The sequence below is a fragment of the Microcoleus sp. CAWBG27 genome, assembly GCF_020883145.1.
Taxonomy (GTDB): Bacteria; Cyanobacteriota; Cyanobacteriia; order Cyanobacteriales; family Microcoleaceae; genus Microcoleus.
Genome location: NZ_JAHREU010000005.1, coordinates 151,150 through 202,929, shown reverse-complemented (window position 1 = coordinate 202,929; position 51,780 = coordinate 151,150). Strand labels below are relative to the sequence as shown.

Sequence of the window (51,780 nt, the reverse complement as noted above, 5' to 3'; positions counted from 1 at the left end):
TAGGCTTGACAGTATTCGTCTACAAAACTGACTGTAGGGACTGGTTCGCGGGGTACTACCATACATTTTAACTATTTGACGGCTTCAGGAATATTATACTATGGCTAAAGTGATGAAAGAGCGTTAGTCCTGATTTACTCGAAGTCACAGAAAGGACTGAAGTCCTCACTACGAACCTTGATTACCGATGAGAAAATTGGTTTGTAGTAAGGACTTTAGTCCTGATTTACTCAGAGTCACAGAAAGGACTGAAGTCCTCACTACGAACCTTGATTACCGATGAGAAAATTGGTTTGTAGTAAGGACTTTAGTCCTGATTTACTCGAAGTCACAGAAAGGACTGAAGTCCTCACTACGAACCTTGATTACCGATGAGAAAATTGGTTTGTAGTAAGGACTTTAGTCCTGATTTACTCAGAGTCATAGAAAGGACTGAAGTCCTCACTACGAACCTTGATTACCGATGAGAAAATTGGTTTGTAGTAAGGACTTTAGTCCTGATTTACTCGAAATGAAAGAAAGGACTGAAGTCCTCACTACGAACCTTGATTACCGATGAGAAAATTGGTTTGTAGTAAGGACTTTAGTCCTGATTTACTCGAAATCATAGAAAGGACTGAAGTCCTCACTACGAACCTTGATTACCGATGAGAAAATTGGTTTGTAGTAAGGACTTTAGTCCTGATTTACTCGAAGTCATAGAAAGGACTGAAGTCCTCACTACGAACCTTGATTACCGATGAGAAAATTGGTTTGTAGTAAGGACTTTAGTCCTGATTTACTCGAAGTCACAGAAAGGACTGAAGTCCTCACTACGAACTTACTTATGGTGAAACAATGCTGCCGTCAGGCATGATTGTTTCTTTCAAATGAGCGCCGTCGAGATTAGCTCCCGCCAAATTTGCTCCTCTGAGATTTGCCCCTGTCAAATTCGCCCCTCTCAAATCAGCTTTACCGAGGTTTGTCCAGCGGAAATCGGCAGCACTCAAGTCCGCAAAACAGAGATTTGCCCTAAAAAGATATGCTCCCGTGAAGTGAGCTTCCCCGAGGTTGGCTTTAGATAAATTGGCTGCGTAAAAATGTGCTTCAATCAATTCGGCTTGATTGAGATTGGCTTGACTCAGATTAGCATGATTGAGGTTCGCGCCGATCGCATTAACTCGAAACATTGCCGCCCCGATTAAATTCGCATCTCCTAAATCGGTTTGTTGGAGAATCGCACCACTGATGTCCGCCCCAATTAGATTAGCACCGCTCAAATCTGCCCCCCGGAGGTCTGCACCTCGGAGATTGGCTCCCGTTAAATTCGCTTTAACTAATTTAGTATCGAGGAGTTGTGCTCCAGCAAGATTTGCTAAACTGAGATTAGATTCAGCGAGGTTTGCTGTAATTAATTTAGCCTTAAACAAGTCTGTTTTAAAAAGGTTAGACCGCCAAAGATACGCACCTCTAAGATTTGCTTCGGCGAGGTTAGCTTCGCTCAGATCCGGTTCGAGGTTTGGGTTGAGATTTCTCCATTCAATCCAAGTAACTGCACCTTTTTTTAGCAGCGCTAAATGCTGTGTATTTGCCATAATTGCATCTCCTATAACCCCTATTCCTTGCGACCAAAAATTGCTGGATTTTCGCGACCAGATACGCTTTCCACCGCCGCAATTGCTGCCTGGGAACCTGCTATAATATCTCGTTCTGCTCCGCCGAGGTAAAGCCGTCCGAAACTACCGACAGCCTGAACCTCTAGGATGTTAATAGATGCACCTTTTTCTGCTTCATTGGCTGCCAGCGCTGCATAGGCGGCCGGTTCTACTTCTAAGACGTAAAGCGTTTGTCCCGCCAGCAACAACTGTCCGCGCCTGCTGCGGTTGATTAATTGCGTTTGGTGGGGGTCGATGTTGCGAATAATTTGACTGGAAATGACTCGCGGTTTGATACATTCTTCTCTACGGACTCCGATGAATTCTAGAATTGCTTTGCCGGCGGCCCTGGTTTCGCCCTGCTGGCCCGAGTGTACTTCCAGCAAGCCGTACAGGCGCTCGACTATCTGCACTCCAGGGCGCACCGAGGCTGATTTGAGGGCGACATCGGTAATTCGGTTAATTTCGATGCCAGGGGAGATTTCTATCCACAGCGACGCATCCCCCGGCAGTGGCAAGAATCCGGCGGCGACTGTGCCGATGTATGCTGCGTGCTGTGGCTGCAAGTTGTCTAGAAATACGTAGCTGCGTAGCTCTATTCCCAATTTGTTTTAATCTCCGTCGATCGAGCTTTTGTTGTCTGTGCAATATCTGAGTTTACCTTTTTTTGTCAACAGTACATTGTCTGTATGATTTTTGACGGTTGACGGTTGACGGTTGACGGTTGACGGTTGACGGTTGACGGTTGACTGTTTGAACAATACCGATGCGGCCGGAAACGATATGAGATTCGCCCCGCGAAGTGACGTTTTGGGCTTTGCGAGCTATGTTTAATTTCGTATGACCACTAAAAATTTGATATCAATCTGTAGTAATAGCTGGAGTTTATCAATCTTTACTGCTACAGGTGGATTTAACTTTGAAAGGCGATCGATATAGTGATGATAGTTAAAGATTTTTGCCAACAGAGAGCATTTGAATTATGAAACGTTCTGATTTATCCAAAGCAATCGGTGCAGGTATTATCGCTGCTGGTTTAGCCATTTTACCAGCTCATCTGCCGACTTCGGCTCAGACAAATACAGCTCCGGGTACTAACAGCAGAGACACAACTACTACTACCACTACTCCTCGCTCCGGTGTCTACAGTGCCCAGAACGATCGCGATTTTGATTGGGGATGGTTGGGATTGCTCGGCTTATCTGGCTTGTTGGGTTTGATGCCCAAAAAACGCGAAGAAAATGTCCGCTACACCACTACAACTGGCGATCGCGATCCAGCAGTTCGTACAGATTACCGCTAATCCTAGAGTATAACGGGCTGTGGGCCTGATGCAGGGACAGGATGTTTTAACCTGTCCGAATAGCGCCAACAATCATCAAAAAACCTCCATCTGTGAGGTTTTTTTATTAGATACGCTCGGCAATCAATTGGTTCGTAGTGAGGACTTTAGTCCTCGAACAAGAGATGACTAAAGTCCAATGGCACTGAAGAAACAGCGTTGAGAAAATCTAATTCCTCAGTTTTTTTCCATTCAGTTAACATTGAAGAAGTTTCAGCGTATCCTACCCGTTTTTGTTCTGCGTACCAAGCTTGGGTCCTTGCAGCTAAAGCACGGTTGTAGACTAAACGAGTACAACAAGAAAGTGCGTCGCAACAAACTTTCTTGTTCCGGCGTTGGGTAGAATCGATAGCTGAAGGCTTTTAGTGTCACACTTACAGTGTAACGCCTAAATTGTAAAATGTGCGTAAGTTCTCGTAACTTTTGTAAAGCCGTCGAACGAAGGACGGGGTTTTAGACCCAAATTTCTGATAAAAAATATAGTCCTGGACGCATAACCGACGTATGTAAGGAGCTTAGGCTGCACCTTATCGCTAAGCCCAAGTGCATTTAAATTGTATAGTCAAATTTAACAAAACTCTTGTGGGGTGGGCCAGAAAGCCCGCTCAAAAAATAGAATTTAGATGCGGAACAGCTTATTAAGAATTAAAAATCAAAATTTGTTCTAATCCATGTCAAAATGAGTCTAACAAATTTTTTGAGTTGGAAGGCTAACGATGAGTGTAACTCCTAAATTGCAGCGCGCATTTGAGCAAGGCCGCGCCCTGAAAATTATCAGCGGTTTAAATAATTTTGATGCAGCCAACGTTGCGGCTGTAGTCAAAGCAGCGGATCTCGGCGGTGCTTCCTTTGTCGATATTGCTTGCGATCGCGATTTGGTATTGATGGCAAAACAGTTGACAAATTTGCCAATTTGTGTATCGGCTGTGGAGCCAGAAAAGTTTGTGGCTGCGGTAGAAGCAGGCGCTGATTTGATTGAAATTGGCAACTTTGATGCTTTCTACGCTGTAGGGCGCCGTTTTGAAGCTTCTGAAGTTTTGGAGTTGACTCGCCAAACGCGATCGCTATTTCCGAACATCACTCTTTCTGTAACAGTTCCCCACATTCTGACACTGGACAAACAAGTACAGTTAGCAACAGAATTGGTCAAAGCAGGCGCTAGCATCATCCAAACCGAAGGCGGCACCAGCGCCCAGCCAATTCACGCCGGAACTTTGGGATTGATTGAAAAAGCAGCGCCTACTTTGGCCGCAGCCTTTGAAATTTCCCGCGCCGTACAAGTCCCCGTACTCTGCGCTTCGGGCATCTCCAGCGTCACTGCACCGCTGGCTATTGGCGCCGGCGCTGCGGGTGTTGGCGTCGGTTCTGCTGTAAGCCAACTTAACAGCGAAGTGGCGATGATTGCTGCTGTTCGCAGTTTAGTTGAAGCTTTGGCAAAAGTCGAGCGATCGCACTTTGCTGCTTCAATCTAATTAAGAAGGAAGAAGGAAGAGTTGACAGTTGACAGTTGACAGTTGACAGTTTTCAGAGGGAAGAGGGAAGAAGGAAGAGTTGACAGTTGACAGTTGACAGTTGACAGTTTTCAGAGGGAAGAGGGAAGAGGGGAGAAGGAAGATTTTTCCCCCTCTCCCAATCTCCCAATCTCCCTCTTCCTTAATAATTAATCCACCACACGGAATAATCATGTAATAAATGATTGTTTGGGGGGATATCATCAACTGATTCTAACTCTGCTAAACGCAACATAAACTTTTTGCGATCGCCAACGCGCTGAACTTCCACAAATATGCCGTCTTCCTGAATAGAAAAATCTTCCAACCGATGAATTGTGAATTTATCAGTATAAGAAGGTTGAGTTTTTTTGAGCCTTGCATATTCTTTTTTAGTGCCAAAACCCATAATATACTCTTCTTCCCATTCAAACTCTTCTATGCCAGTAACATGGCACGGAACTTGAAAATTTTGCTTGAGGTAGTCTAAATATTTGATTGTATTTTTAAGATCGGCATTGATTTTTTTGTTTCCCAGGATTCTTCTAATCTTACTTTCAAATTGACTGCCATTAAATGGGTTGTTTTCATCGAGATCGGCGAAGATTTCTGGCTTGAAGGTGCCTCCTAATTCTGGTAATTCGGCAAGCAAGCGCTGCAAGTCGTTTAGCGGTTTCGGTCTTCTACCTGCTACAATGGTTTCATCAAGCTGAACTAAAGGAAGTTCGGATTCTGAAGGAAGGGATTTGCTTTGATTTGGGCGATCGTCAACTTGAGACTTGTTAACTTTAGGCTGGTTAACTTTAGGTTTGTTAAATTTGGGCATCGCTCGGTCTCGCTGTATCGGTTTATCAATAAAGTATATCTTGGTAGAAGTACATTCGTGTCTGATAAATAGGAGGAAGCTGTGATGCAATTATTAAAATCGCCTGATGAATCGGCAGTCTATCAAGGGCAATTCGGCGAGTTTACGATTACCGAAAGCGATCGCGCGGGAGTGCTGATCTACCGCGCGGGATTGGGGGTGGCGGCGCTGTGTTTGGCGGTGGGTGCTACTCTGGTGTTGCAACAGGGCGACAACGCAATGGCAATTCAAGCTGTAACGCCTGTTTTTGCGTGTTTCTGGATAGCTTTAGGCGTTAGTTTGGCAACTATTCACATTTACATGATAGCGCTGCATCGCACGTTACAGGTGTTTTGGGCGATCGGCGGCGCGGCAGCACTGTTTGTCGCTTTACAAAGTAGCGAACCTTTGGCTTTGGCGGTGTACGAACATCCAGCGACTTTGTGGGGAATTGGCTTTACTTTTGCTGCCTTAAATGGCATCTTTTTTAAAGAAGCTTTCTGCTTTAACCGCCTAGAAACTAAGTTTTTGACTCCGGGAGTTCCACTATTACTTTTAGGACATATTTTTGGCTTCTTGACACCGGAAAATGAACAGTTGCTGCTGGGACTTTGGGCGATATTGTTCATCATTTTTGCTGTCCGCAAGTTTTTTCAACCTATCCCCCAGGATATCGGCGATAAGAGCGTTTTTGAGTATCTCAAACACAAATAATTTGGGAATGGGGAATAGGCATAGGGAATAGGGCATAGGGCATAGGCAAAACCGGCCAAGAGCAAAACCGGCAAAACCGGGCATAGGGCAATTTTATAAATTTCTCACAGTCTCACTATTTCCCTCTTCCTAAAACCATTGGTATTGTTGCTTCTTCTTTCTTCTTCCTGATAACTGACATCCGTTACATCTGTTACATCCGTTACATCCGCTACAGAATCCGTTGCCGAACTTCCTTCTTCCTTCTGCTATAAAATGAAAATTCGTCTGATCCGCCGCCGAGAAATGTGGGCAATTACCTGGGAAGGTTGGGTAATTGCGATCGCAGGTTTAATCATTACAATGGTCTTAATTCTCACAAATATTCATCCATTTTTGGCGGTAAATGCGCCGATTAAAGCAGATATACTGGTTGTGGAAGGCTGGTTGCCGGATTATGCAGTCGAAAGTGCGATCGCAGAATTCAACAAAGGCGGATACCGGAAATTGGTGACAACCGGGCTTCCGGTAAGTAAGGGCCACTATCTCGCCCAATATAAAAATTATGCTGAACTGACCGCCGCGACTTGTATTGCGCTAGGATTTGATAAGAACAAAGTGGTAGCTGTACCCGCACCGAGTGTTGTGAAACACCGCACTGCTGCTTCTGCGATCGCACTTCGAGATTGGCTAGCTACTTCTGCCCTAAAAGTGGACTCAATCAATCTTTATTCTATTGGCACTCACGCCCGCCGTAGTTGGATGGTTTTTCAAGAAGTGTTGAATCCTGAGATTAAAGTCGGGATTATAGCTGCGGAATCGCAAGATTATAACTCACAAGAATGGTGGAAATCGAGCGCAGGTTTCCGGACTGTGACTGGGGAAATCATTGCTTATATTTATGCCAGTTTTGTCGGTTGGAAAGCTTAGGTACGTTGTTGGGCTTCAGCCCTCTTTAGACTTATAGACAAAGAGGGCTAAAGCCCAACAACGTACCTTAAATGATAAAATTATTCTCAGATAAATTGAGGGCAAGTCGTTGCTAGAAGAACGCGCTTACTGGTTAGCATGGTCACAGATTAATGGTATCGGGCCGATTTTGTTGCAAAGATTGCACCAACATTTTAAGACTTTGGCAGAAGCTTGGATGGCGAAACCAGTTGATTTAATGCGAGTAGAAGGGTTTGGCAAGCAGGTAATTGATACCACTGTGCAAGAACGATCTAAACTCAATCCTGAAGAATTTATTGAGAAACATCTCATTAACAATCCCTGTTTCTGGACACCCGCAGATCGGGATTATCCCAGCTTGTTATTAGAAATTCCCAGCCCGCCGCCGGTGCTGTATTATCGCGGTTTAGTCGATCGCAAAGAGAATCAAGGAATTACGCCGACGGTGGCAATTGTTGGGACTCGCAGTCCTTCGGAATACGGCCGCCGCTGGACTCGTAAAATTAGTGTGGCTTTGGCTAAAAATGGTTTTACTGTTGTTTCGGGATTTGCGGCGGGCATTGATACGGAGGCTCATACAACCTGTTTGGAGGCGGGAGGCCGGACTTTGGCTGTTTTTGGCACTGGGGTTGATATCGTTTATCCTAAGCCAAATGAGCGGTTGTACGATCGCCTCATGCAGCAGGGACTGGCAATCAGCGAATATCCCGCAGGCACTCAACCGAATAAAACAAATTTTCCGCGCCGAAATCGGATAATTGCTGGCTTGAGTCGCGCTACAATTGTGATTGAAGCTCCGCAGAAGTCGGGGGCGTTAATTACTGCTTATCAAGCTAATGAGTTTTGTCGCGATGTGTATGTTTTGACGGGAAGGTTGGATGATGAGCGATCGTTTGGTTGTTTGGAATTGCTGAGTAAAGGTGCTCATCCGATTCTCCCGAATAGCGATCGACTTTTAAGTGAAGACAGGTTGTTGGAAATGCTCGGAGCTATCCCAAAATTGGATAGCGCGCAGCAGTTGTCGTTGTTTCCGACAAATCCAGCCCCTGAAAAACAAGAGCCGCTATTGGATGGGGAGTTGGCTGTAGTGTTAAAAGCTTTGGGTTCGGGGCCGAATTCTCTTGATACAATTGTGGAGGCTGCGGGATTGGAAGCGGGGACGGTTTCTGGTATTCTTTTGCAGTTGGAATTGTTGGGATTAGTTTCGCAACTGCCGGGTATGCGATATCAGCGCTGTTGATTTGAGATGTTAGAAAACTCGGCGGTTGAAGAGGTATGTTGTTGGGCTTCAGCCCTCTTTCCTGATATTAGCAAAGAGCGCTGAAGCGCAACTACGTTGTTGATTTGAGATGTTAGAAAACTCGGCGGTTGAAGAGGTATGTTGTTGGGCTTCAGCCCTCTTTCCTGATATTAGCAAAGAGCGCTGAAGCGCAACTACGTACCTTTCCGGAGCGCTGAAGCGCAACTACGTACCTTTTTTGTCTGACGACAAACTAAGGAGAGTTAGGGGCGATAGAACCCAAATCGCTCTCAAATCAATCCGAAACTCCCTGCGGTAATACTCCCAGCAGAAACTCCACTGATAGAAGCCAAAATCTCTCCAGTTTGGGCAAACCGAATTAATGTTACACCGCTATCTTGGCTCATAGCCAATTGCGAGAAAGTCAGCCCGTTACCCAATACTAAGAAGTCTTTACCAAATTCAAAATCGGTAATAGTATCAGTCCCAGAATTGGTGGAGAGTAGGAATTTATCGACTCCCATTCCTCCAATCAAAGTATCATTTCCCAAACCGCCATTGAGTAAATCATCGCCCTTACCTCCGTAAAGACTATCATTACCATCGCCGCCATTCAAATTATCAGCACCCCGGCCAGCATATAAGGCATCATCACCGCTATTTCCGAGCAAAGTATCGAAGCCTTTGCCGCCGAAAATAGTGTCATTTCCGGCAGCACCATCGAGGGAATCGTTGCCCCTCATGCCCATCAACACATCATTGCTGCTGGTGCCGGTGAGGATGTCATCGCCATTCGTACCGTTAATGCGATTCCCCGAATTGCTGGCTAAATCTGCATCGCCGGTAACAAGAGGAGTTGCAATCCCAGCAGGCAATGTTACTGCTTGAATTTTGCTATCCAAAGCAGCACCAGTATTGTCAGTAACTAACTGGGAAACTGGCTTGCTTCCGGCACCAACTGCTTTGAAGTCTTGAGTAGTTGCGCCCAAGGATACTTGTTGGACGCGGGCAACGGCTTGGGGAATTGATGTTGCTGTTGGGTTGGTGACGGCGGCATCAATGCGCTGATTGGCTGTTGCCATTACTGTCGCGGATTGCGAGGTAATAGAGGTGACTTTTTGAATGTTGAAACTGGGGTCAATCTGCTGGATTTTAGCAGCGGATTGCTGAATTATTGGTTCTAAGGCGGCTGGATTGCTGAGGTTTAAGATAGCACCGCCTTGAATTTTATCGCCCATTGAACTGACAACAGCTTTGACAATATCCTTGGTAGCTGCACTGGATGCACCGTCAATCAAAGCGACTGTTTGAGTGATGACGTTTTGGACTTTCACCATTGCTGCTAAGACTTGTACTCCCCCTGGTTGGTTGTTGTTGGTAGCTAAGATTGGATCTAAGCTAGTCAGGTCAACTTCGGCGGGGAGAGAAAGGGCGGCTTTGACTAAAGATTGCGCTTCTTCTGGTGCAATTCCTTTGTCGATCAAGTCAGCAACTAAGCTGGTTAGGAGGGTGACAACTGTGGAATCTGGTGGTGCGGTGACTGGTGTTTCTAGGGGTAAGCCGGTGGCGGTGTCAGTGCCTCCGATGGCAACTATATTGCCTTCGGATGGATCGATTTCTCCGTTTTTGTTGGTGTCGAAAATGTCGAAGGGGATGTTGAGATTAAAGCTACCGTCGCTGTTAGTAATGGTGGATGGTTCGTTGGTGTCTTTGATGCCGTTTTTGTTGGCATCGAGGAAGACAGTTGCACCGGAAATGTAGCCGTCGATTACCCAGCGACCATCTTTTGTTGTTACTTTGAAAGTCTGTTCGCTACTAGCACCGTAAGAGTCTGTAGCTATTAACTTTACCTGAAAAGGTTGTGCACCGCTTGGGGGAGTTCCGATGAACCGGATCTCGTTTGTCGGGGGGTTAAATTGAAGTCCGAGCCAATTGATGTTTGAGTTATTACTCAGTTCTAAAGGACTGCCATCAAGTAGAGTTAATCGGTAGGAAATCAAGTCGCCATCGGGGTCAGTGTACACATCTTTGATGGCTTGATTAAACTCACTGTACCTCCCACTTAAACGAATTTTTTCTTGTGGAGGAAGATTGCTGGCTGTAAAACTCCCTTCTGTGGCAAACTGTGAACCTGCCCAAGCAGTATCAATTGCTTGTACGCTCCAATAATATGTCTTATCTGGAGACAAGTCTTTGAGTTGCCACTGGGTGTTTTGACTAACATTCCCCAACCCCACCAGTTGACGAGTTCCATCGGCAAGATACGACATCGGGGAAAGAATATCTTGACCTCCTGGTGTCGTCCCAACTCGCAGGTTGTAGCTTAAACCATCAGCACGAGTCTCAGCATCAGTTGCTTTATTCCACTTAAGAGTCACATTTCGGCCAGAAGGTAAATTTGATAGCCCTGTGGGTGCTGTGGGGAGAGTGTTGGCTTTAGATGTGTTGTTGCGGAAGACTTTGGTAAAGAAGTCGTTTTCGTTGAATCCTCCAGAGAAGCCGTTGCTTGGTGCATCACCCGTGAATAGGATATCCAATTTACGATCGTTGTCGTAGTCTCCCCAAACAGCCTGGGAATAGTTACCACGATCAAGCTGTTGCTTTGCGCCACTGTCGATTAGTGCGCCACTGTCGATAAAGCTGTTTGGGCCAGTAAAGCTGTTTGGGTTAGAAAAATTGCCTTTGTTTTGATAGACTTTGGCGACCATTGTTACTGAACTTTCGCCATTTTGTCGATCGACACCAGTACCTAGGATATCCAGAAGCCCGTCATTGTCGTAATCTCCCCAAGCAGCGCGATTTAAATAAGGTATCTGTGCGCCGATGTCTTCAAACTTGGCAGACCCATTATTTTCACGAGTGCTGTTTTGGTAGACTTTGGTGAAAGACGGCTGCGAAAAACTACCAGTGCCTGCGAGCAAAATATCCAGTTGACCGTCATTGTTGTAGTCTCCCCAGGCCATATAAACCGCCTGACCGCCAGAACCAGGCAATTCTAGACCAGTATCTTTAAAAACTCCATCGCCCAAATTGCGGTAAAGTTTGGCACTGTACCTGGAGTTGTACTGTTGTGAATCTTTTACATTGACAAGGATATCGAGTTTGCCATCGTTGTCGTAATCAGCCCAATTCCCAGAACTGGTAACACCGCCTGTTTCGCCCTCAGAAAATAGCCGTCCGGGAATTACTAAATCGGGACGTTGTTCATCAAGACGTGCTTTGCTGTCTTTAAATTGGTCTAGACCGATCGCGCCTGTATTGCGGTAGAGGGTTGTATTCATCCAGTCCGCAGGGCCAACAGGTCTTTTATTAGCGAAGAGATCGGAACGCCCATCATTGTTGTAATCTGCCCAACTGGATCGATAAATATCGTAGGAGATATTATCGTAGAAGATTTCGGAGTCAGGTAGAGATGTCTCAAGGGTAAAACCCTTAACATCGGTGAGGTTGAGATCGTTGCGGTAGATTTTTTGCGGAGAACTATTATTGTTGCGATCTTCGTAGTCGATCGACGTGGCATCCAGCCACCCATCATTGTTGTAATCTCCCCAGGTTGGAACCTGGCCTGGTAAATCTCTTCGATTAGATTCGCTAAAGCCTTGACCGATGTTGTCGTAGATTCGGCTAGTTGGGGTAACTTTGTAGCCGTAGAAATCTTTGGTAATTACAGAGCCGCCGAGGATATCCAGTTTGCCGTCATTGTTGTAGTCTCCCCAGATGGCCGTATTCAAACCAGATATCGGAGTGTGCGTATTGGTGAAAAGTGGAATATCCGTAATTTGCACGATGGTAGAACTTTGAGTGCCAATATTCGCACTATCGGCACGATCGATCCGAAACGCGATTTCTTCTGTTTCCTCAACTAAATTGTCCGATAAGATATTAATTGTGAAACTTTTGGTATCTTCACCTGGGTTAAAGGTAAGTTGACCAGAGTAATTGACAAATTCCCAATCTTTGTCCACAGTAGCTGAGCCACCGGTAACAGGTTGTATGTAAACCGTGGAAAGTTTGTCTAAATTTCCAGTGCGAGTGAGAGTAATTTGTCTCTGAAAGACTCCTGGAGGAATTTCAGTTAATGTGTAAGTAGGTTGGGAAAAACTTATCGTGGGATCGTTAGGACTAGCAATCTGATCGTTAGAACTCGGTATTCCGGGCCTCCTAAATATGTTTGGCCTTGGTATCGGTGTCGGTGTCGGAGTGACGGATGTTGTCGGTGTCGGAGTCGGAGTAACTGATGTTGTCGGTGTCGGAGTCGGAGTAACTGATGTTGTCGGCGTTGGAGTCGGAGTAACCGATGTTGTCGGCGTTGGAGTCGGAGTAACCGATGTCGTCGGTGTCGGAGTCGGAGTAACCGATGTCGTCGGTGTCGGAGTTGGAGTAACCGATGTCGTCGGTGTCGGAGTTGGCTCTGGTGTTGGTGTCGGAGTTGGTTCTGGTGTTGGTGTTGGTGTCGGCGCTACATCGTTATCAGCGATCGCCACAACCACCCCAGCAACCACAATCCCGTTATACTTAGCATCGCTGCTCGTCACATTGTGAGTAATATTCCCGCTGTGTGCACCTTCGACGATCGCATCATCAACAGCTATCACCGTAACCGGTTGAGCGATATTCCAAGTGTTGGGAGTGAAAGTTATAGGCGCGATCGCATCAATCTGATTACCTGTTGTAAGAGTGATGGTGACAGGTGCGATCGGCTGCGATTTCAGCACCGCACTGTACGTACCATTTGCACCGCCTTCTGTAGCAGTTGTTTCAGCAACACTAATAGAAACACCAGCCGAATCATTGTCCTTATTGCTAATACCAACATCCGCTACATCTTTGTTGCTGTAATTCGGATCTGTACTAACACTAGCTGCCGTAATAACTTTGTACTCAATATCGCCGTCAGCAATACTGTCATCAACCCCAGTTACTGTCACCGATTGCACTATATTCCAGTTGTCAGGACTGAAAGTTACGCTGTTAGCAGAAAGTGTTCCCTCTGCTGTATTGGAACTGTTCAAATTGACAACCACGATAGCTGTAGGTTTAGTATTCAGAGCAAACTGAAAGTTAGCCTTGCTACCATCTTCGCCGGTAGTTAATCCAGCCGTAGGACTCACCGTAATTCCTGGAGTTTCATTGTCACTGTTGGTGACTGTGACATCATCAGGATTGAGATTGTTGTAATTAAGATCAGTGCTGACAGCAGCCGCCGTGATAATTTTGTAAACTACATTCCCATCAGCTACCAAATCGTCAACACCAGTCACCGTAATTGTTTGCTGTTGACTGTAGTTAGCCGGAGTGAAAGTTACGCTATTAGTTGAAACTGTTCCTTCGGCAACATTGGAACTGTTTAGGGCGAAAGAAACGTCAGCAGTTGGTTGTGAATTGAGTTTGACTGTGAAACTAGCTTTACCGCCGAGTTCAGTCGTTGATATTGCATTTGGACTAACCGTAAAGCCGGCAGTGTCATCATTTTTGATGGTAGCCGTAGCGGTAGCCGTCGCAATAGTCGGTGCGCCACCCGGTGAAACTGAATTTGATAAAGTAATGGTAACTGTTTCATCCGGTTCGATTTCGGCATCTCCCAACACATCCAAACTAATAGTTTTAGAGGTTTCGCCCGCAGCAAAACTGATTTTGCCAGTGGTAGCCGTTGCGCCAGAAGTGCCGCCGATGTTGTTGTAATCAGTGCCGTTGGTAGCAGTACCGGCGATCGTATAATCTACGGTACTCCCAAGTTCTGTGCTGCCGCTGCGAGTAATCGTAAATGCGGCCGGAGTTTTCCCGGAATTGCCTTCGATAACGCTGGGATTGTTGGCTGCAATAGTATAAGAACTATTCCTGTCCAATATTGCCACTTTTACTTGATTGCTGGAACCGCTACCCGAACCAGTAACGGCAGTGCCACCTGTAATTTTGCCAAAATTGAGAACTATTTGTTCGGTGTCAACGATATTGTCAGCTTTAATCGTGATTGCAATATTCTGGGTGAGAGTAGTAGTGTTAGCAGGAAAAGTTAGGGATGTAGTTGAAAGAGTGTAATCTGCACCTTGAGTAGCATTGCTACTTGGATCGATGACAATTGGTACAACTACATCGCCGAAAGAACTGCTGTTGCTGATAGTAATGGGGACATTAATTACAGTGTCGGTAGCGCCTTCATTTATGTTATAAGTGTTGCCTATTTTGGGCGTGACAAAAGATACCGTACTTGGTGTATTTAGCAGGATTGAAACGTTGTTGTCTGAGAAGTTGGTTGCAGCAATGTCCGGCCTGCTATCTCCATCAATATCCTTCACCATAACGGAAGAGGGATAAGAATTAGAAGAACCTACCGGAAAGTCGATGGGAGTGCTAAATTCACCATTGCCTTTTCCCAACAGAACAGACACGGCTTTAGCTGTACCGTTAGTCACGGCCAAATCTGACTTGCCGTCACCGTCGATATCTCCGGCAGCCAGGAAAGTTGTATCCACTGCTAAACTGGGAGCAGTGGTAAAAGTTCCAGGGGTTTTTTGTAACAGAATTGAGACGTTTTTAGAGGTAAGATTAGCTACAGCCAAGTCGTCTGTATTGTCCGCGTCAAACTTCCCTACTGCGATCGAATACGGCCCTGTTCCCACTGGAATAGTTGGGCCATTAGTAAAGACTCCACTATTGTTTGCCAACAGAATTGAAACTGTGTTAGCGGTGCGACTTGCCACAGCTAAGTCGTCTTGTTTTCCGTCGCCATCAAAATCGCCCACGGCGATGGAAGTGGGCTGTAGTCCTACCAAAGAATTGACTGGTGCGCTAAAAGTTCCGTCGAGATTCTGCAATAGAATGGAGACGGCGCTATTAGTATTGGGGACGCCGGTGGCGCGAGTAGTCGCTACAGCTATATCTGTCAAGCCATCGCCGTTAAAATCTGCCACAGCAATGTAATTAGCCCGACTCGTTGGGTTCAAAGATATATTAGTGCTTGAAGCTAAGCCACCTAAAAACAGTGTGAGAGAACCGTTGCCGTTATCGACAACTAAGCCGTCTCTGTTACTTCCGAAAAATCTGCCGATCGCGATCGCATTTCCTCCCTGGGCCAAGTTAGTAGCCGGATTGAAGCCTCCTGTGGCATTTCCTAATAAAATAGAGGTGCCAGAAGTGCCACCTCCGGCAGCATTGCTATTGGCAACAGCTAAGTCTTTGATGCCGTTGCCGTCAAAATCTCCTACATCAACGAAGACAGGATTTGTGCCGACGGGAAAGTTGGTAGCTGGCTTGAAACTACTCAAAACGTGATCGTAATTCGCCAATACTTCGGATTCAAATACCAGCGACGTTTCTATTTTCCCGGTGCTGATTTCCAGTTCCCAGTCCCCGCCTTTTGCTACACTTCCCGTGAGGTTTTGGGAAGCTGCAACACTAGCCCCGGTTGACTCACTCAAGCGTTTGACAAATGCTTTACCTGTCTCGCCTGCTGCTACGGAGCACCCGTACAGCAGGATATTCGATCGATTTTTGCTGAGTGGCGAAAACCACTGCTGTAGATCATGCCGATCGCCCTCTAGATCGTCTAAACTAAAGCTACCGTCGCCCAATTGCAAGCTACCCGGAGCACCGTGAGAAACGATGTGAATGCTGTCAATATTGGTACGAAGAGCTAAGATTTGAGTAATTTGTGGGATCGCATCCTTCTGCCCATCCAAAACGACTACTTCCGTACCCGGTGTTACTCCGGCTACTAAACTTTGATAATCTGGTACTCTTGTATCGATAAAGGCGATCGACTTTACTGAAACTGGAACATTTAAATTCGACATAATACACCTATTTGGGGTAAAAAAGACAACAATTCCCCTGTTTCGCAACTTGCGTGCGAAACTGTCTATCAATTTTGATTTACACAGACACGGGATTTCTGCGTAAAAATTTGGTTATTTCCGATCTGTTGTAGCTAACATAACAGTTTTTTTAGCAGAGCTATATAAAGTTTTCTTTAAAAAGAGCTGGTAAATTAAAGTACTGATAAAGAGCGAGAAAATACTTAAGTACAATTACTGCGATGAATGCGAGATGCACATAACACAAATATTTTTGAAATGTAAGTGCTTTTGTATTGAGATTTAAGTGTGGTAATTAATACATAAATTAGGTAAGTAAGGTGATGTACGATCGCAAAAATTGGAAACCTAGATTGGCGGCGATCGCCCGGACGTGATGTAATATCATGTCCAGTCGATGAATATCACAAAAAAGGTTCGTAGTGCGGACTTCAGTCCGCTTTCTGGCTGCGGACACCAGGACGCACTACGAACCCGGTTATCAAGGGCGATCGCACTCAGGAGGCGATCGCACATTAAATACTAACTACAGCAAAGTGAAATCCGCAGCATTAATCTGAGTGGAAGACACTCCAATTAAAGAAGCAAAAACTTGTCCGGTGGCGGCAAAACTAATCTGAGTTATCCCATTACTTTGAGTAATTGCCAATTGCGAAAAAGTCAGCCCGTTACTGAGAATCAGCAAATCTTTACCATCCTCAAAATCGCCAATGGTATCGATGCCGGAATCAACAGATAGTAAAAAGCGATCGATTCCCAGACCCCCAATCAAACTATCATTGCCCAAATCACCCGATAAAACATCATCACCTTCACAGCCAATCAAAGTATCATCATCTTCACCCCCATAAATGCGATCGTTTCCTTCGCCTCCATCTATCAAGTCATTATTGCGATCGCCCCTCAAATAATCATCACCTTGACCGCCGCACAAGGTATCGTCTCCTAAATCTCCTAAGAGGCTATCATTGCCTTGACTGCCCACGATTAAATCGTTATCTTTGCCGCCAAACAAAGAATCATTGCCTTTGCCGCCATCAATCCAGTCATCACTCTGATTCCCGTTAATAAAATCATCATCTTCTCGCCCATTAATAGAATCACGACCGCGATTGCCAAACACGATATCTTGTCCTTCACCTCCTAAGATAATATCGTTATTTTTGCCTCCAAATAGTAAATCATCTCCCCGAGCACCAACAATAAAATCATTCCCTTCATTGCCGTTAACCGAGTCATTGTCATTGCCACAAAAAAGATTGTCATTGCCTTCTTTGGCATCGAAAAGATTGGGACTTGCACTGCCGTAGAAATCATCATTTTGTAGACTGCCAAGCTGATTTATGTTGCTACCGTTGCCGTACAGAGTATCATCAACTTGATTGGGTTGATTGAGATCCGGAGACACAATTGTCCGGCAAATACAATCGGTGTCTGGGGTTTGAGGTGCATCAGTTGGCGCGGGGGGAGGAATTACGATCGCAGGTGTTGGCGTTGGCGTTGGCGTTTCTTCCGGGGCAGGTGTGGGAGTTGGAGTTGGAGTTGGTGTCGGAGTTGGAGTTGGAGTCCTAGTCCGAGTTATTGTTGGTGTTGGCGTTGTGTCGTTATCAGTAATCGCCACCGTCACACCGGAAATTGCTATTTGAGTATACTTGGTATCAACACTCGTGGCTGTATGACCGATCGCCCCTACATGATTTCCTTCAACAACCGCATCGTCTGTAGCCGTTACTGTAATTGGTTTCGCCACATTCCAGTTGGTAGCGTCAAACGTAATCGGGGCGATCGCATTTATTTGACTGCCATTCGCGAAACTAACCGTCACCGGTGCCGTCGGCTGCGCCGTAAGTTTGACGCTGTACGTCCCACTAGCAGCGCCTTCCGTTGCAGTGATACTCGTCGGTGAAATAGTCACGCCGGCGGTATCGTTGTCAGCAATCGTGACAGTCACAGGAGAAATCGTCAAGTTATTATACTTAGTGTCGTTGCTGACCGACTTGTGAGCAATCGTACCGCTGTGGGTTCCTTCGGGGATGCTGTCATCGATCGCACTCACAGTCACATTTTGAGCAACATTCCAATTATTCGGTGTAAAAGTGACAGGTGCGATCGCATTAACTCGACTGCCCGCGTCCAAGTTAATCGTAACTGGTGCAGTAGGTGCAGCAGTGAGAACCAGGCTGTAAGTGTCTGTGGCACCGCCTTCGCCGATTTGGGTACTCCCGGCTGATTGAACAATAGAAACACCAGGGCGATCGTTATCAGCGATCGATGCAGTAACATTGGGAATTATCAAGTCATTGTAATTAGCATCGGTACTGGTACTTGTGTGAGTAATAGTGCCAGTGTGCGTCCCTTCCGAGAGATTGTCATCGATCGCGCTTACAGTCACATTTTGAGCAACATTCCAATTCTTCGATGTAAAAGTGACAGGTGCGATCGCATTTATTTGACTGCCGGGATTAAAGTTAATCGTCACTGGGGCAACAGGTTCAGAAGTGAGAACCAGACTGTAAGTATCTGTGGCACCGCCTTCGCCGATTTCCGTACTGCCGGCTGATTCGATAATAGAAACACCAGCGCGATCGTTATCGCCGATCGGTATAATAATATCGGCAATTGTCAAGCTGTTATAATTGGCATCGGCGCTGCTAATAGCGTAAGTAATAGTGCCACTGAGTACGCCTTGCACTATATTGTCATCGATCGCACTAACAGATATCTTTTGAGGAACATTCCAATTATTGCGATCGAAAGTAATCGCCGCAACCGGATTAATGCGATCGCCCGCAGTTAAACTAATAGTAACGGGTGCAGTAGGTTGCGATGTTAGCCTAACTGCATAGCTTCCTGCTACGCCGCCTTCTGTAATACTTGTATTCCCATCCAGAGGTATGACGTTGATACCTGCTTTGTCATCATTTGCGATCGTAGTTGTAGCCGTTGCAGCAGTAATCGTAGGTGTTATACCCGGTGCAACAGGATTCGACAGCGCCACCGCAATAGTTTCATCGGATTCTACTACTGCGTCACCTAACACATCAAGAGTAATGGTTTTGGATGTTTCACCCGCTGCAAAGTCGATCGTGCCTGCGATACCCGTTGCCCCGGAAGTGCCGCCGATATTATTGTAGTCGGTTCCGTTAGTAGCAGTTCCGGCGATCGTATATTTGACGCTACTCGCCCCGCCAGTATCGCCGCTGCGAGTCGCCGTGAAAATTAGAGGTTTTGTGCCAGTATTGCCTTCGGGAATGCTAGCAATCTCAGTCGCAACTGCATAAGAAATTTTACCGTTAGCTGGAATAGTTAGCGTGGTTTGAGCGATCGTACCTGCAAGCGCACCTGCAAGACTACCTGTCATTGTACCAAAGCTGAAAATTGCGGTTTCGGCGTTTTCAGCTATGTTGTCGGGTTTGATAGTAACTGCAACATTCTGCGTTAGATTAGTAGTATTGGCGGGGAAAGCAACAGTTGTAGGAGCAAAGGTGTAATCTGAATTTTGGGTAGCCGTGCTACTGGGATTGATGAGAATTGGTACAGTTACCGTAGTATTGGGAGAACTGCTAATAGTAACGGGAATATTGAGTGTTATGTCTGTTATTGATTCAGTACCGCTATAAGTTGCTGCCCCGAAATTTACCTTAGGAGTTGCGTTGAGCAAAATCGAGGTGTTAAAAGAGTCAAAGTTCGCCGTAGCTAAATCGGGTAAGCCATCTTTGTTAAAATCGCCTGCAACAATACCTTGGGGATTTATTCCCACACCAAAATTAATAACAGTGCCAAAAGTGCCGTTACCATTCCCTAACAGCAGGGAAACATCATCCGATCCATTATTTGCTGTGGCTATATCGATTTTTCCATCGACATTAAAATCGCCAGCAGCAATAGCAAGAGGGTCTCTTGCGACACTATAGTTGGTCGCTGCACCAAAGCTTCCAGTGCCATTGCCTAATATAATTGATACATTATTTGAGCCTTGATTGCTAGTTGCCAAATCTGGATTTTGGTCTCCATTAAAATCGCCCAATACGATGTAATTTGGGTTATTGGCAACGGTAAAGTTAGTGGCAGCACCGAAAGACCCATTAGCATTTTGCAACAGGATGGATATGTTATTAGAACTAAGGTTAGCTGTGGCAAAATCTGACTTGTTATCCTTGTTAAAGTCACCAACAAGCACAAAATATGGATTTAATCCCACGCTCAAATTAGTAGCTGCGCTAAAACTGCCATTACCATTTCCCAGTAAGATAGAAATATTGTTAGAGCTTCGATTGGCTGTAACTAAGTCAGGATTGCCATCAGAATTAAAGTCTCCAGCAGCTACAGTATAAGGATTTGCCCCCACACCAAAGTAGGTAGCATTACCAAAAGTTCCATTACCATTCCCTAAAAGTAGAGAAACATTGTTAGTAAAATTATTGGCTGTAACTAGGTCAGAATTGCCGTCCTTGTTAAAGTCACCTACAGCGACAGACCAGGTAGCGAGATCGCTCGGCGGGTTGGTGTTAAGATTAGTGGCAGCGCCAAATGCGCCAGTACCATCTCCTAATGCGATCGAAACATTGCGATTAGATCCTGTGGTGGCAAAGACTAGGTCAAGGTTGCCATCTTTGTTAAAATCTCCAGTGGCAACTTTGCGGAGACTGTAGGTTATAGGAAAGTTAGTAGATGCGCCAAAACTATTCAAAACCTGTTCGTAATTCGCCAATACTTCGGTTTCAAACACCAACGACGTTTTAATCGATCCTGTGCTTGTTTCTAGTTTCCAGTCGCCACCTTTTGCTGCACTTCCGGTGAGGTTTTTGGAAGCAGCAACGTTTGTATTTGTGAGTTGGGAAATGCGTTGGATGAAGATGAGACCGTCTAGATCGATCGGGCGTTCATCAATAATGTCGCATTCATCAATAATGTCGCATTCATCAATAATGTCGCATTCATCAATAATGTCGCATTCATCAATAATGTCGGGGGGTTTAACCCCCGTCTCATAGCGAAAGTTCTCTGAAGATGACTGTAGATGGAATTGTTTATTGAGGTGATCTCCAGTCGGTTTCAACCGACTTTCGCTTTGAGACAGGGAATTAATTCCCTGGCGGATTTGCGGGTAAGCGCGAGAAACTAATAAAGAGGACTGTATATTGAATTGTTCATTGAGGTTATCCCCAGTCGGTTTCAACCGACTTTCGCTTTGAGACAGGGAATTAATTCCCTGGCGGATTTGCGGGTAAGCGCGAGGCCCCGATGCAACATTGCAACCATAAATTAAAATATCCGTACTGCTTGTAAAAGCATTCCGCCACTGCTGCAATTGCTGGGAATATGTTTCTAAATTATCTAAGGAAAATCTGGTTTTACCGAATTGCAGACTTCCGGGACTGCCGTGGGAGATAATGTGGATGCTGTCAATATTCGCCCGAAGAGCTAAAATATCAGTAATTTGGGCGATCGCATCCTCGTTCCCATCTAACACCACAACTTCCGTACCCGGTGTTACCCCAGCCACTAAACTGTGATAATTTGGTACGCTTGTGTCGATAAAGGCGATCGACTTTACAACAGGAATATTTAAATTCGGCATGATACACCTATTGGGAAATTCAAATCCGACAACAATTTATCAGTTTCGATATATTTAGTCGCAACAATTAATTTTGATTGTTAAACACACAGCATCTGCGTAAAAACTTGCAGGTTAAATATCCGTTGTAGTAACAATAGCAGCTTTATTCGAGGAGTTCTGTAAACTTTTATTTAAAAATAGCTGAGAAATCAAAATTTCGCTAAAGACAATATTCAGGAAATGAATCCGAAATTACTGTACCACAAAAATTTGCGAATCAGACCAAACTATCATATTAATCAAGGTACGTAGTTGGGCTTGAGCCTCCTTTAAGCGTATATATGAAGAGGGCTAAAGCCCAACAACGTACCAATCTCTGTCACGTCATGGAACGCAATTTGGCTATACTTAGAATCACGACTGCTAATCCTACGGCGGCGATCGCGTAATAAACATTAACATTAGCTACTAAGCTGTCATCATTGTCAATCGTAGTTGTGGCGATCGCAGTGGTAATATAAGAGCTAAAAGGTGCCACAGGATTTGACAGTGCAACCGCGATCGTTTCATTAGGTTCAAACTGTGTATCGCCCACCACATAAAGAGTCAGGCTTTTGGATACTTCACCCGCTGCAAAGTCGATCGTACCTGCGATCTCTGTTGCCCGATAAGTCGCCCCAAGATTATTGTAATTGCTGCTGTTGGTCGCACTACCGCCGATCGCATAATCTACAGAACTTGCCCAGGATGTAGCGCCTTTGCGAGTGATGGTAAAAGTAACAGGAGTAGTGCCAGCATTGCCTTCTGCCATTGCCACAGCGTTAGGAGTAATAGAATAGTCGATCGGATCGAGAAGAATAGTTACCTTCCTCACTCCCGAACCCAAACGATCCGATCGCCCGCTAATCACCCTGTTAAAGCTAGCATAGATGCTGGAGTTGACTGAGCCCGTCGCATCAGCTTGACTGGCAGTAGCATACAAGTACGGCGAGTTCAAGCTATTTTGCAGTCCTTTGTGGTTGTTCCATGCCAGCTTTTGGTTGCTAATTTCTAACTCGATACGGGAACCATTACTTACCAACTTAGGAACATTTCCCTGGATAATTTGAGCGCCCGGAGGTGTATTGTAGTCGTTACCAAAAACAGCCATATTCCCATTGGCAATCTGCATCTCAGCATCGTTGCTTTGAGTCCCACCATCCCCTCCATAGCCGTCATTCGATGCCGAATCACCAATATTTACCGTCCATCCTGATGATGTTTCACCATAGTCAACGATAAATTTAACAGTGGTGAAACCTTGAAAATTGATCTTTACTAACGTTTCTAACCAACTGTCGCCGTTGGCATCAATCGGAGGTTGGACAACAGTAATAAACTGGTTCTGCGTACCTGCGATCGCGCCTGTTTTTAAGTCAATTTCGCAAGGCACTGTCAGGTTTGATTTTACCATGATAGACCATATCGGAGTTGCAAATATCGAAAAAGTAGGTTTGATAGTATCGACAACTATAACAGAATACGGTTCAGTTAAGGTTTGTTTGTCATTGCGCCGCGGGAGAGCAATCGTTTTTCCCAGTGGACTGTCTTAACTGAACCGTATTGAACTATAACAAACTGAAATCCGCCGCATTAATCGCAGTGGCAGACACTCCTGTTAAAGAAGCAAAAACTTTTCCGGTAGCGGCAAAACTAATCTGAGTTAGGCCATTACTTTCAGTAATTGCCAATTGCGAGAAAGTCACTCCATTACCGAGGATCAACAAATCTTTGCCATCTTCAAAATCGGCAATGGTATCAGTACCGGAATTGCTGTCAAGCAGGAATTTATCTAATCCCTTACCTCCCGTCAAAGTATCACTTCCCAAACCGCCATTCAAGAAATCATCGCCCTTACCTCCGTAAAGATTATCATTACCATCGCCGCCATTCAAAATATCAGCACCCCGGCCAGCATATAAGACATCATCACCGCCCGAACCGAGCAAACTATCGAAGCCTTTGCCACCGAAAATAGTGTCATTTCCGGCAGCACCGTCGAGAGAATCGTTGCCCCTCATGCCCATCAATACATCATTGCTGCTGGTGCCGGTGAGGATATCATCGCCATTCGTACCGTTGATGGGATTCCCGGAATTACCTCCTAAATCCGCATCGCCGGTGACAACGGGAGTCGCAATTCCAGCAGGTGATGTGACAGCTTGAATTTGGGCATCTAAAGCAGCACCAGTATTCTCAGCAACGAGTTGGGAAATTGTCTTATTTCCCGTACCAATCGCTTTGAAGTCTTGAGTTGTTGCGCCCAAAGCTATTTGTTGGACGCGGGAAACTGATTCAGTAATTGATGTTGCTGTGCTAGAAACAGCGCTATCAATGCGTTGATTTGCGATCGCCATTACTGTCGCAGCTTGCGAGGTAATAGAGGTGACTTTTTGAATGTTGAAACTGGAGTCTATTTGCTGGATTTTCGCGGCTGCTTGCTGGATGATTGGCTCTAAAGCGGCTGCGTTGCTGAGGTTTAAAACTGGACTGGATTGAATTTGATTTGTAATTGAAATGACCACAGATTTGACAAGATCCTTAGTGGCTGCACTGGATGCACCGTCAATCAAAGCGACAGTTTGAGTGATGAAGTTTTGGACTTTCACCATTGCTGCTAAGACTTGGACACCCCCTGGCTGATTGTTGTTGGTAGCGTCTATTGGATCGAAGCTAGTCAGGTCAACATTGGCGGGAATTCCCAGGGCGGCTTTGATTAAAGATTGCGCTTCTTCCGGTGCAATTCCTTTGTCGATCAATTCGGCGATTAAGCTGGTTAGGGGGGTGACAACTGTGGAATCTGGCGGTGCGGTGATTGGTATTTCTAGGGGTAAACCGGTGGCGGTGTCAGTGCCTCCAGTGGCTACTAAATTGCCTTCTTCTGGGTCGATTTCTCCATTTTTGTCGGTATCGAAAGTCTCGAAGGGGATGTTGAGATTGAATTTACCGCCTGTATCGGTTGTGGTGGATGGTTCGTTGGTGTCTTTGATGCCATTTTTGTTGGCATCTAGGAATAGATTGGCACCGTCTATGTAACCGTCAATAACTACACCAGTCCGGACAGGGTTGTTGCGATCGTTATCTGCGATCGTCACAGTAGCAGTAGAGGGTTCACCTACATTATTGTAGGTTTCGGGAGTTCCCAAGCTAATAACAACTTTCTCATCACCTTCTACTCGGCTATCGTCTACAGGTTTAACGACGATTTTGACACTGCGTTGATTAGCTGGGATAGTTACATTTACTCTTTGTTCAAGATTAAAAAGAGTAGGCAAAGTTTCAGAGATAATCTTGAATTCTCGCCAAGAGAAATATTCGTAAGACCATTCGTAATCTGTGAAATTGACCGTTGTATTCTCGTCGAGTTTCAAGGGAACAAATAACTCTTTGTCGAGGCTGCCGGTGCGGGTAATGGTGAATTCTCCGGGATTACCTGGTGTTCCTGGGTAAGGAAGAGCTACTTCCGCCGCATTGGGATCTGTAGCAACGATCGAGACTTTTCCAGGGAAATCGGGGGCGACAAAACTTTTGACTTCGGAAAAGGGTGAACCCGCCCAAGCACCATCGATCGCCTGTACACTCCAGTTATAAGTCTTTCCAGGAATTAAGTAATCCGGCTTTAGCCCCCAACTGTACTCCCAGGCGTTTGACGACTTGCTCTTGGCTTGGTTGACATTTCCCAACTGCACCACTTGCCGAGTCCCGTTATCAAGAGACATTGGGCCAGCAATAATGTACTCTTTAATGGGAGGTTCATCACCACCTTTGGGATTGGGACGAGTCGTCCAAACTTGCAGGTTGTAGCTTAAACCCTGAGGTGGAGTTTGAGCGTCTATTGGGTTCCCCGATCCTCCGACTGACTGCCACTTTAAATTGACTCCATCTAAACTGACTCCATCATTGGAACTGTAGTCTACAGATAAGCCTTGAGGTGCAGAGGGGGGCGTGTTCGGCTTAGAGGTATTGTTGCGGTAGACTTTGACAAAAGTGTCATTGCTACCGGGTGAATTATCTTTTGTCGTGAGTGCAATATCTAGTCTGCCGTCCTTGTTGTAGTCTCCCCAAGAACTCGGGCTGGCAACATTATCAGGCAGCCCTGCATCCTTGAGGAGTTCAAAATTGCTGCCAGAATCATTTTTTGCGTAAACTTTGGCGACACTGGAACCCGAATTACCACCCAGTTCTGTCACAAGGATATCCAGCTTGCCATTGTTATCGTAGTCTCCCCAAGCACCGCGACTACCACCATACCCAAATGGGTAATAAGCTTCCAGAAAGCTAGTAGTATCTCCATTACTATTGTTTCCTAGCAATCTGGTACGGCCGTAGTTCGATTCATTTGGACGCGACGATCCACCTGTCAGCAAGATATCTATTTTGCCATCGCTGTTGGAGTCTCCCCATGCACCGTAAATAATAGGTTCGTTAGGGTTTTGACTTTGCGGCAGTGGCTTTTCGGTAAAGCCATTGCCAGTGTTCCGATACAATTTTGCGATGTATTCTGAACCGGTGTCCCCTGTCAGCAAGATATCCTTGTTGCCATCATTGTCGTAGTCTCCCCAGGCCGCATTGCCTTTAACACCGGGCAACTTAGCCCCAGTCTCCTCCTCAAAGTTTCTGCCCTCGTTGCGAAATACTTTGGCGATGTAGCCGCCTGCACCCGTGTCGCCGGTGAGTACGAGATCCGGTGTGCCATCGTTGTTGTAGTCTCCCCAAGCTGCGGAACCGTTGAAAATACCAGGCAGCTTTACATTTCTGTCTAGACTAAATTTATCGAGGTTCGGTGGCTCGGTTGGGAAAGGAGGCGGGAAATTATCAATCCTTGGGTTCAGGTACAGTCTGGTGATGGGGGTGTAGGGTTTAGCGGGGATGGAGGGTTCAGGGGGGATCGAGAAAGGGTCTGGTGGAGGAGTATCAATTACGCCTGTGAGCAAGATATCGAGATCGCCATCATTGTCCCTGTCTCCCCACGTAGCAGAAGGCTTGGAAGTGTACTCCTTCCCATTTTCATTAAGGATACCTCCGTAAACGGTAGGCAGGCCTATATCAACTGCTGTAAAGCTACCGCTGTCGTTTGGTGTAAAGCTACCGCTGTCGTTGTCGTTTCTGTAAACTTTCGGAGTGTATGCCGATCGGGGAAAAGACTGATAATAGTTGTTTGGTGCACTACCTCCTTCCATGACCAAGAGATCCAAATCGCCATCATTGTCGAAGTCTCCCCACGCATTAGGGCCGACATAACCAGGTATCGTTCGATCGAGTTTGTTGGTGAAAACTTTGTCGTTATCCTCGATCGCCACTGACACCCCTGCAATCCCAATTCCGTTATACTTAGCATCCGTGCTAGCCACGGTGTGAGCAATGCTGCCACTGTGCGCGCCTTCAAGAACCTCATCGTCAGTTGCAATAACTTTGACTGTTTTGGCAACATTCCAGTTACTGCTGTCAAAGGTAATCGCAGAAATCGGATTAATCTGATTGCCAGTATTGAAGCTGAGATTAACAGGTGCAGATGGCTGGCTGTTGAGCTTGACTGTATAACTGCCCGTCGCGCCGCCTTCTGTAGCAGTTGTACTCGTCGGAGAAATGCTGACACCTGCTGTTTCGTTGTCGGTAATCGCTACATTTACATCCTGAACCGCCTTGCCGCTATACTGAGTGTCGGTACTGGTAACAGTGTGAGTAATTGTGCCACTGTGCGCGCCTTCGGCAACCGTATCGTCAACAGCCGAAACCGTGACTGTTTTGGCAACATTCCAGTTAGTGCTGTCAAAGGTAATCGCAGAAATCGCATTAATCTGACCGCTAGTGTTGAATTTGAGGTTAACAGGTGCATTTGGTTTGCTGTTGAGCTTGACTGTATAACTGCCCGTCGCACCGCCTTCTGTCGCAGTTGTACTCGTCGGAGAAATGTTGACACCTGCTGTTTCGTTGTCGGTAATCGCTACATTTACATCCTGAACAGGCGTGCCGCTATACTGAGTGTCTGAACTGGTAACAGTGTGAGTAATTGTGCCACTGTGCGCGCCTTCGGCTGTGGTATCGTCGGTAGCGGTGACAGTGATTGCTTTGCCAACATTCCAGCTAGTGCTGTCAAAGGTAATCGCAGAAATCGCATTAATCTGACTGCCAGTATTGAAGCTGAGGTTAACAGGTGCATTCGGTTCGCTGTTGAGCTTGACTGTATAACTGCCCGTCGCGCCGCCTTCTGTCGCAGTCGTACTCGTCGGAGAAATGCTGACAGTTGCTGTTTCGTTGTCGGTAATAACTACATTTACATCCTGAACCGGCTTGCCACTATACTTGGTGTCGGCGCTGGTGACAGTGTGAGAAATAGTGCCACCGTGGGTGCCTTCAGCCTTGGTATCGTTGGTAGCGGTGACAGTGACTGTTTGGCCAACTTTCCAATTCGTGCTGTCAAGGATAATCGGCGAAATCGCATTTATTTGACTTCCGGCAGTAAAGTTGATGGTGACGGGTGCCGTCGGCTGCGATTTGAGTTTAACTGTATAACTGCCCGTCGCACCGCCTTCTGTGGCAGTTGTGCTGGTAGGTGCAATGCTGACGCCTTCTGTATCGTTGTCTGCGATCGTGGCTGTGACAGGAGAAATCGTCAAGCCGTTATAATTGGTATCGGTACTGACAGCAGTATGATTAATCGTACCGCTGTGGGTTCCTTCGGCTAGAGAATCGTCGATCGCACTAACGCTGACAGTTTGAGCAACATTCCAATTAGCGGGCGTGAAAGTTAGAGATGCGATCGAATTTATTTGACTGCCCGAATCAAAGTTAATCGTGACAGGTGCAGTAGGTGCAGTAGTCAGAACTAATTTATAAGTGTCTGTGGCAGCGCCTTCGCCAATATCCGTGCTGCCTGTTGATTGGATAATTGAAACGCCGGGACTGTCATTGTCGGTAATCGAAACCGTAACGCTGGGAATTGTCAAGCTGCTGTAATTGGTATCGGTAGTCGCAGCCGTGTGAGTAATTGTGCCGCTGTGCGTTTTTTCGGCTAGAGAGTCGTCGGTAGCAGTAACGGTGACAGTTTGAGCAACATTCCAGTTAGTGCTGTCAAATATAATCGGCAGCGAAATCGCATTTATTTGACTGCCAGTATTGAAGCTGACGCTGACAGGTGCAGAGGGTTGCGATGTTAGCTTGACAGTATAACTGCCAGTTGCACCGCCAGGGCCTTCTGTAGCAGTTGTACTGGTAGGTGCAATTTTGAAGCTGGCCGTGTCATCGTTGTTGATAGTTATTGTCGAAGTTGCAGTAGTAATTGCAGGTGTTAGCCCCGGTGCAACTGGATTTGACAGCGTAACCGCAATAGTTTCGTCGCTTTCTACTACTCCGTCGCCTATTACATTGAGAGTAATAGTTTTCGATGTTTCATTGGCAGCAAAATTAATCGTGCCAGTAGCAGCAGTTGCCCCAGAAGTGCCGCCGATGCTGTTGTAATCGCTGACATTGGTAGCAGTTCCTCCAATGGTATAGTTGACGCTACTTGCTACAGCAGTGCTGCCACTGCGAGTAACGGTAAAAGTTAGAGGAGTTGTGCCGCTATTGCCTTCGGGAATGCTGGCAGTATCGGCAGCGACGGCGTAGGAAATTTGACCGTTGGCAGCGATAGTTAGTGTTGTTTGTTTGGTTGTACCCCCAACGCCTCCGGTAATTGTGCCAAAGTTGAGAATTGCGGTTTCGGCGTTTTCAGGGAGATTGTCGGGTTTGATAGTAACTGCCACATTCTTGGTGAGTGCGGCACCTGTTGCACCTGCGGGGAATGTAATCGAGGTAGGGGCAATAGTGTAGTCAGAATTTTGGGTGGCACTGCTGCTGGGGTCGATCGCAATTGGTACAATGACATCGGTCAAGGGAGTGCCACCGCTGAGGGTGAGAGGAACATTAACTACTGTGTCTGTTGTTCCTTCTGTACCGCTGTAAGTTGCCGCACCAAAATTAACTGTATTGGGTGTATTCAACAGAATTGAAACGTTATTGTCATTGAAGCTCGTTGCAGCAATGTCCAGCCTTTGATCTCCATCAATATCTTTCACCACAACACTTTGATAAGAATTAGCAGAAGAACTCAGCGGAAAGTCGGTGGGATTGCTAAATTCACCATTGCCTTTTCCAATCAGAACTGACACGCCGTAAGTACCGTTTGGCACGGCCAAATCTGACTTGCCATCGCCATCGATATCTCCAGCAGCCAGGAAATTTGCACTCACTCCTAAATTGGGAGCAGCGGTAAAAGTTCCAGGGCTTTTTTGTAACAGAATTGAGATATTGTTAGAGGGATTATAACCTACGGCTAAATCATCTCTATTGTCCGCATCAAATTTCCCTACAGCGATCGAATTCGGCCCGGTTCCCACTGGAATAGTTGGGCCATTTGTAAAGACTCCACTATCATTTGCTAACAGAATTGAAACTGTGTTATCGGTACGGTTTGTTGAAGCTAAGTCGTCTTTCTTGCCATCGCCATCAAAGTCGCCCACGGTGATGGAAGTTGGCTGTTTTCCTACCGCATAACTGAGTGGTGAGCTAAAAGTCCCGTCGAGATTTTGCAACAGAATTGAGACAGCGCTAGTATTGGGGACGGTGGTAGCCCGATTGCTTGCCACAGCGATATCTGGTCTTTTGTCATTATTAAAATCTGCCGCAACAATATAATTAGCCGCAATCCGCGTGTCGAAAGATAGATTGACGGGAGTACCCAAGCCACTCTTACTTCCCAAAAATATTGATAGAGAACCAGCACCATTATCTGCAACCAAGTCGTCAAAGCCATCTATATTAAAGTCGGCGATAGCGAAGGCATTTGGCCCCTTTCCCAACGGAGTAGCGGTGCCAAAGCTACCCGGACTATTTGCTAATAAAATTGATGTCCCAGGATTGCTGCCGTTGATGGGAGCGTTAGCGTTTGTTACGGCTAAGTCCTTTATTTTGTCGCCGTTAAAATCTCCGACATCGACGAAGACAGGATATGGGCCTGCGCCAAAATTAGTTGCGGTACTGAAGCTATTCAAAACGTGTTCGTAATTTGCCAATACTTCTGGTACAAATACTAGCGGTGTTTTAATTTCTCCAGTTGTTACTTCTAATTCCCAGTCGCCACCTTTTGCTACACTTCCGGTGAGGTTTTGGGAAGCTGCAACCGACGCCCCGGTTAACTCACTCAAGCGTTTGACAAATGCTTTACCTGTCTCGCCTGCTGCTATTTCACACCCGTACAACAGAATATTCGATCGATTTTTGCCCAGTGGCGAAAACCACTGCTGTAGAGAATGCCGATCGCCCTCTAGATCGTCTAAACTCAAACTACCATTACCCAGTTGCAAGCTACCGGGAGCACCGTGAGAAACGATATGAATGCTGTCTATATTCGCCCGAAGAGCTAAAATATCAGTAATTTTGGCGATCGCATCTTCGTTCCCATCTAACACCACAACTTCCGTACCCGGTGTTACCCCAGCCACCAAACTTTGATAATTTGGTACTTGAGTGTCGATAAAGGCGATCGACTTTACTGAAACTGGAGCATTTAAATTCGACATAATACACCTATTTGGGGTAAAAAAAAGACAATAACTCCCCAATTTCGTGACTGGCGTCCGAAACTATATATCAATTTTGATTTACACAGACACAGCAGTTCTGCGTAAAAATTCGGTTATTTCTGATCTGTTGTAGCTACAATAACAGTTTTTTTGGCAGAGCTATATAAAGTTTTCTTTAAAAAGAGCTTGTTAATTAAAGTACCGATAAAGAGCAAAAAATACTTAAGTACAATTACTGCGATGAATGCAAGCAGCATATACCACAAACATTTTTAAAATGTAAGTGCATTGTACTGAGAACTCAAACATGACAATTAATACATAATTCAGCTTATAATGTTAGGTGCAATAAAAAAAACAGGTTCGTAGTGAGGACTTCAGTCCGCATCCATTCCCAGAACTCGCATTCCTCACTACCAACCAACCTGATTACCGCAAACCCGAATCAATCTCCGCCAAAATCCCCTCAGCATCCCTGCACAAAGCATCGTGACAGCAACCGTTACTCGCCAACAACCCCCCCCACTGACTGACATCTCCCCGGTTATACTCCAAAGCAGAACCATCAAAACGAGTAAATCGCCCGCCCGCTTCCGTCAAAATCAATTCCGGCGCCGCCAAATCCCAATCCTTCGGCGCCGACTTCCCGGAAAGGGCAATATAAACATCAGCTTTTTGTTCCACAATCGTCGCAATCTTGCAGCCGATGCTACCCACAGCCAGTTGATTTTGGCAGGGAAATTTGTGCAATAGTCGATTTAGGCGATCGTCCCTATGACTGCGACTGGTTACTATAGATAAATCTGCCACTATATTGCGCGCAGAAACCTGCAACTTCACCGCAGAACCCCCGCGAATTTCCCCAAAAGCACCAGCATCGCGGATGGCATAATAAATCTTTTGCTTTTCTGGCCAAGCCACAACCGCTAATATTGGTCTTCCCTCAAAAGCTAAAGCAATATGAACGGCAAATTCACCAGTCTTGTCAATAAAATCGCGCGTTCCATCCAAAGGGTCAATAATCCAAACCCAACATTGAGGTAAAGGAACTTTGCCACAACTTTCTAAATAAGATTTGTAAGTTTCTTCGCTGAGGTAGCCAAATTCTGCATTCCCTAAAACCGACTGCAATTCATCGAGAATATAAGAATTGACAGCGACATCAGCAGCGGTAACTGGGCCGTCTTTTTGTTCTTGAATGTCCAGGTTGGGAGTATTGGCATCAGGGCGATAATAGGATTGTAAAATATCTGTGGCACCCCAAGCGGCGGCCTGGGCAATTTCGCTTAATTGTTCGAGATTTTTCATGTTTGATTGATTTAAGTAGGGTGCCTCAGATTAGAACTCTTGCAAAAGTCAAATTTACCCCCGCAAGTCCCCCCTCCCGGGGGGGGAAACAAGAATAATCTTACCCCCTCCCCTTACCAAGGGGAGGGTTGGGGTGGGGTGCTTTGTATTTTTGCAAGAGCTCTATTGCATCTACTTGATGATAATCGAAAAAACCCCGACTGACGAACCCTACGACTTAGTCTAAACTCCAGTTATATTTGGGTACTAGGTAACAAAAACTACATTTACTAAATGTAGCACTATTTTATGAAACTAGGATAAGGACAATAAATCTCAGGAGTGGCTAGAAATTGTGTCACCATCTGTACTTGTTTAAGCACCGGGGAAGCCAAACTCAAATCAACAGCAACCGGGCCGCACGGAACTACGATATTATTTTCGTAGGCGTAGATAATTCCAAAATAAGATCGCACACCTAAATTTTTAGACACAGCTACTTGAGCTGCAATTGGATAGCCATTGTGAGTCGCAACTTTGATACCATACAAATAATTCTTGCTTTCTTGCACAGAAAAGCCAAAACCTTTCAAAATAGCAGCAGCAGAAGTTGCCGTTGGATCTTGGGAAAATGAAAGCGATCCGAAAGAGTTGGTAAATCCCGTTGTTTCGTAATATTGCGCGGTTTGGTGTTTGTTCAAATAGCTAATATATTGTGTGGCTTCACTTTCTTTAGCTTTGTTGATTAACCTGAAGAAGGTAGGGAGAGCGATCGCAGATAAAATCCCAATAATAAAAATGACAACCAGCAACTCAATTAAAGTGAACCCGCTGGCAGAAATATCGCGCGGGCAATTTCCCGGGAGAGAGCGACGCTTCCCAACATTTTTTACGCCCCCCAACCCCCCCTTACTAAGGGGAATACTGTACTTCATAAACCTGGAATCTGCTAGATAATTAACCACAACCAACATCCCCCTGTTTTCAGGCAACTAAAATCACCATACAACTCAATTAGTAGAATCTGAAAGTCTTTCCCAATTTTGGGGAATTTCTGCTAAATTCTGCCATATCGCAGGCAGCCAACTCGCATAGGGACAGCCTTCAATATTTTGCAAATGATTTCGTGCTTGCCGCAACGACACGTATAAAGAATTACCACTAGCATAATACCTCAAAAAGGATTTTAAAAACTCTTGGGCGGCGCGATCTGGCACGGGTTCGCGCATCACGATCATTTGAGGTAAATACAAATCAGCTAGCTGTCTCGCAAGTCCCAAACCGTCGCAAGAGTTGAATATTGCTAGTTGCAAATTGCGGGATATCGCCCCCGAAAAAACCTCTTTTAACTCTTCAATTGTCAGTTGTTCTTGCGAATTGATATGAATAAAACCCTTGCTGCTATCAGCTTCGCTGTAGCTGTGCCCCGAAAAACAAAGAATGTCCCAACCTCGTGCATCTCCAAGATAGCGATCGAACTCTTCCCTACTTGGCTGTTCCAAAAAGTCCACCTGAGCTGGTAAACTTTTCAAAGTTTCCTTATCTGCATTCAGATCGAGCCCCGTACTGTCCCCAAAAATAGCTAAAATTCTCAACTGAGTGCGATCGCGATTTTTGACAATTCTGTCATTATTCGGCCCGCTAAAAGCAATTTCAGCTTTTCGATACTCTGCCAAAAAATCCCAACAATTCCACGGCAATCTCCACAACAAGTCATCTTCAGTTTGGATTGCAATTCGCACTTCGTCTTTTGGGTCGAAGTTTTGACGCAATATACGCTCGATCTCGTGAAATGATGCGGATTTCAGCCAAGTATTTAAGCTACTCTCTAACTGTTCGGCTGAGGTTTTTAAGTCTTTAACAGAAAAATTTGTAGTTTGATTTTTGTTAATTTTAATTCGGTAAAAATTTGGAGTGTCGGTTTTGGAAGACAGCGGATGCCTGGTAAAAAAAGCAGGCATTAATTTGCAACACTTGCGAGAATAATTTACCAAGCCTTGCCACCGTATTGCATCAACTTTAAATCTGCTGTAATACGATTTCTTCGCGATGGTGGAACACTCTTTTACCCCCCCTAACCCCCCCTTGCTAAGGGGGGGGACAAGAGTATTGCTGCATTCTTTTTTTAAATTGGTATGACTGTGCACTTCTGCCATGCTGGGAGAAGTATCAATATCTTGTTTAGCATGGGAATATCCCCTGTTTGTTTGAGAAGTAACTCTAGATTTATACTGTGTTTGCCACTGGCGGTAAAGAGCTAAAATTTCTTTGGGTGGCGGCAACTGTTTCTTAAAGTTGATAGGTAAATAATATCCGTCATCCGACCAAATATTAACTCTAACTGTTAAATATCGATCTTCCGGGGCTTTTTCTATAGTGATAACAACAAGTCGATCGGGTTTTTTAGCCGTTAGTTGTTGGATGAGTGCTAGGTTGTTAATTTGTTCCTGTTTGATGCGTTCGATTTGCAGGGATTGACTGTTTAAATCTGCTTGATATCTGGCATCTAAAGCTGCTAATTTTTCATCATAAGCTTGCTTGAAATCCTGATGAATTCTAGCTTTATCGGCAGTTGCGGGAACGCTAACTTTGACGAGAACTACGCCATCGCCTTTATTTTCTATTGCTTGAATTTGCAATGGGGTGCCTTCATTTTGCACTTGCACCTGTCTGAAAGATTCATTGAAAGCTGTGGCATCGAGGCCTCGACGAAATATTAAGTCAACTGTATTTGTTACTTCTTGAAAAAAATTAGTAAATTCACCCGGTGCAAATTCTCCGTTGTGGGGGCGGCGTTCTCGATCGTCCGTTTCAGGTTTGGCATCTTCTAACAAGTAAATCCACCGACTGTCTGCCCATTCTAAGTTTGTGGTACTGTCAATATTCCAGCTTCCCAAACCGCAAACTCCTGTCATTTGAGCGTTACTAAAATCGGCACTAATCGCTTGAACTTGAGTTAAATTTGCTTGTTCTAAATTAGCAGCTTGGAAGGTAGCGTCGGTGAGATCGGCATTTCTGAGATTGATACCAAAAAGGTCGGCATCGCTTAAATTTGCTCCCCTAAGATTGGCTTGTTCGTAGGATTTTTCTCTACCGTTTCTGCTGACTAATAAGTCTCGAACTGCTGGGTTGTTTAAGATGGTTTCGCCCGGTATTGCCCAGTCAAGCATCAAGCTTTTGTGCCACAGGGTGCGGGTGATATTGCTTTGCGTGAAATCGGTGTTTTTCAGGGTAGCGTGACTGAAATTGGCGTTAGTTAAATTGGCACGGCGAAAACTGGTGCCGCCGACTCCTGCAATAACAACTGCTAATTGGCGAATTAAGGCGTATTTATCGTCTTCTGCTAACACTCTGCTAGCGACATAAATTCCCAATCCAACCCAGGCTAAAGCTAAAATGACAGCCGCAGCGATGATGGCAATAACTAAAGGCGGATCTGCAAAAGGTTCGGCACACCGATTGAAAAAATCACTGCATTGATTGTTTATATTGTCAACCATTCCTGCTTTAATTAAAAGCTTCACTTTTAAATATCTAGTTGCATTTATAATAGTAAAAAATGTAGCAATCCCGCCTGCAGCTACTGCCTCAAATATAACTAAACGTGCCAATTTTTTTTCTCCCACTACCGCAGCTAAAGCAATAGCTAAAGACAAAGCTATTACTACAGTCATGCTTCCAAACGCGATCGTAATTAAATTCACAATTAAAGATGGGATAGAATTGTTAATTTCACCATTAAAAGCCGCAATTACCCAACCAAGTCTAAAATTTCTCATCCAAGATAATATCGGGTGTTTGTCACTTGATATGCCGCCTAAAATACTAATTAAAGCTACCGATACAACAGCAGTAACAGTTAAATATCCCAAAGCTTTTTGGATGTCTTGACGAACGATCGCAACTGACAAATATGCCATTACTAAAAACAGGACAATCGCATTTGGAATAAAAATGGATTCCCGGTTATATTGAGGTATCAGAGAAGAGTCTATAATCTCCGGAGCAAATGTAGACGCAGCCCCCCCAATCCCTGACAAGGCTGCTGCAATTATTACTATTACCAATACTCGACGAGGTGCTAATCCTGCGGTGGCTTTGTTGAAGTTAGCACCCGCAAGATTTGCTCTTGTAAAATCTGCACCTCGAATATCTGCACCGGAAAAATCTGTATTGATGAGGTTTTGATTTTTGAACGATCGTCCTTGAAGATTTTGGCCTCTGAAGTCTTGCAGCATGATTTTTAGAGAACAGTTAATTAATAGTTCAATCGTTACGAATCTGGCAAAAGAAACCGGGTTATTATGCCTACCCCGGCGGGGATTTGTAGGGGTAGTACCCCCGTGCCTACCCCGGTGGGGATTTTGTAGGGGTAGTGCCCCCGTGCCTACCCCTCCACCTTCAGGCCTTCGGGCCGGCACGGGGGCACGGCCCCTACGTTGATTTTAAAAACAAAACTTTTCTGTTACACTTGCTGCTCCTAAAGCAACAGTAACGTTAAAGCATTCTCCCGATTCAACGCTGTCGATTTTTAACTGGATGAAGTTATCTGCATCCCTGGCTTCTGCGTCAATTAAAACGGTTTCTGCCGATTCATCTTGCACCATCAATCTAACTCCTTTTGGTAAATAAACTGAATCGCCGATCGGGTGTACTTGTAGCGTAACTTCTACTTCAGAATCCGATTTTGGTGGTAACGTAACTATCAACGCTACCGCAGCACCTGCAAGTTCCATTCCTAAGTCAATTTGCTGGCCGCGGACGATCGGAACTACATTTTTGAAGCGGATCAGTTCAACTTTTTGCGGATTAAACAACTGTTCGACAGTCAGCCAAGTCTCCTCAAAAATCCCCTCAAACCATTGTTTTAAGTTAATGAATTGCGGGCGATCGCTCTTAGTATTTGCAGTTGCTGTTTGTCTTCGATCGTTCAAGTATTCGAGAAAGTTATCAAATTTTATCAGATTTGTCAAGGGGATTTCTGCGGCGGCTGTTTGAGTAAATCCTAATAGCGTTGCTGCTTGTAATGATTGATTCAACTGTACGGCAACGTAACAAATGCGATCGTCCCAAACATCGAAGGGAATGTGACAATTTCGAGTATCTGGCAAGACGGGGCGGCATTCGATTTTGCCAATACCGACAACATCTAAATCGGCGACATCCAGAAATTTCAGCATCACTGAATCGCGACTGTCGCTGTGTTCCCAATTCGTTTCAAAACCCATTAAGCGCAGATAATAATCTACTGCATATACTGCTAGGGTATTGAGATAAGCTTGCTTGAATTTTTTCGGGCCGGACAGTTGCGCGTATTGTTGGGCGATGTCGTGGGCCGCAAAGGATAGCGGGATTGTGAAAATTATGGGTTCGATCGTTTTACTCATCATTTTTGATTCTACCTGCTTGCTTAAGTATTACTGCAATTTATTACGAATGTAATCCCTGAATTTACGCAAATTATTGTTATAAAAGCTGTTAATAGTTGAAATCCGTCGCACACCAAGTCTTTGAGCAATGCTATCCCATTTCTCATCATCTAATATATTGGCTTTAGCGATATCTTGCCAAGTGATATCCTGGCGATTTCTCACTGAAACACTTCTAAAAACACCGTCCGGATCTTCTTGGATTAATTCACGGAGCATTTCATGCGTTTCATTCGATCGCATTTCTTGTGGAATGTTTTCTATGTCTAGGTCATCGAGGGAAGGAATTTCGAGTTTTCTTTGATTCATATATTTTTCAGAGGCATCAGAAAATCGCCGCTTTATTAACCAATTAACCCAACCCATCAAAGGTCTTTCTGGATCGTAAATGTCAATCTTTTCACGAATATACTCAAATGTTTTTAGGAGTGCTTCGCTATAAATGTCTTCATAAGCATCAGGCTTCCATGAACCCCTTTGGGGATGACCCAGTTGTCCCGATCGCCAAATTGCGTCCATCAATGCGGTTAATGCTATCTGTCGCTGAAGGCTACCGACTGGGTAGCTTTGAGCTTTAACAGCTAGCTGTTTTAGTTCATCATCCATCTCAATCTCCTCACTTCTGGGGCATTTTTGTACGCTTTGGTGGAACTCCTATTTAGATTTCGGGTACAGCCGCCAGTTTTTACGCATTTTGAGAATATTGTTACAAAGCTTTACATTTGAGGGCGTAGGGCAGTCAGAAACGGGGTTTTTTTAGGAAAATTCTTTGTAACTGAGATATTGCACCTTTTTCAAGAAGCTGTAGGGGCGGGTTCACTAACAGCCTTAAAACTTGCAGACAAGTTAAATAAACCCGCCCTCCCCCACGAATAACCCCCAAATACTTAGGGAGTAAGAGTTTTATATATCCCTTTGTGACAGTCATAAATTTTTTACCCCACCCCAACCCTCCCCTTGCTAAGGGGAGGGAGTAAGAGTTTTACATATGATTTACAATTATTTAACTCACCATCAATCACTTCCTTAATAATTCTTGCCAAGTCTTGGGAGACTCAGCTTGATTTTGACAAATAACAGGCAACCAACTAGCACCTGGAATTTTTTCATCCCAACTTTTTTTCAATCTTTCTCGTGCTTTCCGCACGGAAGTATAAAAAGAATTGCCGCCAGCAAAGGCTTGTAGAAAAACTTTTAAAAACTCCTGGGCGATCGCATCCGGCACCGGTTCTCGCATTACAATAATTTGAGGGATGTCTAAATCTGCTAATTGTTTTCCTAATCCCAAACCATCGCAAGAGTTGAAAATTGCTATTTCTAAACCGCGTTCGATCGCTATTTTCAAAGAATGTTTGAGCTGTTCTACAGTTAATTTATCTGTTTCATTGATATAAATCACCCCCGTAGTGCCATCAACTGCGCTCTGACTGTGACCGGAAAAGCACAAGATATCCCAGCCTGTTTCATCGGCTAGATACTTCTCAAGTTCCCGGTAAGTTGGTTTTACCAAAAATACTGTTTCTGCTTCTGATAAATTCTCCAAAACTTGCGTGTCTGCATCGATATTAATTCCCGTACTGTCACCCAGAATTGCCAAGATTCTTACTTTATTTCTGGACGGGAACGATTTTTTGACTCTATTACATTCTCTGCGGCTTAAAGCAACTTCTGCTTGAGAATAGTTCTTAAAAAACTCCCACCGATGCCAGGGAAGTTTTCGCAGCAAGTTATCTTCTGTTTGTACGATAATTCGCAATTCACCATCATATTTTAAGTTGTCGTGCAATGCCTGTTCTACTTGAGAAAAATCGGGCGATCGCAACCAATCTTGCACGTCATTTTCTACTTCTGTCGCTAGGTTTTTTAGCTCTTGTTTGGAAAAGTTAGTGATTTGAGCTTTATTGATTTTAATGCGACTGTTTTGGTTTATGATTTGACTTTTATACATTTCTTGCCACTGTTGATAGCGCTGCGTAAGTTCTGGTTTAGGTGGCAAATTGCTTGTTAAAATTATTGGGTAACGATGGCGATCGCACCAAATTTGAGAAGTTACTTTAAATCCTTGTTCCAAATCGCCTCGATCGAATCTTAAGAGAACGACTTGTTCGGATAAAGGTCTGACCATTTCCTCCATTACTGACATCAAATATTGACGCTGTTCTGCGGAGTTTTGCAGGGCGGGTGTTTCTACTCCCATTAGTTGGAGCATTTCTTCATAGAAAAGGTTGAAGTCTTGGTGAATTTTTGCTTTGTCGGCGTCAGGAGGTACGCTAACTTTGACGACTATTCCATTGCCTTTGTTTTCAATACTCTGAATTTTTAGTTCTATATCTTGATTTTCTACTTGCACTTGATGCAAAGATTTGGCGAAGGCTTTCCAGTCAACACCGCGATCGAAGATTAAGTCAACCGTGTTAACAACTTCTTGAAAAAAACTGGTAAATTCTCCGGGTTTATATTCGCCGCTGCTGGGACGGCGTTCGCGATCGTCGGTTCTCGGTTTCGGTTCTTCTAGTAAATAAACCCACTTACAATCAACCCATTCTAGTTTAGTAGTGCTGTCAATATTCCAAGTTCCCAAACCGCAAACTCCTGTCATTTTGGCACTGCTAAAATCGGTGCCGATCGCCTGAACTTGAGTTAAAATTGCATATTCTAAATTAGCAGCTTCTAAAGTCGCTTGACTGAGGTCTGCTGTTTGCATTTTGGCATAATTGAGGTGTGCGCCCATCAAGTTTGCTCCTCTCAAATCCATGCCTTGATAGGATTTTCGATATCCGTTGCCGGTGACAAGCAAATCTCGCACTGCTGGATTAATTAATATTGTTTCATCTACTCTCGCCCATTCGATCGACTTAGCGTGACGCCACAGCGTGCGGTAGATTGTCGCAAATCTAAAATCGGTGTTTTTGAGGATAGCTTCAGTGAAGTTAGTATTGGCTAATTTAGCGCCGCGAAAACTGGTGCCGCCGATTCCTCCAATAATAACTGCTAATTGGCGAATTAAGGCGTATTTATCGTCTTCTGCTAACACTCTTCTGGCGACATAAATTCCCAATCCAACCCAAGCTAAAGCTAAAATGACAGTCGCAGTGATAATGGCAATCACTAAAGGCGGATCGGCGAATTTGTAACACCAATCGGCGACAAAATCATTAAAATCACTTCTACTGCATTGATTGTTTGTATTAACTATTCCTGCTTTAACTAAAAGCTGCTCTTTTAAAGACCTAGTTGAATTTCTGATAGTAAAAAATGTAGCAAGCCCGCTTGTAGCTACTGCCTCAACTATAACTAAACCTGCCAATTTGTTTCCTCCCACTACCTTAGCTAAAGCAATGGCTAAAGACAAAGGTATTACTACAGTCATGATTCCGGCAGTAGTCTGAAATAAATCTGTAATTAAATAGGGAATAGAATTACCCTCTGCCTTGAATTTACCATTGAAAGCATCCATTACCCAACCAACTCTAAAATTTCTCATCCAAGATAATATCGGATGCCCGTCATCGGATATGCCACCTAAAACACTAATTAAAGCTATCAATACAGCAACTGCAATAGCTGAATATCCCAAAGCTTTTAAGATGCCTTGACGAACGATCGCAACCCATAAAAATGCCATTACTAAAAACAGGATGATAATGAATTCCCGGTTGTATATCGATATCAAAGACGAGCCTACAATCTCCGCAGTAAATACAGAGGCAGCCCCTCCAATTCCTGACAGTGAAGCTGCAATTATTACTACTATTAATACCCTGCGAGGTGTTAATCCGGCTGTGGCATTTTTGAAGCTAGCACCCGCAAGATTTGCATTGGTAAAGTCTGCACCTCGAATATCTGCACCGGAAAAATCTGTATTAGTTAAATCCCGGCCTTTGAAAGAACGGCCTTGGAGATTTTGATTGCGAAAGTTTTGCAAGATTAGTGATGACATAGTTGATAGTTGGTAGGGGCGGTGCCCCGTGCCCGCCCAGATAGTTGGTAGGGGCGGTGCCCCCGTGCCCGCCCGAAGCGTCTGAAATGACCAAAAAATGGTCGGTGGGGGGGGTAGGCATGGGGGCACTACCCCTACAGAATCCTCGTTTTTTGGAGAATGAAACCGCCCTGCCGGTTAGGGGCGATCGAGAGACTATTACACTAGAAAAGATTGCGTCACGCTTGCTTCTCCCAATGCTACAGTAATGCTGAACAATTCTCTTAATTCAGAACTAAATTCAAACTTAATCAAGTTGTCAGCTTCTCTCGATTCAGCCTCCAAAAGCACCTCTTCTGACTCATCCACCAATATCATTTTCAAGCCTGGAGGTAAATAAGTTTGATTTCCCATCGGATACACTTGCACCCGAATATCTACTTCTGAATTTGCTTCTGGTGGGAGCGTCACTACCAGTGCTACTGAGGCTTCTGCTAGCTGGATTCCCAAGTCTATTTTCTGACCGCGCTCGATCGATACTGTGCTGTTGTTTCTAAAATTAAGCTGCAATTGTTCGGGATTTAACAGCTCGTTCATTACTTGCCATCCTGCATCGAAAACATCCTCAAACCAATTCGTTAATTTTACTGGTTTCAGTTGTTGAATGCGATTCATGTAGGTCAGCAAATCTTCGATCGCACTCATTTCATTCAAAGCTACTTCTTTAGCTGCTGTTTTGGTAAAACCTAACAGCCTTGCTTGCTTCAATGATTCCTCTAAATGTACCGCTACATAACCAATTCTGTCTCCCCAAGCATCGTAGGGAATGTGACAAATTTCTGTATCGGATAAGACGGGACGGCATTCTATTTTTCCTACCTGTTTAACGTCTAAATCTGCTACATCCATAAATTTCAGCATTAACGGATTGCGGCTGTCGCTCACCGGCCAATCCGTCTCGAATCCCATGCACCGCAGATAATAATCTAGCGCGTACACTGCGAGAGTATTGAGATAAACTTGTTTGAAGTTTTTCTGGTTAGATTGCTTGCCGCACTGTTCGGCAATTTCGTGCGCTTCAAAAGATAGCGGCACTGTGAAAGTTATCGGTTCGATCGTTTTACTCATCATTATTTTCAGCGCTCCACCGCTCAAATCTACTGTAGCTTATTGCGAATGTAATCGGTACGATCGCGCAAACTTCGCTGAAAAAAACTCGAAGCTGTTTGAGGTGAAATCCCAAATCGATCGCCAATATTTTCCCAGGTTGCATCATCCATTCTCGCTAAAATCACCTCTTGTAATGTAATATCTGGACGACCGCGTACCGATTTATTTCTAAAAATTTCATCTGGGTCTTGTTCGATTAATTCACGAAAGATTTCGGTATCTTCCATTTCGAGTTGCGATCTTTGAATTGCCTTGTGTTCTAAATCTTCCAATGAAAGTGATTCAACGTTTTTGATTTCTTTCATACGTTCCCTTGAAACATCTTTGAATCTCAATTTAAAGAAGTAATTAACCCAAGCCATTACCGGGTTTTGCGAGTCATAGGTGTCAATTTTTTGACAGATATGCTCGAATGTTCTCGCAAGTGCTTCGTTATAAATGTCTTCGTAAATATGACGAAGACGCGAATCTATGGAGGGACGGGCAATTCTGGGACAACGCTGAATTTCCCGAATTAAGTTGTTTAATGCTCTATTTCGCTGGCGGCTGCGTATTGGGTGGCTTTGCGCTTCAATAGCTAGCCGTTGGAGCTGCAAATCGATTTCTTCTTCTTCCTCCATCTCAATCCCCTCACTTCTCCTGGCGTTTTTGTGCAGTCTGGTAGAACTTCTATTTAGGTTTCGGGTAAAGTCGCAAGTTTTTACGCATTTTGAGCATGATTGTTACAAAACTTTACATCTAAGGGCGATCGGGCGGTCAGGAACCGGATTTTTGACGAAAATTCTGCGTTGTAGCCGATATGCACCATTCTCAGAAACCGGGTTTCTGGCTGAAAATATTGGCTTTGATGCACAGTCTTTGCCAGAAACCCGGTTTCTTGTTTGGGGGTGAGTAACCCGGATTTATTGATATGTCTGGGTTTGAGACATATCTGAAAAAAAGTTTTGAGATTTGCGTAAAAAGTTTGGCCGGCTTCCGTAATCAATATTGACGGGGCACTGTTTGCGATCGCGGGCGGGCCCTCCGTCAGTGTTGTCGTTTTGATTTAAGGGCGATCGGGCTCGATCTATTTTATGCAAACTGGGGTGAAATTTATGCCGTCAATTTCAAATTTGTTTGTCCGAGGAAGTTTATGGACTTTAGCATTAGGGTTTAGTTTTGGAATTGCCGCACCGGGATTAGCAGCAACAACTATTGTACTTCCCGATCAATATTCTTTACTAATTCCTGGTGGAGAAGTCAAGGTTTCCGAGCTAGAAAATTTTGTAAATACTGGTAAAGTACCATCCAATCTTATTTTTGTGGATGGATTATTATCATCAATAGCCAAAATCAATGACGACGATCAATCTTTATTGCAACAGCTTCAAAAACAGCTAAAGCAGCCGATAAGTATCAACAAAAACAACCCAAACTCTGCGAATGATTTATCAAATTTAGTCAAAAGTTTATTGCCGCCAAATTCCACACAAACAGAGCGACAAGAAGCCGAGACATTGCTTGCTCAGAAAGCTAATAACTTGACTTTAATCGAATTTTTGAAAAAATTGCCCGTAGATAAGCTCACCCGAGACAATTTTATTGATGCGCTCAGAAAAATGTCTCCTCCAGCAAAACCTCGCTCTCTCGCTCGCTCGATCGTTGGAGGTCAACTCTTCTCAACAGGGGAAGATGTATTTGTAGAAGTTCTCAGACCAATAACAGCTCGTTACACCAGTCATTTGAGTCTTTATCAACCCAAAAAACAATATATTGCCACCAATTGGGAAGTGGGAAAAAAAATCAATTTAGGAAGTTTTTCTAGAGGAATAGAATTGATTTTTGGGATCTACGTTCAAAATAGTAGAAATACTTTTATCATGGGGCCGGGTTCCCGTAATGGGGATGGACTACCCCATGCTAGAGTCAACTTTATCGCTCCAGAAATAGCAGATGTTGGATTTGAAGATCTCTGGGGAGGAGGAGATTGGGATTTTAACGATCATAATTTCCGCTTTAGCGGTGGGATTTCTGACAGCGTTCCCGAACCAGTTCCCGAACCGACTACTGTGTTGGGTAGTTTAGCTTTTGGTGCTGTTGTTTCGAGGTGGCGGATGAAGCGGAAACAGCAACAGAAAGTTGTGAATTCAACGGTTGATTAATTTGAGATATTGCACTTCGTTGTAGTCCATTGGGGGTTTAAAGTTTCGCGTCATAGCACAAGTCCGGCGGTGGTTCAAACCCCCGCCTCATAGCGAAAGTTGGTTAAAAATTTAGATCTTGCATCAATAATGTCGATAAGGGGTATCTGGGAGTTATTCGTGGGGTGGGGCGGGTTTATTTAACCTATTTGTAAGCTTCAAATTCCTTGGCGAACCCGCCCCTACAGGTTATTGAAAATGGTGCAAGATGTAAGTTAAAAACTGACTGCCAAACATAGATAAATTACCGCCATCATCAGTCCTTCTTGAACGGACTAAAGAATTAATTAAATATCTCCCGCAATAATATCAAATATTCCGATCGCATTTAGGTGAAAACATAAATTCTTCCCATATTTATCAGTCCTCTTCAGAGGACTTTAGCTATGAAACAGGGAATTGATTCCCTGGCGGATTTTGCGCTGACTAACAACTCACAAACACCAAATTTTTTGAAAAAAAGTTCTCAGATTTGCGTAAAAACTTTAATCGAATTCCGTAAGTAATAACAAGAGGCAGATCGCGCTCTTTCAAAAAAAGTTCCGAGATTTGCGTAAAAAGTTGACTCGGATTCCGTAAGTAGTAATAACCGACCGATCGCACTTTTAGAAAAACGAGCGATCGCCCCATTTCAGTTCATTGTCTCACTTTTAATTCAATCACAGACTAGGAGTGCAATTTCAATGGCTACCACGAATGAAGTTTCTAGCAACCTTTTGCCGATCGATGTTTTAAAACCTGACACTTTACCGGGAAGTGCTGCCAAAAATTCCATTCTCAACCCTTTAAGCAGCAGCAACAGTCAAAATATTGGCGGTAGTGCTTTAATTGACAGCAAAACTCAGCCAGTTGTTGCAACAGACAAGCTATCCAGTTCCAGCGAGCCTCTCAATTCAAAAAGTGCTAGCGCTCCTGCAATTAGCGACAAAAAAACCGACGATTCATTAATTGTTTCCGATCCATCAAAAAGCAGTTTAAACACATCGACAGATAGCAAAACTGTTGCAGAAAAGTCAAAGGCAGATGTCAAAGATACCTTAACTGGAATCAGCAAAGATGCACCGTTAAGTGTAACCAAAGATGACACTCTTTCAGCAACCGATGCTTTGACTAATCCTCAGAATACAGATAAAACAACATCCGAGAAAACTCCCGCTACTTCAGCCGCCAAAGAAACTAAAGTAGAAACAGCGACTTCCTCAACGGCTTCTGTTTCCCAAGCTAAAGCCACAACTACTGCATTGGCTGACAAAGAAACTAAGCCGGAAAGTGCGATCGCCCAAACTCCTGCTGTTTCCCAAGCTAAAGCCACAACTACTGCATTGGCTGACAAAGAAACTAAGCCGGAAAGTGCGATCGCCCAAACTCCTTCTGTTGCTGAAACTAAAGCCACAACAACTGCATTAACTGACAAGGAAACTAAGCCGGAAAGTGCGATCGCCCAAACTCCTTCTGTTGCTGAAACTAAAGCCACAACAACTGCATTAACTGACAAGGAAACTAAGCCGGAAAGTGCGATCGACCAAACTACTTCTGTTTCAGATAAGAAAGAAACAGCCAGTTCAGCAGCTATTAAAGCTGATAATTCGACAGCAGATAAACCTATCGCTACAGCCACCGCTACCAGCAAAGACAGCAAGCAAGAAACATCTCCAAGTAACAGTACGGAAAGCAACAAAAAATCTACCGACAAAACAGAAGTTTCTGCTGTTGAAATACCCAAAGAACTAACTCCAACAGTTCCTCGATCGAATTTAGCAACCGATAATTCCTTTACATCAGGGAAATTTGTTGTTGACTCAACCGGTCAAGTCGGAATTGATTTCTTGTTTGACGGCGGTTTGTATAAGGGTCAATTAGCTATCATCAGCCTCAAAGGAATGGAGAAACTTGCTCCCGGTTCGGAAGCGTTTATCAAAGAAGCGGCTGCGAGAGCACTTAGCAACTCAACAAAAGGTCATGTCGTAATTAATGATTTGACTGAAGGTGCAAGATTTACGGGTAATTTACCTGAAGGCAATTATAACGATGGAAATTACGGAGGAGTTAAGACTTCTGGGATGACTCCGGGCGATGAATTTGGAGTGATGTTAGTGCCGAATGGAACGGTACAAGAAGTGTTGAACAATCCGACTGTTGGAGGAGACAAACGTCCTTTATTTTCGATGGTGACGGCGAATCCAGCAGAGGGATTTCATGTCGGTCAAATTGCTGATGTAACGGGTAGCGGCAAGATTTTTGCAATGGAGGATATGCGGGTCGATATCGGGAGCGATCGAGATTATAATGACTTCGTATTTCAGGTGCGGGGTGCAACCGGTAAAGCCGTACTTTTGGATGAAGTAATTAATGCCCAAAAAGATTGGCGCAAAACCGATATGGGTCAGGCTTTGATTGCTTATGAGAAACCCTACACTGCACCGAAGTTAGAGCCTGCAAAAGAAGATGCTAAATCAGCAACTAATACTGTCTCACCTACGGTGAAAGTTGAAGAGAAAAAAGAGTCGATAGCACCTGTTTTCCCTGCGACTGAATCTGTTACCAAAACTGAGGTTAATGATGCGGAAAAAACTGTCACGCCTGCGGTAAAAGTTGAAGAGAAAAAAGAGTCGATCGCGCCTGTTTCTCCCGCAACTGAATCTGTCACCAAAACTGAGGTTAATGATGCGGAAAAAACTGTCACGCCTGGGGTGAAAGTTGAAGAAAAAAAAGAGTCGATCGCCCCTGTTTCTCCCACAACTGAATTTGTCACCAAAACTGAGGTTAATGATGCGGAAAAAACTGTCACGCCTGGGGTGAAAGTTGAAGAAAAAAAAGAGTCAATCGCGCCTTCTCCTGCAACTGAATCTGTCACCAAAATCGAAGTTGCTACTGCTGAGAAAAATGTTGCCTCTGCGGTGAAAGCTGAAGAGAAAAAAGAGTCGATTGTACCTGTTTTTACTCCCACAGAATCTGTTTCAAAAACTGAAGTAACAACTTCAAATAAAACCGATCGCGAGGGCTCAGAAACCGGGTTTTTCTCGACAAATACTGCACCCCAACTAACAGACTCAATAAAAAACCCGGTTTCTTTTCTAGAAACGGGAAAGAATCAAGCAGAAAAAGAGTCGATCGCCCCTGTTTCCCCTGCAACTGAATCTGTCACCAAAACCGAAGTTGCTACTGCGGAGAAAACTGTCACGCCTGCGGTGAAAGCTGAAGTAGAAAAAGAGTCGATAGCGTCTGTTTTCGTACAACATAAAGTCGATATAAATAAAAACGCGATAATTTCAGAAAAACCATCAAATTTAACTGAACCTCAAACACAAACTAATCCAAACCAGCCAACAGCCGAAACAGATAAAATTGAAAATCCAGTTATTCTGCTAAATCCAGAAATCACGCAAAAAAGAATAAATATTCCTACAAATAACTCGCTGAATCTCTCACCAGGAGTATGGACTGTTGATAAAACTGGTCAAGTCAGCTTTGATTTCCAAGTTGATGCTGGCTTTTATGAAGGCGAAATTGCCCTAATTAACTTATCAGGCATGGAGCAATATCCGCTCAATTCCGATGCTTTTCAACAAGAAGCGATTAAACGTGCCTTAAGCAATTCAGAATTGGGTTATATTGCGATTAGCGATCGCCTGGAAGGTGCGAGATTTAGCGGTGAATTTGGCGAACCTAATGTTAACATCGGCCCGTACCAAGGTGTCAAAACTTTTGCCATGACTCCTGGGGCAAAATTTGCTCTGATGTTAGTTCCTAATGCTACTGTAAAAGAGATATCGGAATCTCCCGGTTCTTGGGCGGATAAAACTCCCCTATTTTCAATTCCAGCAGCTAATCCCAACAGTCAAGCAATGCTGGCTGATTTCACCGGTAAAGGCAATACTTTTGGTTGGGAAGATATACCGGGAAATTCGGGCGATCGCGATTTTAATGACTTAATTTTTAGCATCACTGGTGCGACTGCTAATGTACCAGAAATGGCAGCAAATGTCAATGGTAATACTCAATGGCTGGAGTCAAAAGCAGGTCAAGAAATTCTAAATACAGCCGTAGTTAATGATAAACCTCCTGCGATTAAACCCGTTGCAGATGTGGCGTTAACTCCCGCACAGCCTACGCGCACGATCGACATCAGTCAAGTATTTATTGACCCGGAAGCTAGCACTTTAAAGTATGAAGTAGTTGAGGGTAACAGTCCATCTTTGGCTGTTAACTTGCAGAGTAATAATTTACAACTTACAGGATTGCCGCAATCGGGAGTAACAGATGTTGTAATTCGAGCAACGGATGCGGCAGGTAATTCTGTTATTCATAACTTTGCAGTCACTACTAGCAATCTTTCTGGGGAATCAGTTGCCGATATCAATAATGCCCTAACAGATTTTACCAAGGTTATTAATCAAAGTTCGGAAACTTTCAGCGAAGTTTTGAACAGCGATGCAGCAGCAGAATCTCTGGAAAAATTGACAACTGTATTAACACAATATCCCGATGCTCTATCGCTATTTAATAAGCCAGATTCCCTCGCTAAACTCGGCATCAGTCAGAGCAATATACCGACAATCCAACAATTGCTGCAAAGTCCAGAAGTAGCGGCGGAATTCGGGCTGTCAGTGTCTTTAGGGGAAGCTTTGAGTCATCCTGATTCGACGGGATTGGATGAGTTTTTGTTGAATGCTGATGAGGCGATTTCTCTGCTTCCATCTGATGCTAAACAGCCGAAAGTTGGGTTTATTGACTTTACTGAAGGACAGCACCTTCAGCGGGTGACTTCTGTATTTTCTTCGATAAATTCTCAGGCTAAATACGATACTTTTACGGTCGATCGCGGGAATTGGGCGGAGCAATTAATTCGGTTTGTAGATGAAGTGAAAGCCAAGGGTGAAAATCGGGCGATCGCAAATCTCAGTTTCGATTTATCCCAATTAGATGATATCGGCATTACCACTCGTTACGAGCTCACTCCTGAAGAGCAAACCGCCATTCAATACGCCCGCGAAAATAACGTTTTGCTAGTTGTTGCCGCAGGTAATACTGGCGGTGTCATGTCAGCTTTAGGGCAAGCTAGCAAGCAATTTGATAACATTATTACTGTCGGTGCTGTTAATCAATTTGAGTCAAAAACTGACTATTCTGCCTACGGTGAAGGACTGGATTTAATGGCTCCTGGGGGTTCCTGGGCGAAGGATGCTAATGCTTTTGTCGGTACTTCGCGATCGGCATCCTATGTAACAGCAGCAGCTTCTTTAGTTTGGGCGGCAAATCCTGCATTGAGCTTGACACAAGTCAAGCAATTATTGATAGATACCGCAGCGGATTTGAATGTACCTGGATGGGACAAAGAAACTGGGGCGGGATTGGTAGATGTCAAAAGTGCGATCGATCGCGCTTTGTCACTTGAACCGAAACCCCCAGAACCAGTAAAACCAGGGATTCAGGTAAGTTTGTTTAGCGGAGAAGGGCGCGTTGAGACGCTAGCAAGAGCTGCATCTGAGCCAACTCAAAAAGCGATTTTAGACTTAGAAAAAGCCCAGGAAGATTTACTCGAACAGTGGCAAAATTTAGCAGATTTAGGCAATCCATCTCTCACTTTATCTGACTTGCAAGCTGATGCAGTTCAGAAAATTGCTGATGCTTTGAATAAGTATCGAGAAGTTAGTACGCAGGCTGGAATTACTGACGCTCACCACCAGCAAAGAGTCGAAGAATTAGCCCTAGCAACCAATCATTATTTAATTGAAAATGAGCGACTGCAAAAACTGTTAACTCAACGCAAAGAAATTGAAGAAAGATTAGCTAAACTCGGCAAAGATAAATCGGCTTTAGAGGCAGAAACTCAAAAACTGCTAGAGTCAATTCAAGCACAAATTGCCAAAGCTGAAACAGATTTGACAAAAGCTCAAGCTAAATTGCTCAATCCTTTTGCCAATGTCGGCGATAATTTGCAAACAGATCCCGCACCTTGGCGCGAAGCAGCCAATAAACAACAGGAATTTGCCTCTAATTTCCAACAACAAGGAGCGATTCAAAGTGCAGAAGCGGCAAGATTTAGCGCGATTTCTAGCAACATTAATCCCGCTCGCTGGCAACCTATTGGTTCAGAAAAAAGCAGAGGCATATCCGGTCGCCGTCGAGAAGTTTGGGGTTGGGGAAATGACCCGAACTTGTTAAAACAGAAAAATCAATCGCAATGGCAAGCTCAAATTGCTACTGAAAATTCTCAAAGTTTGCAGCAGTTATCCCAGCAAGCCACACAGCAGCAAACTGCTTTAAATAATTACGCTCAATTACTAGAAGAAACACCAACTAATCTCGGTGAAGATGGATTGAATAAAGCCGATCGAGTCTTGCAAATTTTGGAAGCACAGGCCGCACAACAAGCAAAGATTGCTGAAAATTATGCTAATTTAGCTGCGATTGCTGCATCGCGCCAACAGCAAAATCAAGCTCAAGCTAATTTGCACAATTCTTTAATAAATCGTCGGGAACAAATAGGTACTAAACGTAGTGGTCGTTCTGGAAAAAATACCGAACCTGTTTATGGAGATGTACACTATCCCGAACATATTGCACCGCGAGATATGGCTCAACAATTAGCTAATCAAGCTGCTGTGGAATCCCAAGCTTACGG

Annotated in this window: 23 protein-coding genes and 1 pseudogene (1 of these 24 only partly in view); 8 read left to right on the top strand and 16 right to left on the bottom strand. The window is 44.5% G+C overall.

Annotation, left to right across the window (positions count from 1 at the left end; translation table 11 throughout):
• Positions 1–824 precede the first annotated feature (824 nt).
• Together QZ938_RS05280 and QZ938_RS05275 are read right to left on the bottom strand one after the other, a co-directional pair.
• Complete coding sequence (locus QZ938_RS05280) at positions 825–1,574, bottom strand: pentapeptide repeat-containing protein (RefSeq protein WP_293151821.1); 750 nt, start codon at positions 1,572–1,574, stop codon at positions 825–827.
• Positions 1,575–1,594: 20 nt separating this feature from the next.
• Positions 1,595–2,239, bottom strand: a complete 645-nt coding sequence (locus QZ938_RS05275) for a hypothetical protein (RefSeq protein WP_293151824.1) — start codon at positions 2,237–2,239, stop codon at positions 1,595–1,597.
• A gap of 377 nt (positions 2,240–2,616) precedes the next feature.
• Between QZ938_RS05275 and QZ938_RS05270 the strand changes: the two genes are divergently transcribed.
• On the top strand, positions 2,617–2,937 hold the full coding sequence (locus tag QZ938_RS05270) for a WGxxGxxG family protein (RefSeq protein WP_293151827.1): 321 nt from the start codon (positions 2,617–2,619) through the stop codon (positions 2,935–2,937).
• A gap of 176 nt (positions 2,938–3,113) precedes the next feature.
• Here QZ938_RS05270 and QZ938_RS05265 read toward each other — a convergent pair.
• A pseudogene (locus tag QZ938_RS05265) lies at positions 3,114–3,348 on the bottom strand (helix-turn-helix domain-containing protein); the annotation flags it as partial.
• A 344-nt stretch (positions 3,349–3,692) separates the two neighbouring features.
• Between QZ938_RS05265 and QZ938_RS05260 the strand changes: the two are divergent.
• A complete protein-coding gene (locus tag QZ938_RS05260) occupies positions 3,693–4,448 on the top strand; it encodes a DUF561 domain-containing protein (protein WP_293337880.1) in 756 nt (251 codons plus the stop codon).
• A 181-nt stretch (positions 4,449–4,629) separates the two neighbouring features.
• Here the strand turns inward: QZ938_RS05260 and QZ938_RS05255 are convergent, their stop codons facing one another.
• Positions 4,630–5,292: a hypothetical protein gene (locus QZ938_RS05255; protein ID WP_293348393.1), complete on the bottom strand. Its 663-nt coding sequence runs from the start codon at positions 5,290–5,292 to the stop codon at positions 4,630–4,632.
• 84 nt (positions 5,293–5,376) lie between these two features.
• Here QZ938_RS05255 and QZ938_RS05250 point away from each other — a divergent pair, with 84 nt between their 5' ends.
• The 3 genes from QZ938_RS05250 (at position 5,377) to dprA (ending at position 8,194) form a co-directional block, all read left to right on the top strand.
• A complete protein-coding gene (locus QZ938_RS05250; protein ID WP_293337883.1) occupies positions 5,377–6,024 on the top strand; it encodes a DUF2301 domain-containing membrane protein in 648 nt (215 codons plus the stop codon).
• Positions 6,025–6,279: 255 nt separating this feature from the next.
• Positions 6,280–6,933, top strand: a complete 654-nt coding sequence (locus tag QZ938_RS05245; RefSeq protein WP_293348396.1) for a YdcF family protein — start codon at positions 6,280–6,282, stop codon at positions 6,931–6,933.
• Between the two features lie 109 nt (positions 6,934–7,042).
• A complete protein-coding gene (dprA, locus tag QZ938_RS05240) occupies positions 7,043–8,194 on the top strand; it encodes a DNA-processing protein DprA (protein ID WP_293348399.1) in 1,152 nt (383 codons plus the stop codon).
• 290 nt (positions 8,195–8,484) lie between these two features.
• On the opposite strand, the gene QZ938_RS05235 is transcribed toward dprA, so the two are convergent.
• The gene (locus QZ938_RS05235; protein WP_293348402.1) at positions 8,485–15,987 is read right to left on the bottom strand and encodes a DUF4347 domain-containing protein; all 7,503 of its coding nucleotides are present in this window, start codon (positions 15,985–15,987) and stop codon (positions 8,485–8,487) included.
• A 443-nt stretch (positions 15,988–16,430) separates the two neighbouring features.
• Here QZ938_RS05235 and QZ938_RS05230 point away from each other — a divergent pair, with 443 nt between their 5' ends.
• Positions 16,431–16,568: a hypothetical protein gene (locus QZ938_RS05230; RefSeq protein ID WP_293348405.1), complete on the top strand. Its 138-nt coding sequence runs from the start codon at positions 16,431–16,433 to the stop codon at positions 16,566–16,568.
• Here the strand turns inward: QZ938_RS05230 and QZ938_RS05225 are convergent.
• The 11 genes from QZ938_RS05225 to QZ938_RS05175 all read right to left on the bottom strand — a co-directional run bounded on the left by QZ938_RS05225 (position 16,535) and on the right by QZ938_RS05175 (position 43,595).
• Entirely contained in the window at positions 16,535–21,589 is a 5,055-nt protein-coding gene (locus QZ938_RS05225) for a DUF4347 domain-containing protein (protein WP_293348407.1), read from the bottom strand. The two genes, QZ938_RS05230 and QZ938_RS05225, sit on opposite strands and share 34 nt — an antisense overlap.
• Before the next feature lie 361 nt (positions 21,590–21,950).
• On the bottom strand, positions 21,951–23,024 hold the full coding sequence (locus tag QZ938_RS05220; RefSeq protein ID WP_293348410.1) for a hypothetical protein: 1,074 nt from the start codon (positions 23,022–23,024) through the stop codon (positions 21,951–21,953).
• A gap of 154 nt (positions 23,025–23,178) precedes the next feature.
• Positions 23,179–31,167 (bottom strand): DUF4347 domain-containing protein, encoded by a 7,989-nt coding sequence (locus QZ938_RS05215; RefSeq protein WP_293348413.1) that lies wholly within the window; start codon positions 31,165–31,167, stop codon positions 23,179–23,181.
• A 432-nt stretch (positions 31,168–31,599) separates the two neighbouring features.
• Positions 31,600–32,478, bottom strand: coding sequence for an inositol monophosphatase family protein (locus QZ938_RS05210; RefSeq protein ID WP_293348416.1), 879 nt, complete (start codon positions 32,476–32,478; stop codon positions 31,600–31,602).
• 281 nt (positions 32,479–32,759) lie between these two features.
• Positions 32,760–33,392 carry a type IV pilin-like G/H family protein gene (locus QZ938_RS05205; protein ID WP_293365380.1) on the bottom strand — a complete coding sequence of 211 codons (633 nt, stop codon included), beginning with the start codon at positions 33,390–33,392 and terminating at the stop codon, positions 32,760–32,762.
• Positions 33,393–33,467: 75 nt separating this feature from the next.
• Entirely contained in the window at positions 33,468–36,695 is a 3,228-nt protein-coding gene (locus QZ938_RS05200; RefSeq protein WP_293348419.1) for a pentapeptide repeat-containing protein, read from the bottom strand.
• Between the two features lie 207 nt (positions 36,696–36,902).
• Positions 36,903–37,847: a DUF1822 family protein gene (locus QZ938_RS05195; RefSeq protein WP_293348422.1), complete on the bottom strand. Its 945-nt coding sequence runs from the start codon at positions 37,845–37,847 to the stop codon at positions 36,903–36,905.
• Between the two features lie 27 nt (positions 37,848–37,874).
• Positions 37,875–38,492, bottom strand: coding sequence for a hypothetical protein (locus tag QZ938_RS05190; protein ID WP_293348425.1), 618 nt, complete (start codon positions 38,490–38,492; stop codon positions 37,875–37,877).
• Positions 38,493–38,904: 412 nt separating this feature from the next.
• Positions 38,905–41,826, bottom strand: coding sequence for a pentapeptide repeat-containing protein (locus tag QZ938_RS05185; RefSeq protein ID WP_293348428.1), 2,922 nt, complete (start codon positions 41,824–41,826; stop codon positions 38,905–38,907).
• 198 nt (positions 41,827–42,024) lie between these two features.
• The gene (locus QZ938_RS05180) at positions 42,025–42,936 is read right to left on the bottom strand and encodes a DUF1822 family protein (RefSeq protein ID WP_293348431.1); all 912 of its coding nucleotides are present in this window, start codon (positions 42,934–42,936) and stop codon (positions 42,025–42,027) included.
• 26 nt (positions 42,937–42,962) lie between these two features.
• On the bottom strand, positions 42,963–43,595 hold the full coding sequence (locus QZ938_RS05175; RefSeq protein ID WP_293348434.1) for a hypothetical protein: 633 nt from the start codon (positions 43,593–43,595) through the stop codon (positions 42,963–42,965).
• A gap of 474 nt (positions 43,596–44,069) precedes the next feature.
• On the opposite strand from QZ938_RS05175, the gene QZ938_RS05170 reads away from it, so the two are divergent.
• Both QZ938_RS05170 and QZ938_RS05165 read left to right on the top strand, forming a co-directional pair.
• A complete protein-coding gene (locus tag QZ938_RS05170; RefSeq protein WP_293341852.1) occupies positions 44,070–45,116 on the top strand; it encodes an alpha/beta hydrolase in 1,047 nt (348 codons plus the stop codon).
• 722 nt (positions 45,117–45,838) lie between these two features.
• Positions 45,839–51,780, top strand: the start of a protein-coding gene (locus tag QZ938_RS05165) for a DUF4114 domain-containing protein (protein ID WP_293365378.1). The gene runs 8,608 nt beyond the window's last position; 5,942 of the gene's 14,550 nt are visible here — the first part of the coding sequence; it begins with the start codon at positions 45,839–45,841; its stop codon lies beyond the right edge, outside the window.

Coding starts and splice junctions, on each gene's coding strand:
- QZ938_RS05220 (WP_293348410.1), bottom strand. CDS start 23,024: ATGGTAAAATCAAACCTGACAGTGCCTTGCGAAATTGACTTAAAAACA.
- QZ938_RS05195 (WP_293348422.1), bottom strand. CDS start 37,847: ATGATGAGTAAAACGATCGAACCCATAATTTTCACAATCCCGCTATCC.
- QZ938_RS05245 (WP_293348396.1), top strand. CDS start 6,280: ATGAAAATTCGTCTGATCCGCCGCCGAGAAATGTGGGCAATTACCTGG.
- QZ938_RS05200 (WP_293348419.1), bottom strand. CDS start 36,695: ATGCTGCAAGACTTCAGAGGCCAAAATCTTCAAGGACGATCGTTCAAA.
- QZ938_RS05175 (WP_293348434.1), bottom strand. CDS start 43,595: ATGGAGGAAGAAGAAGAAATCGATTTGCAGCTCCAACGGCTAGCTATT.
- QZ938_RS05210 (WP_293348416.1), bottom strand. CDS start 32,478: ATGAAAAATCTCGAACAATTAAGCGAAATTGCCCAGGCCGCCGCTTGG.
- QZ938_RS05270 (WP_293151827.1), top strand. CDS start 2,617: ATGAAACGTTCTGATTTATCCAAAGCAATCGGTGCAGGTATTATCGCT.
- QZ938_RS05225 (WP_293348407.1), bottom strand. CDS start 21,589: ATGCCGAATTTAAATATTCCTGTTGTAAAGTCGATCGCCTTTATCGAC.
- QZ938_RS05205 (WP_293365380.1), bottom strand. CDS start 33,392: ATGAAGTACAGTATTCCCCTTAGTAAGGGGGGGTTGGGGGGCGTAAAA.
- QZ938_RS05260 (WP_293337880.1), top strand. CDS start 3,693: ATGAGTGTAACTCCTAAATTGCAGCGCGCATTTGAGCAAGGCCGCGCC.
- QZ938_RS05235 (WP_293348402.1), bottom strand. CDS start 15,987: ATGTCGAATTTAAATGTTCCAGTTTCAGTAAAGTCGATCGCCTTTATC.
- QZ938_RS05255 (WP_293348393.1), bottom strand. CDS start 5,292: ATGCCCAAATTTAACAAACCTAAAGTTAACCAGCCTAAAGTTAACAAG.
- QZ938_RS05250 (WP_293337883.1), top strand. CDS start 5,377: ATGCAATTATTAAAATCGCCTGATGAATCGGCAGTCTATCAAGGGCAA.
- QZ938_RS05180 (WP_293348431.1), bottom strand. CDS start 42,936: ATGATGAGTAAAACGATCGAACCGATAACTTTCACAGTGCCGCTATCT.
- QZ938_RS05280 (WP_293151821.1), bottom strand. CDS start 1,574: ATGGCAAATACACAGCATTTAGCGCTGCTAAAAAAAGGTGCAGTTACT.
- QZ938_RS05170 (WP_293341852.1), top strand. CDS start 44,070: ATGCCGTCAATTTCAAATTTGTTTGTCCGAGGAAGTTTATGGACTTTA.
- QZ938_RS05215 (WP_293348413.1), bottom strand. CDS start 31,167: ATGTCGAATTTAAATGCTCCAGTTTCAGTAAAGTCGATCGCCTTTATC.
- QZ938_RS05185 (WP_293348428.1), bottom strand. CDS start 41,826: ATGTCATCACTAATCTTGCAAAACTTTCGCAATCAAAATCTCCAAGGC.
- QZ938_RS05190 (WP_293348425.1), bottom strand. CDS start 38,492: ATGGATGATGAACTAAAACAGCTAGCTGTTAAAGCTCAAAGCTACCCA.